The organism is Tepidiforma thermophila, from assembly GCF_002563855.1.
GTDB lineage: Bacteria > Chloroflexota > Dehalococcoidia > Tepidiformales > Tepidiformaceae > Tepidiforma > Tepidiforma thermophila.
This window is the reverse complement of sequence record NZ_PDJQ01000001.1, coordinates 842,344-896,134: the sequence shown is the minus strand read 5'-3', so window position 1 is coordinate 896,134 and position 53,791 is coordinate 842,344. Positions and strand designations below refer to the sequence as shown.

At 70.5% G+C, this 53,791-nt stretch carries 55 protein-coding genes and 1 riboswitch (1 of these 56 cut by a window edge); of the genes, 24 read left to right on the top strand and 31 right to left on the bottom strand.

Annotated features, from left to right (window positions below):
* The first annotated feature begins 215 nt into the window (after positions 1 to 215).
* Positions 216 to 1,196 carry a M23 family metallopeptidase gene (locus A9A59_RS04255; RefSeq protein ID WP_098503094.1) on the top strand — a complete coding sequence of 327 codons (981 nt, stop codon included), beginning with the start codon at positions 216 to 218 and terminating at the stop codon, positions 1,194 to 1,196.
* A gap of 9 nt (positions 1,197 to 1,205) precedes the next feature.
* On the opposite strand, the gene A9A59_RS04250 is transcribed toward A9A59_RS04255, so the two are convergent.
* Positions 1,206 to 2,060: an alpha/beta fold hydrolase gene (locus A9A59_RS04250; protein WP_098503093.1), complete on the bottom strand. Its 855-nt coding sequence runs from the start codon at positions 2,058 to 2,060 to the stop codon at positions 1,206 to 1,208.
* An 81-nt stretch (positions 2,061 to 2,141) separates the two neighbouring features.
* On the opposite strand from A9A59_RS04250, the gene A9A59_RS04245 reads away from it, so the two are divergent.
* Entirely contained in the window at positions 2,142 to 2,717 is a 576-nt protein-coding gene (locus A9A59_RS04245) for a hypothetical protein (RefSeq protein ID WP_098503092.1), read from the top strand.
* Here A9A59_RS04245 and A9A59_RS04240 read toward each other — a convergent pair.
* From A9A59_RS04240 to A9A59_RS04230, 3 genes are all read right to left on the bottom strand, one after another.
* Positions 2,714 to 3,178, bottom strand: coding sequence for a hypothetical protein (locus tag A9A59_RS04240; RefSeq protein WP_098503091.1), 465 nt, complete (start codon positions 3,176 to 3,178; stop codon positions 2,714 to 2,716). The genes A9A59_RS04245 and A9A59_RS04240 overlap by 4 nt on opposite strands.
* 18 nt (positions 3,179 to 3,196) lie before the next feature.
* Positions 3,197 to 4,240 carry an LLM class F420-dependent oxidoreductase gene (locus A9A59_RS04235; RefSeq protein WP_098503090.1) on the bottom strand — a complete coding sequence of 348 codons (1,044 nt, stop codon included), beginning with the start codon at positions 4,238 to 4,240 and terminating at the stop codon, positions 3,197 to 3,199.
* Positions 4,241 to 4,313: 73 nt separating this feature from the next.
* Positions 4,314 to 5,564 (bottom strand): PQQ-dependent sugar dehydrogenase, encoded by a 1,251-nt coding sequence (locus A9A59_RS04230; RefSeq protein WP_098503089.1) that lies wholly within the window; start codon positions 5,562 to 5,564, stop codon positions 4,314 to 4,316.
* Positions 5,565 to 5,706: 142 nt separating this feature from the next.
* Here A9A59_RS04230 and A9A59_RS04225 point away from each other — a divergent pair, with 142 nt between their 5' ends.
* The gene (locus A9A59_RS04225) at positions 5,707 to 7,062 is read left to right on the top strand and encodes a cytochrome ubiquinol oxidase subunit I (protein WP_278286786.1); all 1,356 of its coding nucleotides are present in this window, start codon (positions 5,707 to 5,709) and stop codon (positions 7,060 to 7,062) included.
* Entirely contained in the window at positions 7,052 to 8,065 is a 1,014-nt protein-coding gene (locus A9A59_RS04220) for a cytochrome d ubiquinol oxidase subunit II (protein WP_098503088.1), read from the top strand. The genes A9A59_RS04225 and A9A59_RS04220 overlap by 11 nt, the downstream gene beginning before the upstream one ends.
* Positions 8,066 to 8,071: 6 nt before the next feature.
* On the opposite strand, the gene A9A59_RS04215 is transcribed toward A9A59_RS04220, so the two are convergent.
* Positions 8,072 to 9,202, bottom strand: a complete 1,131-nt coding sequence (locus A9A59_RS04215) for an alpha/beta hydrolase (protein ID WP_098503087.1) — start codon at positions 9,200 to 9,202, stop codon at positions 8,072 to 8,074.
* Between the two features lie 29 nt (positions 9,203 to 9,231).
* A complete protein-coding gene (locus tag A9A59_RS04210; protein ID WP_098503086.1) occupies positions 9,232 to 10,155 on the bottom strand; it encodes a cyclase family protein in 924 nt (307 codons plus the stop codon).
* 86 nt (positions 10,156 to 10,241) lie between these two features.
* On the opposite strand from A9A59_RS04210, the gene A9A59_RS04205 reads away from it, so the two are divergent.
* The 4 genes from A9A59_RS04205 (at position 10,242) to A9A59_RS04190 (ending at position 14,658) form a co-directional block, all read left to right on the top strand.
* Positions 10,242 to 11,516: an FAD-dependent oxidoreductase gene (locus A9A59_RS04205; RefSeq protein WP_106427058.1), complete on the top strand. Its 1,275-nt coding sequence runs from the start codon at positions 10,242 to 10,244 to the stop codon at positions 11,514 to 11,516.
* Between the two features lie 51 nt (positions 11,517 to 11,567).
* A complete protein-coding gene (locus tag A9A59_RS04200; protein ID WP_098503084.1) occupies positions 11,568 to 12,554 on the top strand; it encodes an NAD(P)H-quinone oxidoreductase in 987 nt (328 codons plus the stop codon).
* A 107-nt stretch (positions 12,555 to 12,661) separates the two neighbouring features.
* Positions 12,662 to 12,961 (top strand): hypothetical protein, encoded by a 300-nt coding sequence (locus A9A59_RS04195; RefSeq protein WP_098503083.1) that lies wholly within the window; start codon positions 12,662 to 12,664, stop codon positions 12,959 to 12,961.
* 182 nt (positions 12,962 to 13,143) lie between these two features.
* On the top strand, positions 13,144 to 14,658 hold the full coding sequence (locus tag A9A59_RS04190; RefSeq protein ID WP_165772491.1) for a carboxylesterase/lipase family protein: 1,515 nt from the start codon (positions 13,144 to 13,146) through the stop codon (positions 14,656 to 14,658).
* Here the strand turns inward: A9A59_RS04190 and A9A59_RS04185 are convergent.
* Together A9A59_RS04185 and glnA are read right to left on the bottom strand one after the other, a co-directional pair.
* Positions 14,655 to 15,239 carry a DJ-1/PfpI family protein gene (locus tag A9A59_RS04185; RefSeq protein ID WP_278286785.1) on the bottom strand — a complete coding sequence of 195 codons (585 nt, stop codon included), beginning with the start codon at positions 15,237 to 15,239 and terminating at the stop codon, positions 14,655 to 14,657. The two genes, A9A59_RS04190 and A9A59_RS04185, sit on opposite strands and share 4 nt — an antisense overlap.
* A 119-nt stretch (positions 15,240 to 15,358) precedes the next feature.
* The gene (glnA, locus tag A9A59_RS04180; RefSeq protein ID WP_098503081.1) at positions 15,359 to 16,804 is read right to left on the bottom strand and encodes a type I glutamate--ammonia ligase; all 1,446 of its coding nucleotides are present in this window, start codon (positions 16,802 to 16,804) and stop codon (positions 15,359 to 15,361) included.
* Positions 16,805 to 17,071: 267 nt separating this feature from the next.
* Between glnA and A9A59_RS04175 the strand changes: the two genes are divergently transcribed.
* Both A9A59_RS04175 and A9A59_RS04170 read left to right on the top strand, forming a co-directional pair.
* Positions 17,072 to 18,328 carry a M16 family metallopeptidase gene (locus A9A59_RS04175; RefSeq protein ID WP_165772490.1) on the top strand — a complete coding sequence of 419 codons (1,257 nt, stop codon included), beginning with the start codon at positions 17,072 to 17,074 and terminating at the stop codon, positions 18,326 to 18,328.
* A gap of 46 nt (positions 18,329 to 18,374) precedes the next feature.
* A complete protein-coding gene (locus tag A9A59_RS04170) occupies positions 18,375 to 18,848 on the top strand; it encodes a hypothetical protein (RefSeq protein WP_098503079.1) in 474 nt (157 codons plus the stop codon).
* A gap of 8 nt (positions 18,849 to 18,856) precedes the next feature.
* Here the strand turns inward: A9A59_RS04170 and A9A59_RS04165 are convergent, their stop codons facing one another.
* The 4 genes from A9A59_RS04165 to A9A59_RS04150 all read right to left on the bottom strand — a co-directional run bounded on the left by A9A59_RS04165 (position 18,857) and on the right by A9A59_RS04150 (position 21,093).
* Positions 18,857 to 19,324 carry a DUF2269 family protein gene (locus A9A59_RS04165; RefSeq protein WP_165772489.1) on the bottom strand — a complete coding sequence of 156 codons (468 nt, stop codon included), beginning with the start codon at positions 19,322 to 19,324 and terminating at the stop codon, positions 18,857 to 18,859.
* 84 nt (positions 19,325 to 19,408) lie between these two features.
* The gene (locus tag A9A59_RS04160; RefSeq protein ID WP_098503077.1) at positions 19,409 to 20,059 is read right to left on the bottom strand and encodes a cytidylate kinase-like family protein; all 651 of its coding nucleotides are present in this window, start codon (positions 20,057 to 20,059) and stop codon (positions 19,409 to 19,411) included.
* An 18-nt stretch (positions 20,060 to 20,077) separates the two neighbouring features.
* Positions 20,078 to 20,614, bottom strand: coding sequence for a hypothetical protein (locus A9A59_RS04155; protein WP_098503076.1), 537 nt, complete (start codon positions 20,612 to 20,614; stop codon positions 20,078 to 20,080).
* Positions 20,611 to 21,093, bottom strand: a complete 483-nt coding sequence (locus A9A59_RS04150; protein WP_098503075.1) for a hypothetical protein — start codon at positions 21,091 to 21,093, stop codon at positions 20,611 to 20,613. Before A9A59_RS04150 ends, A9A59_RS04155 begins: the two co-directional genes overlap by 4 nt.
* A gap of 67 nt (positions 21,094 to 21,160) precedes the next feature.
* Positions 21,161 to 21,296: riboswitch (cyclic di-AMP (ydaO/yuaA leader) on the bottom strand.
* Positions 21,297 to 21,466: 170 nt separating this feature from the next.
* On the opposite strand from A9A59_RS04150, the gene A9A59_RS04145 reads away from it, so the two are divergent.
* Positions 21,467 to 22,717: an NYN domain-containing protein gene (locus A9A59_RS04145; protein WP_165772488.1), complete on the top strand. Its 1,251-nt coding sequence runs from the start codon at positions 21,467 to 21,469 to the stop codon at positions 22,715 to 22,717.
* A 10-nt stretch (positions 22,718 to 22,727) separates the two neighbouring features.
* On the opposite strand, the gene A9A59_RS04140 is transcribed toward A9A59_RS04145, so the two are convergent.
* From A9A59_RS04140 to A9A59_RS04105, 8 genes are all read right to left on the bottom strand, one after another.
* Positions 22,728 to 24,353, bottom strand: coding sequence for a CTP synthase (locus tag A9A59_RS04140; RefSeq protein WP_098503073.1), 1,626 nt, complete (start codon positions 24,351 to 24,353; stop codon positions 22,728 to 22,730).
* A gap of 73 nt (positions 24,354 to 24,426) precedes the next feature.
* Entirely contained in the window at positions 24,427 to 24,888 is a 462-nt protein-coding gene (locus A9A59_RS04135; protein WP_098503072.1) for a SufE family protein, read from the bottom strand.
* Positions 24,889 to 24,967: 79 nt separating this feature from the next.
* Positions 24,968 to 25,837, bottom strand: coding sequence for a sulfurtransferase (locus A9A59_RS04130; protein WP_098503071.1), 870 nt, complete (start codon positions 25,835 to 25,837; stop codon positions 24,968 to 24,970).
* Between the two features lie 96 nt (positions 25,838 to 25,933).
* Positions 25,934 to 26,749 (bottom strand): SDR family NAD(P)-dependent oxidoreductase, encoded by an 816-nt coding sequence (locus A9A59_RS04125; RefSeq protein WP_098503070.1) that lies wholly within the window; start codon positions 26,747 to 26,749, stop codon positions 25,934 to 25,936.
* Positions 26,746 to 28,236, bottom strand: coding sequence for an acetyl-CoA hydrolase/transferase family protein (locus A9A59_RS04120; RefSeq protein WP_098503069.1), 1,491 nt, complete (start codon positions 28,234 to 28,236; stop codon positions 26,746 to 26,748). Before A9A59_RS04120 ends, A9A59_RS04125 begins: the two co-directional genes overlap by 4 nt.
* Positions 28,233 to 28,742 (bottom strand): hypothetical protein, encoded by a 510-nt coding sequence (locus tag A9A59_RS04115; RefSeq protein WP_098503068.1) that lies wholly within the window; start codon positions 28,740 to 28,742, stop codon positions 28,233 to 28,235. The genes A9A59_RS04120 and A9A59_RS04115 overlap by 4 nt, the downstream gene beginning before the upstream one ends.
* Positions 28,743 to 28,747: 5 nt before the next feature.
* Positions 28,748 to 30,133 carry an aromatic ring-hydroxylating oxygenase subunit alpha gene (locus tag A9A59_RS04110; protein ID WP_098503067.1) on the bottom strand — a complete coding sequence of 462 codons (1,386 nt, stop codon included), beginning with the start codon at positions 30,131 to 30,133 and terminating at the stop codon, positions 28,748 to 28,750.
* A gap of 23 nt (positions 30,134 to 30,156) precedes the next feature.
* A complete protein-coding gene (locus tag A9A59_RS04105) occupies positions 30,157 to 30,438 on the bottom strand; it encodes a hypothetical protein (protein WP_098503066.1) in 282 nt (93 codons plus the stop codon).
* Positions 30,439 to 30,556: 118 nt separating this feature from the next.
* Here A9A59_RS04105 and A9A59_RS04100 point away from each other — a divergent pair, with 118 nt between their 5' ends.
* Positions 30,557 to 30,838: a hypothetical protein gene (locus tag A9A59_RS04100; protein WP_098503065.1), complete on the top strand. Its 282-nt coding sequence runs from the start codon at positions 30,557 to 30,559 to the stop codon at positions 30,836 to 30,838.
* Here A9A59_RS04100 and A9A59_RS04095 read toward each other — a convergent pair.
* Positions 30,835 to 31,386: a carboxymuconolactone decarboxylase family protein gene (locus tag A9A59_RS04095; protein ID WP_098503064.1), complete on the bottom strand. Its 552-nt coding sequence runs from the start codon at positions 31,384 to 31,386 to the stop codon at positions 30,835 to 30,837. The two genes, A9A59_RS04100 and A9A59_RS04095, sit on opposite strands and share 4 nt — an antisense overlap.
* A 3-nt stretch (positions 31,387 to 31,389) precedes the next feature.
* A complete protein-coding gene (locus tag A9A59_RS04090) occupies positions 31,390 to 31,836 on the bottom strand; it encodes a hypothetical protein (RefSeq protein ID WP_098503063.1) in 447 nt (148 codons plus the stop codon).
* A 76-nt stretch (positions 31,837 to 31,912) separates the two neighbouring features.
* Here A9A59_RS04090 and A9A59_RS04085 point away from each other — a divergent pair, with 76 nt between their 5' ends.
* Together A9A59_RS04085 and A9A59_RS04080 are read left to right on the top strand one after the other, a co-directional pair.
* Positions 31,913 to 32,677 (top strand): SDR family NAD(P)-dependent oxidoreductase, encoded by a 765-nt coding sequence (locus A9A59_RS04085; protein WP_165772487.1) that lies wholly within the window; start codon positions 31,913 to 31,915, stop codon positions 32,675 to 32,677.
* 102 nt (positions 32,678 to 32,779) lie between these two features.
* Positions 32,780 to 33,211 (top strand): DUF3237 domain-containing protein, encoded by a 432-nt coding sequence (locus A9A59_RS04080; protein ID WP_098503061.1) that lies wholly within the window; start codon positions 32,780 to 32,782, stop codon positions 33,209 to 33,211.
* 2 nt (positions 33,212 to 33,213) lie between these two features.
* Here the strand turns inward: A9A59_RS04080 and A9A59_RS04075 are convergent, their stop codons facing one another.
* From A9A59_RS04075 to A9A59_RS04055, 6 genes are all read right to left on the bottom strand, one after another.
* Positions 33,214 to 34,587 (bottom strand): FAD-dependent oxidoreductase, encoded by a 1,374-nt coding sequence (locus tag A9A59_RS04075; protein WP_098503060.1) that lies wholly within the window; start codon positions 34,585 to 34,587, stop codon positions 33,214 to 33,216.
* Positions 34,584 to 35,534 (bottom strand): dihydrolipoamide acetyltransferase family protein, encoded by a 951-nt coding sequence (locus A9A59_RS04070; RefSeq protein ID WP_278286784.1) that lies wholly within the window; start codon positions 35,532 to 35,534, stop codon positions 34,584 to 34,586. Before A9A59_RS04070 ends, A9A59_RS04075 begins: the two co-directional genes overlap by 4 nt.
* Before the next feature lie 98 nt (positions 35,535 to 35,632).
* Complete coding sequence (locus tag A9A59_RS14305) at positions 35,633 to 35,974, bottom strand: lipoyl domain-containing protein (RefSeq protein WP_278286783.1); 342 nt, start codon at positions 35,972 to 35,974, stop codon at positions 35,633 to 35,635.
* Positions 35,964 to 36,971 (bottom strand): NAD(+)/NADH kinase, encoded by a 1,008-nt coding sequence (locus tag A9A59_RS04065; protein WP_098503059.1) that lies wholly within the window; start codon positions 36,969 to 36,971, stop codon positions 35,964 to 35,966. Before A9A59_RS04065 ends, A9A59_RS14305 begins: the two co-directional genes overlap by 11 nt.
* 2 nt (positions 36,972 to 36,973) lie before the next feature.
* Positions 36,974 to 37,975, bottom strand: a complete 1,002-nt coding sequence (locus A9A59_RS04060) for an alpha-ketoacid dehydrogenase subunit beta (protein ID WP_098503058.1) — start codon at positions 37,973 to 37,975, stop codon at positions 36,974 to 36,976.
* An 18-nt stretch (positions 37,976 to 37,993) separates the two neighbouring features.
* Complete coding sequence (locus A9A59_RS04055) at positions 37,994 to 38,962, bottom strand: thiamine pyrophosphate-dependent dehydrogenase E1 component subunit alpha (protein WP_098504793.1); 969 nt, start codon at positions 38,960 to 38,962, stop codon at positions 37,994 to 37,996.
* 162 nt (positions 38,963 to 39,124) lie between these two features.
* On the opposite strand from A9A59_RS04055, the gene A9A59_RS04050 reads away from it, so the two are divergent.
* From A9A59_RS04050 to A9A59_RS04030, 5 genes are all read left to right on the top strand, one after another.
* On the top strand, positions 39,125 to 39,778 hold the full coding sequence (locus A9A59_RS04050) for a TetR/AcrR family transcriptional regulator (protein ID WP_098503057.1): 654 nt from the start codon (positions 39,125 to 39,127) through the stop codon (positions 39,776 to 39,778).
* 134 nt (positions 39,779 to 39,912) lie between these two features.
* On the top strand, positions 39,913 to 40,698 hold the full coding sequence (locus A9A59_RS04045; RefSeq protein ID WP_098503056.1) for an SDR family NAD(P)-dependent oxidoreductase: 786 nt from the start codon (positions 39,913 to 39,915) through the stop codon (positions 40,696 to 40,698).
* A gap of 12 nt (positions 40,699 to 40,710) precedes the next feature.
* Positions 40,711 to 42,426: a PEP-utilizing enzyme gene (locus A9A59_RS04040; RefSeq protein WP_098503055.1), complete on the top strand. Its 1,716-nt coding sequence runs from the start codon at positions 40,711 to 40,713 to the stop codon at positions 42,424 to 42,426.
* A 48-nt stretch (positions 42,427 to 42,474) separates the two neighbouring features.
* Complete coding sequence (locus A9A59_RS04035; RefSeq protein ID WP_098503054.1) at positions 42,475 to 43,233, top strand: SDR family NAD(P)-dependent oxidoreductase; 759 nt, start codon at positions 42,475 to 42,477, stop codon at positions 43,231 to 43,233.
* A gap of 33 nt (positions 43,234 to 43,266) precedes the next feature.
* Positions 43,267 to 44,058, top strand: coding sequence for a ThuA domain-containing protein (locus tag A9A59_RS04030; RefSeq protein ID WP_098503053.1), 792 nt, complete (start codon positions 43,267 to 43,269; stop codon positions 44,056 to 44,058).
* Between the two features lie 48 nt (positions 44,059 to 44,106).
* Here the strand turns inward: A9A59_RS04030 and A9A59_RS04025 are convergent, their stop codons facing one another.
* Complete coding sequence (locus A9A59_RS04025) at positions 44,107 to 45,276, bottom strand: acyl-CoA dehydrogenase (RefSeq protein ID WP_098503052.1); 1,170 nt, start codon at positions 45,274 to 45,276, stop codon at positions 44,107 to 44,109.
* A 16-nt stretch (positions 45,277 to 45,292) separates the two neighbouring features.
* Entirely contained in the window at positions 45,293 to 46,534 is a 1,242-nt protein-coding gene (locus tag A9A59_RS04020; RefSeq protein ID WP_106427057.1) for a cytochrome P450, read from the bottom strand.
* A 207-nt stretch (positions 46,535 to 46,741) separates the two neighbouring features.
* Here A9A59_RS04020 and A9A59_RS04015 point away from each other — a divergent pair, with 207 nt between their 5' ends.
* From A9A59_RS04015 to A9A59_RS03990, 5 genes are all read left to right on the top strand, one after another.
* A complete protein-coding gene (locus tag A9A59_RS04015; protein ID WP_098503051.1) occupies positions 46,742 to 48,538 on the top strand; it encodes an ABC transporter substrate-binding protein in 1,797 nt (598 codons plus the stop codon).
* Positions 48,539 to 48,607: 69 nt separating this feature from the next.
* Positions 48,608 to 49,555 carry an ABC transporter permease gene (locus tag A9A59_RS04010; protein ID WP_098503050.1) on the top strand — a complete coding sequence of 316 codons (948 nt, stop codon included), beginning with the start codon at positions 48,608 to 48,610 and terminating at the stop codon, positions 49,553 to 49,555.
* Between the two features lie 21 nt (positions 49,556 to 49,576).
* Positions 49,577 to 50,491 carry an ABC transporter permease gene (locus A9A59_RS04005; RefSeq protein WP_098503049.1) on the top strand — a complete coding sequence of 305 codons (915 nt, stop codon included), beginning with the start codon at positions 49,577 to 49,579 and terminating at the stop codon, positions 50,489 to 50,491.
* 687 nt (positions 50,492 to 51,178) lie between these two features.
* Complete coding sequence (locus A9A59_RS03995; RefSeq protein ID WP_098503048.1) at positions 51,179 to 52,090, top strand: DsbA family protein; 912 nt, start codon at positions 51,179 to 51,181, stop codon at positions 52,088 to 52,090.
* A 74-nt stretch (positions 52,091 to 52,164) separates the two neighbouring features.
* Complete coding sequence (locus A9A59_RS03990) at positions 52,165 to 52,863, top strand: hypothetical protein (RefSeq protein WP_098503047.1); 699 nt, start codon at positions 52,165 to 52,167, stop codon at positions 52,861 to 52,863.
* A gap of 16 nt (positions 52,864 to 52,879) precedes the next feature.
* On the opposite strand, the gene tsaD is transcribed toward A9A59_RS03990, so the two are convergent.
* Positions 52,880 to 53,791, bottom strand: partial view of a tRNA (adenosine(37)-N6)-threonylcarbamoyltransferase complex transferase subunit TsaD gene (gene tsaD, locus A9A59_RS03985; RefSeq protein ID WP_098503046.1) — the 3' portion only. The gene runs 75 nt beyond the window's last position; 912 of the gene's 987 nt are visible here — the last part of the coding sequence; the start codon falls outside the window, past its right edge; the stop codon is at positions 52,880 to 52,882.

Sequence of the window (53,791 nt, the reverse complement as noted above, 5' to 3'; positions counted from 1 at the left end):
GCCGGCCTCGTGGCGCACACACATGGCGTGCCGGCTTGATAGACAGGCCGGTAACACCCGAGGAAAAGTTCGGAGGAGGCGATCGGACGAAAAAGGGCAGCCGGCAGGGGAGCGGAACAAGATGACGGATCGTCGGCCGCGACGAAACAGCACGTGGAGGCGGGCGGGAGCCGGCCCGGTTGCCCGGCGGGCAGGGATGGGCGAACCTGCGGAGTATGGGGTACCGGGCGGGGCTGGCTGGCCGGTTGGCGCTGGCGGCGCTGGCGGGGGCAGCGGTGCTGGCGGGGGCGGCGTGCTCGGCGGGCGCGGACGGGACGCCCGAGGTGACGGTGCGGATGGTGACGCCGGCCGGGCCCGCGCCGACGCCGACGCTGCCGCCGGGGGTTTCGCCGACGCCGCTCGTGCCGCCGGAGCTGGTCGTCTCGACGCTGGAGGTGTACCAGGCGGGGGCGGTGCTGGTCTCGGTGACGGGGGACGTCATCGGCGGGCAGGTGGAGTTTCTCGGGCGGAAGTACCCGCTGACGAAGGGGAGCCAGAGCCAGTACACGTTCGTGCCGGTGGATACGGAGGACCCGCCGGGCGAGCACGCGCTGCTGGTGGACGTGCGGATGCCGAACGGGACGCGGGGCACGCTGCAGGCGACGGTCAGGGTGCTGCCGACGGAGTGGACGGTGGACTACCTCGAATTCACGCCCGAGCAGACGGCGGCGCTGCTCGACCCGCAGGTGGTCGCGGAGGAACAGGCGCTCCTGAAGAGCATCTACGTGAAGGTGACGCCGCAGAAGCTGTGGTCGGGGCCGTGGCTCATCCCGGCGCAGGGTGCGCTGACGGCGCGGTTCGGGGAGCAGCGGTCGGTGAACGGCTCTGCGCCGAGCGGGCACCACGGGGGGACGGACATCGGTGCGCCGGAGGGGACGCCGGTGGTGGCGACGAACTCGGGCGTGGTGGTGCTGGCCCGGGAGCTTCGGGTGCGGGGAAACATGGTGGTCATCGACCACGGCGGGGGGCTGTACTCGGGGTACGCGCACCTGAGCAGCATCGCGGTGGCGGAGGGCGACCGGGTTGAGGCGGGGCAGCTCATCGGCGCGGTCGGGAACACCGGGCTCTCGACCGGGGCGCACCTCCACTGGGAGATGGCGGCGCACGGCATCCTGCTGGATGCGCTCCGGTTCACCGACGGGACGAACGGGTTCTAGGGCGTCGGCTCAGGACTCGAGAAACTCGCGGACAACGCGGCTGAAGGCCTCGGGCTGGTGGAGCGGCACCTGGTGCCCGGCATCGGGGATCTCGACGAGGCGGCCGTTGGGGAGGCGCCGGACCATCTCCTCCGCGATCTCGGGCGAGAGGATTTTGCTCTTTTCGGCGCGGATGACGAGGGTGGGGCAGGTGATGTGCTCGAGGCTCTCCCAGAGGTAGGGGATTTCGGCGATGGCGCCGCGGCCGGTAGCCTGGTGGATGGCGGGGTCGAAGCGGAAGACGAGGTTGCCGCTCTCCTCATCGAGCTGGAGGGAGGCGTAGACCTGGCGGAGGAGGAAGTCGCGGTCGCGGCCGGGGTAGAGGCGGGCGAAGTGTTCGATCGCTTCGGCCTCGGTCGCGAAGCCGGGGGCCTTCTGGGCTTCGCCGGTGCTGCGGCGGATGCCGCGGGCGCCCTGGTCGGCCATCTGGGGGCCCATATCGGCGAGGACGAGGTGCTTGATGCGATGGGAGTGGTCGCGGGCGTAGGCCATGGCGATGCGGCTGCCGATGCTGTGGGCGACGAGGTCGAAGGCTTCGAGGTCCATCTCCTCGACGAAGCCGCGGAGGTCCATGGCGAAGGCCCAGACGAGGTAACCGCCGGGGGCGTGCTCGCTTTCGCCGTGGCCGCGGAGGTCGGGGGCGTAGACGCACCAGCGGTCGACGAACCGCTCGGCGATGTGCTCCCAGTAGCGGGCGTTGTTCATGAGCCCATGGAGGAGGACGAGGGGCTCATTGTCGACGCTGCCCCAGCGGATGTAGTGGTGCCGGAGGCCGTGGATGGTGAGGTAGCCGTCTTCGCCGTGGAGGGCCGGTTGGGTGGTCACAGCTGGTGAGTATACGAAGCGGCGGCCGTTGGGGTGAGCGGGCGGGTTGCGGCCGGGGGCGCGGGGTGGTTCGCTAGGGGCATGCGGGAGGGTGATGCACGCGAGGGCGCTGCGCCGGAGGTGCGCGGGGTTGCGGGGTATGAGTCGCCCTACCCGTACCTGGACCGGCTGCAGCCGAAGATGGAGGAGCGGCTGGCGCGGCGGGTGCCGGCGACGGGCCGGTTCTGCGGGTTCTGCTACGCGCGGCTGCGGGCGGAGGATACGGTTTGCCCGTTTTGCGGCACGGGGACCGGGGAGCGGCCGACGGTGAACGAGATCCCGCAGGAGGTGCTGCGCCTCTACCTCGACAAGCAGAAGACGGAGGCGCGCTGGGTGCACGGGGGCGCGTTTTTCGGGCTGATCCTGGCCTCGGCGCTCTTCCTGTGGATGGTGCTGTGGGGGCCGGGCATCCTCGGCCACCCGGCGCTGGCGTTCGGGGTGCTGCTGCTCGGGGGGTATGTGCTGGCGCAGCTGTTCGGGACGTTCATCGGGGCGCAGATCGGCTACCGGCGCGGGGCGCGGCGGCGGGATGCGGCGTGGGCGGCATTCCTCGAGCAGCGGGATGGAACCGCCGGGGCCGCCGGTGCGCCAGCCGGGCAGGCGACGGACCAGGCTTAGCGTACGGCCCCGGATTCGAGCGCTGCGAGCAGGGCGCCGATGTGGCGGCCGAAGGCGGCGCGCAGGCGCTCGAGGTCGGCGGGCGGGCAGCCGGCGACGGTGATGCGGAGGGAGCCGCCGACGCGAATATCGAGGCTGGCGATGGCAGCGAAGCGGAGCGGGGGCACCTCGACGACCTCGAATTCGATGTCTTCGCCGAAGGGGCCGCCTGCGCCTTCGATGGGACGGGCGGTGGCGCGGAGGGCGAGGTCGCCGGCCTGCCAGGAGCGGAGGATGTGGAAATCCCAGGTACCGATGGCGCGGTGCTCTTCGATGCAGGCGTGGGGCGCGGGCAGCTCGCGGCCGAGGAGTTCGCCGAGCAGCGCAAGCACCTCCTGTTCGAAGACGCGCGCTTCGGCGAGTCGGCGGCGCGCGTCCATGGAGAGGTGGGGCGGCAGGATGATGACGAACTCTTCGGCCACGGCGAATCTCCCCGGGAATTAGCCGGCGTTCGCGAGCGCGCCGGTGAGCTCGGCCATGAGCTGGAGGACGCGGCTGTCGCGGGTGCCGATGAGGAGGGTGCCGACGCCGGCATCCTCCCAGGCTTTGTACCGCTCGCGGATGCGCTCGACGGGGCCGACGAGGGCCATTTCATCGGCGAGCTCGTCGGGTACGGCGGCCTCGGCTTCGGCCTTGCGGCCGGCGAGGTAGAGCTCCTGCACGCGGGCTGCGGCCTCGGTGTAGCCGTAGCGCTGCATCAGTTCGTTGTAGAAGTTCTTCTGGCGGGCGCCCATGCCGCCGACGTAGAGGGCGATGCCGGGCTTGGTGGCGGCGAGGCCGGCCTTGACGTCGTCGGTGATGATGACGCTGCAGGTGGCGACGATGTCGAAATCTTTCATCGACTTGCCGTTGCCGGCGCGGGCGAAGCCGGCCTCGAGGTCGGGCCGGAAGACGTCCATGCGGTAGGGGGAGAAGAAGGCAGGAATCCAGCCGTCGGCGATCTCGGCGGTGAGTCGGATGTTGTTGGGGCCGAGGGTGGCGAGGTAGATGGGCATGTTGCGCCCGTGGAGGATGCTCTTGAGCGGTTTGCCGAGGCCGGTGGCGCCGGGGCCGGTGTAGGGGAGGTTGTATTCCTTGCCGTGGAACTCGACCGGCTCCTCGCGGGCCCAGATTTTGCGAAGGATGGCGACGTATTCGCGGAGGCGGGCCTGCGGGTGGCCGTAGGGCTGGCCGTGCCAGCCTTCGACGACCTGGGGGCCGCTGAGGCCGAGGCCGACGAGCATGCGGCCGCCGCTGAGGGCATCGAGGGTCATGGCGGTCATGGCCGTCATCGCCGGGGTGCGGGCCGGGATCTGCATGATGGCGGTGCCGAGTTTGATGCGCTTCGTCAGGGCGGCGAGGTAGGCGAGCGGGGTGACGGCATCGGAGCCGTAGGCTTCGGCGGTCCAGACGGAATCCCAGCCGAGCCGTTCGGCTTCGAGGACGGTATCGACGGGCAGGTCCAGCTTCGCGCCGGAGTAGCCGAGGTAGAGGCCGAGCTTCATGGGCGTGCACTCCCGGGTGTGGTAGGGGTCGCCGGATAGCGTAGCGTCCCCGGCCGGGGCGTGCAGCGGCGGGTCAGCGGACGACGAGGCGCTCGAGGGTGCCGGGCTGGTCGCGGACGATGTAGAGCTCACCGGCGTCGTCTTCGCCGAAGGAGGAGATGCCGGTCGGGAAGTCGGGCAGGCGGTCGGCGCGGAAGGTTTCGCCCTGGCGGCGGATAGCCCAGGCGGCGCCGGTGCAGTAGTCGGCGGCGAGGTAGGCGCCGCGGAGGGCCGGGAAGGCGGCGCCGCGGTAGACGTAGCCGCCGGTGATGGAGCAGCCGTCGCTGTGGGTGTACTCGAAGACGGGGAGGGTGAGGCCGGTGCGGTCGCAGCCGCTGGCGGGGCGGTAGCAGTTCGTGCCTTCCATGATGCTCCAGCCGTAGTTCTGGCCGCCGGGGGAGCCGGCCGGCTGGAAGTTGACCTCTTCGCGGGCGTTCTGGCCGACGTCGGCGATCCAGAGGTCGCCGGTTTGGCGGTCGAAGCTGAAGCGCCAGGGGTTGCGCAGGCCGTAGGCCCAGATTTCGGGGCGGGCGCCCTCGCGGCCGAGGAACGGATTGTCCGGCGGGATGGCGTAGGCGAGGCCGGACGCGGGCGGGGCATCGACATCGATGCGGAGGATGGCGCCGAGGGGGTTGGCGAGGTCCTGCCCGGCGCGGAGGGGGTCGCCGGCGCCGCCGCCGTCGCCGAGGGCGATGTAGAGGTAACCGTCGGGGCCGAAGGCGAGCATGCCGCCGTTATGGTTGCTGTACCGGTCGGGGATGGCGAGAAGGACTCGGGCGGAGGCGGGGTCGGCGCGGTCCGGGTCGGTGCTGGAGACGCGGAATTCGGCGAGGGTGTTGGCCCCGCCGTCTGCGGCGGTGTAGTAGACGAAGAAGCGGCCGTTCTCGGCGAAGCGGGGGTGGAAGGCGAGACCGAGGAGCCCCTGTTCGTTGCCGCTGGAGGTGACACGGGAGCGGATATCGAGGAAGGGCTCGGGCAGGACAGCGCCGTCGCGGACGATGCGGATGGTGCCGCGTTTTTCGAGGACGAAGAGGCGGCCGGAGCCGTCGCCGGCGCCGGTGACGAAGGTAGGGCGCTGGAGGCCGCCGGCGACGCGTTCGACGACGATCCCGGGGAGCGGGGGAAGGGGCGCCGGGGTTGGGGCGGGGGATGGGGCGGCGGCGGGCGCCTGCGCGGTCGCCGAAGGTGCGGGGCCGGGTGCGGGGGCGCCGGCGGTGCCGTCGCAGGCGACCACGATGAGCCAGATGACGAAGGGGAGGATGCCGAGGGAGGGTGCTCGCACCATGGCATGGTGGCACAGGCAACGGTTAGGCCGGGAGAAAGGGGCCATTCGCAGGACCTATGGGGCCATTGAGCGGTTTTGCCACGAGCGGGATGCGCATCCGCGATACTGGGTTTGCGCCCGGTTCGGCGCGGAGGGGACGCGCGTGGAGTTCGACACGCTGCTTTCTGCGCGGGCCCTGATGGGGCTGTCGCTCGTGTTTCATACGTTCTTCACCCCGCTGGGCATCGGCCTGCCGCTGCTGCTGTTCATCGCGGAGGGGATGGCCCTGAAGACCGGCGACCAGCGGTACCGGCAGCTGGCGCGGGCGTGGACGCCGGTGGTGGGGCTGCTGTTTGCGGTGGGCGCGGTTTCGGGGACGGTGCTGTCGTTCGAGCTGGGGCTGCTGTGGCCGCGGTTTATGGAGTACGCGGGCGGGATCATCGGGATGCCGTTCTCGCTCGAGGGGTTCGCGTTCTTCACCGAGGCGATCTTCCTCGCTATCTACATCTACGGCTGGAACCGGATGTCGGCGTTCGCGCACTGGCTGGTGACGATCCCGATTGTCATCAGCTCGGCGCTTTCGGCAGTGTTCGTGATTTCGGCGAACGCGTGGATGAACACGCCGGAGGGGTTCCGGGTGGTCGATGGGCAGGTCGTGGACGTGGACCCGTGGGATGCGATGTTCAACGCGGCGTGGCTGCACGAGGCGATCCACGGGACGCTGGCATCGTACGTGGTGACGGGGTTTTCGGTGGCGGCGGTGTACGCGTGGCTGCTCTGGCGGAAGAAGCCGGCGGTCAATGCGCGGCTCGGGCTGCAGCTGGCGATGGCCGTGGCGGTCGTTTCGATCCCGCTGCAGATTGTGGCGGGGGACTTCGCGGCGCGGCGGGTTGCGGAGCTCCAGCCCGTGAAGTTCGCGGCGATGGAGGGCCAGTATGAGACGGAGCGCGGGGCACCGCTCCGGATTGGGGGCATCCCGGTGGACGGGGAGACGAAGTACGCCATCGAGATCCCGAAACTGCTCAGCTACCTCGGCTACCGGGACTTCAACGCAGAGGTACTGGGGCTCAACGATGTGCCGAAGGAGGACCGGCCGAACGAGCTGCTGACGCACCTCTCGTTGCAGGTGATGGTGGGGGCCGGGTTTGCGCTGCTGTTCATCGCCGGCTGGTACTGGTGGGCGTGGTGGCGGCGGCGGAAGGCGGAGCCGGGCTGGCTGCCGGGCCGCTGGCTCTCGTGGGCGCTGGTGGCGAGCGGGTTCCTCTCGTTCGCCGCGCTGCAGGCCGGGTGGTTCGTGACCGAGTTTGGGCGGCAGCCGTGGGTGGTATACGGGTACCTGCGCACGTCGGAGGCGGTGACCGAGCGGGACGGCATCCTCGTCTTCTTCGTGCTGTTCACGCTGCTGTACGTCGTGATTTCGATTGCGCTCATCGTGGCGCTGCTGAAGTGGCCGCACGGGCCGAAGCAGCCGGAGCGGCTGCCGGGCGCAGCGGGGAGGGAGGCCGAGAGTGTCGCCTGAGCTGGCGGCGGCGGGCGTGGCGCTCGCCGCGGTGATGATGTACGCGATGTTCGGCGGTGCCGATTTCGGCGGCGGGATCTGGTCGCTGCTGGCGTGGGGACCGCGCAAGCAGGAGCAGCGGCTGGCGCTGGAGAAGGCGATCGGGCCGGTGTGGGAGACGAACCACGTGTGGCTGATCCTGCTGGTGGTGACGCTCTTCGTGGTGTTCCCGACAGCCTACGCGGTGATTTTCGAGGCGCTCTATGTGCCGCTGTTCATCGCGCTGGTCGGGATTGTGGCGCGGGGCGCTGCCTTCGCCTTCCGGCACTACGGGCAGCGGGAGAGCCGGCTGGCACGGCAGTCGCTGCAGTGGTTCTCGTGGGCGAGCGTGCTGACGCCGTTCACCTTCGGGCTGGTCATCGGCGCGGTAACTGGCGGGCACATCGAGGTGGATGGCTCACGGGTGCTTTCGGGGCCGTTCGCGGGGTGGCTGGGGCCGTTCGCGCTGATGTGCGGGCTGATCGGGCTGCTGATCTGCGCGTTCCTTGCGGCGGCGTACATGGTGCCGCGAACGGAGGGGGCGCTGCAGGAGGATTTCCGGCGCCGGGCGATTGCGGCATCGCTGGCGCTGGGGGCAGCCACGACGGTGGCCATCCCGGTGGCCGCGGCCGATGCGGAGGTGTTTGCCGGACACCTGGACGATGCCCGGGTGGTTGCTGCGATGGCCGTGACGGCGATGCTCGGGCTGGCGGCGCTCTGGGCGCTCTGGACGCGGCGGGCCCGGCTGGCGCCGCCGCTGGCGGCGGCGACGGTGGCGGGGGTGGTCGGGGCATGGGGGCTGGCGCAGCATCCCTACCTGCTGGCGAACGCGCTGACGTATAAGGAGGCTGCGGCAGAGCGGATTACGGTGGTGTCGTTCCTGGTGGCGCTGCCCATCGGGTCGCTCATCCTGGTGCCGTCGCTCTGGCTGCTCTACTGGACGTTCTCGCGGGAGACGCTCCGGGGCGAGGAGATTGCGCACTAGGCGCGGCTATTCGAGCGCGGCGAGGAAGGCGCGGACGGCGTCGGCGTAGCCCTCAGGGTCGACGTTCCAGGCGCGGACGTGGCCGGCGCCGGGAACGCGGACGTAGCGGACGATATCGGGGCGGGCCGCGGCGAGGGCGTCGCTGGTTTCGACGGGGACGACGGGGTCGGCGTCGCCATGGAACAGGAGCACCGGGACCTGGAGGTCCATGGCGGTTCGGCGGTAGTCGAAGTCGTCCCAGTTGAACCGGTAGCGGCGGGCGGCGATGCGGTTGGAGACGGCGAGGTACCAGAGGGGGACCCGGCGCTGGCGGGCGCCATGGGCGACGGTGCTGCGGAGGTCGAGCATGGGGGCATCGAGGATGAAGCCGGCGGCGCGCGAGGCGAGGTTGGAGCGCTCCATGAAGGAGAGGCAGATGGCGCCGCCCATGGAGTAGCCGACGAGGAGGATGCGGCGGGCGCCGAGTTCGAGGGCGAAGCGAACGGCGGCTTCGAGCTCTTCGTATTCGTCGCGGCCGTAGGTGTAGCGGCCGTGCGGCGCGGGCGGGCAGCCTTCGTCGTTGCGGTAGGTGATGGCGAGGGAGGGGTAGCCGGCTTCGACCAGCAGCGGAAGGAGGCGGAGGGTCTCCCGGCGGTTGGCGCCCTTGCCGTGGACCATGACCGCCCAGGTTTCGCGCCGGCCGGGGATGTACCAGGCGGGGAAACGGCCGAGCGGGGCAGGAATTTCGACCTCGTCGAAGTCGATGCCGTGGGCCTCGCGGGGGTCGCCGGGGAAGGCGAAGGGGTCGAGGCGGGCGAAGTCGCCGACGCGGAGGTCGCCATCGAGGGGCGTGAATTCGCGGATAGCGACGACGCCGTTGGATTCGAGCACGGGGCCCAGGAAGGCGCGGCCGCGGGCGGCTTCGAGGAGGTAGCGGCCGGGTTCGAGGTGCGCGCCGGGCGCGCCGGCCGGCCCCCGGCGGAGGGTGATGCGGCCCGGGGCGATGGCGGTGATGCGGACGCTGAAGGGGGCCGGGAGCCGGTCGGAGGCGGGATCGAAGCCGGCGCGGTGGAGCATGCGGGAGAGGAGGATGCCGGGCGCGAGGAAGGCGGCCGCGCCGGCCGCGGCGCCGGCCGCGGCGAGGGTGGGGATGCGCATAGGAGGATGGTAGCGGAGGCGGGGGCTGCTCAGAACAGGGCGATGGGATTGACGGGTGAGCCGGTGCCGCCGCGGACGTTCAGCGGGGCGACGGTGAGCAGGAACTCCCAGCGGCCTTCTTCGCGGCAGGCCTGCGCGAGGGGGTCGAGGTTGGCGTTATCGAGCAGGGGGAGGCCCATGAAGACGATGGCGAGCACGTGGACGGGGCCGCCGGCGCGGGGCGGGTCGTCGAAGATGGCGTAGCCGCTGGGGCGGGCGTCCATCATGTCCCAGCCGAGGAGGGCGACGTCGTGGCGTTTCAGGACGGGGGCCGTGTCGGCGTGGAGGCCGGGGGAGGGCTGGACGCCGGGCGTGCTGCCGGGGTTGGCCGCGTAGAACGCGGTGCGGCCGCTGTAGACGAGGACGGCGTCGCCGGGTTCGAGGGGGGTGCCCTGGGCCTCGGCGGCGGCTTCGAGCTCCCAGCCGCGGACGGGGGCATCGAGGGTGACGTACTCCGTCCCGCGGAAGCGGGGGATATCGAGGAGGACGCCGCGGGTGACGATGCCGTCCTTCCAGGCATCGACGGCACCGGCGCGGGCGCCGAGGGAGGTGACCTCGCTGGCAGGGCGGCCGTTATACATCTGGCCCTGCCAGAAGATGTGGCAGAGGGCATCGATGTGGGTGGTGGCGTAGCCATGGAAGAGGAGGCCGATGTAGTCGACCGAGAAGTCGGCGCCGGTGCGGACCCAGTGCTGGGCCGGGTTCCAGTTGCCGGGGCCGCCGACGGTGTTGAGCGGGTGGGCGATGGAGACGGCCCGGCCGGTGCGGACGAGCGCGGCGGCCCTGCGGCGCTTCTCCGGCGTGATGAGGTTGATGGTGCCGGCGGAGTCCTCCGGGCCCCAGCGGCCCCAGTTTGAACAGAGGTCGAAGTAGCGAGCGACCTCCTCGGGCGTGGGCAGGGGGTGGTCCGGCATGGGGCACCTCGCGGCGTGGCTGTGGGCGGGAGTCTAGCACTGCGCGCCCGAGACAGGCGGCGCACCGGCAGGGCAGAATGCGCGGCATGGACGGAGGGTTCATCGTCGAGCCGGAGCGGCGGGTGCCGGTCATCGCGGAGACCGACGTGCTGGTCGTGGGCGGCGGGGCGGCGGGCATCGCCGCGGCGGTAGCGGCGGCGCGGCAGGGTGCGCGGGCGATGCTGGTGGAGCGGTACGGGTCGCTCGGGGGGCTGGCGACGAACGGGCTGATCATCCTGCTGCTGACGCTGGACGACGGGCGCGGGCGGCAGGTGGTGGCGGGGCTCTGCCAGGAGCTGGTGGACCGGCTGGCGGCGCGCGGGGCCTGCATCGCGCCGCCGCGGGAGGAGTGGGGGTCGCCGGACCCGGCGCTGGTCGAGAAGTACCGCCGGCTGGGGCTCGTATGGGGGAGCGGGCCGCACGTGGTGCGGTATTCGGTGGCGTACGACCCGGAGGAGTTCCGGGTGGAGGCGGACCGGCTGGTGCTCGAGGCGGGGGTCGACCTGCGCTTCCACCGGTGGGCGGTGGGCGTGCGGAAGGAGGGCGGCCGGATCACGCACGTCATCTTCGAATCGAAGGCGGGGCGCGAGGCGGTTGCGTGCGGGGCGGTGGTCGATGCGACGGGCGATGCGGATATCGCCGTGCTGGCGGGCGAGCCGGTGGAGCGGGAGCTGGTGCACCCGTGGCTCTGGTTCCGGACGGCGAACGTGGACGAGGCGGCGGCGGAGGCATCGCCGCTGCGGCCGACGTACTACCGGACGGTGCACCCCGGCGGCTACCTCCACCCGTGGGGCGCGGCCGAGCGGATCAGCAGGGCGATTGACCCGACGAACCCGGACGACCTGACGTATGCGGAGGTCGAGTGCCGGCGGCTGGCGCGGGCGGAGCTGGACCGGCTGCGCGGGCAGGCGGCGGGCTTTGAGCGGGCGTGGCTGGCGGGCTTCGCGGCGACGCTGGGGATTACGGAGTCGCGACGGCTGGTCGGGCGGCACCAGCTGCGCCGGGAGGAGATGGATTGCCACCTGGAGGACGTGGTGGCGGTGACCGGGCACTGGACGAAGTACGGGGCGGTGTACGAGATCCCGTGGCGCTCGCTGACGGCGCAGGGGACGGCGAACCTCGCCGTGGCGGGCCGGTGCATTTCGGTGGACCACCGGGTGCACCATGCGACGAAGGAGATCCCGGCGTGCTTCGCGACGGGCGAGGCGGCGGGGGTAGGCGCGGCGCTCGCGCTGGAGCGGGGATGCGGGCTGGCGGAGGTGGAGCTGCCGGCCCTGCAGGCGCGGCTGCGGGCGGCGGGGGCGTGGCTGCCGGGCCCGTAGCGGCGGGGGTGGCGTAGGATCGGCGGCGACGTTTCGCGCGGGGGAGAAGCGATGAAGGCAGTGGTGATTACGCGGCCGGGCGGGCCGGAGGTGCTGGAGTACCGCGAGGTGCCGGACCCGGTCGCGGGGCCGGAGGACCTGCTCATCCGCGTGCGGGCGACGGCGCTGAACCGGGCCGACCTGCTGCAGCGGATGGGCGGCTACCCGCAGCCGGGCCCCAGGCCGGCGTTCGAGATTCCCGGGCTGGAGTATGCGGGCGAGGTGATCGCGGTGGGCGAGCGGGTCGAGGGCTTCGCCGTGGGCGACCGGGTGATGGGGCTGCTGGCGGGCGGGGGCTATGCCGAGCTGGTGGCGACGCACTACCGGCTGGCGGTGAAGGTGCCCGACGTCCTCTCGTGGGAGGAGGCTGGCGCGACACCGGAGGTGTTCATCACCGCGCATGATGCGCTGCTGCAGTGCGGGCTCGTGGCCGGGGAGCGGGTGCTCATCCATGCGGCGGGGAGCGGGGTCGGCGTGGCGGCGATCCAGATCGCGAAGGTGATGGGCGCTTCGCTGGTGGCCGGCACGGCGGGCAGCGCGGAGAAGCTGGCGCGGGCAGCGGAGCTGGGGCTCGACCTCGGGATCAACTACCGGGAGCAGGACTTCGCCGAGGAGGTGCTGCGGGCCACGGAAGGGAAGGGGGTGGATGTGATTCTCGACGTGATTGGGGCGGAGTACTGGGAGCGGAACCTGCGGGCGCTGGCCGTGAAGGGGCGGATGGTGGTCGTGGGGCTGATGGGCGGTACGGGAGCGAGCACGAACCTCGGGGTGCTGCTGCAGAAGCGGCTGCAGGTGCGGGGGACGACGCTGCGCGCGCGGCCGATGGAGGAGAAGGCGGCAGCCACGCGGGCGTTTGAGAAGAGCGTGCTGCCGCACATCGCGAGCGGGCGGGTGAAGGTGGTGATCGACCGGGTGTACGCGCTGCGGGATGCGGCCGAGGCGCACGCGTACATGGCCACCAATGCGAACTTCGGGAAGATCGTGCTGGTTGCGGAGTGACGGAGTTGACGCGTTCATGCCGTTCGGGCTAGGGTGCGGCTAACCGCAGCGGCTTTCGCTTCCGAATGCCGCTCGGAATTTTGAGTGCGCACCAAGGAGCAAGCACGATGGCCGTAGACGGCACCTGGAATATCACGCTTTCGACGCCGATGGGCGAGCGCCCGGCGCAGCTGACGCTGAAGACCGACGGGAACGCGCTGAGCGGCACCTTCGGGAGCGAGCGGGGCTCGCAGGAGTTCTCGGGCGGGACGGTCGACGGGAACAACGTGAGCTGGAAGACGATGTTCAACGGCGCGATGGGGCCGATGGAGCTGACCTTCAGCGGCACGGTCGACGGCGACACGATCGGCGGGACCGTGCAGTTCGGGGCGTTCGGCTCCGGGACCTGGAAGGGCACCCGGGCATAGGTCCGGATCTGAAGTGACGGGGACGGCGGGCGCCGTCCCCGTTGTGTTTCGGTTCCCGGGCTGGCGCGACGCCCCGGCTTCAACCGGATTTTTGCGGAAGTTCATCGATTTCTTGACAGCGCAACCACATCGCGCGGGTGCCGGATAGAATGCCGGGCAATTTCGACAGGGGAGCCGCAGGCATGCCGGTCGTGGAGACCAGTTTCGGGCGGCTGCAGGGCGTTCCGCGGGAGGGCCATGCCGCGTTCCTTGGTGTGCCGTATGGGGCGGCGCCGATCGGGCCGCTCCGGTGGAAGGCGCCGATGCCGCCCATTGCGTGGCCGGGCACACGGCCCGCGACCCGGCCCGGGCCGGCAGCGCGGCAGACCGGGCATCCGATCCCGGGCTTTGCTGCGAGCGGCCCGCAGAGCGAGGACTGCCTGTACCTGAACATCTTTACGCCGGCGTGCGACAGCGGGCGGCGGCCCGTGCTGTTCTGGATTCACGGCGGCGGGTTCACGCACGGGAGCGGCGCGGAGGCGCTCTACGACGGCGGGCCGCTGGCGCGGCGCGGCGACGTCGTGGTGGTGACGATCAACTACCGGCTGGGGGCGTTCGGCTACCTGCATCCTTCCACCCGGGTGCCCGGGCGCGGGCTGGCGAACAACTGCGGCCAGCTCGACGCGGTCGCGGCGCTGCGGTGGGTCCATGAGCACATTGCGGCCTTTGGCGGCGACCCGGGGAACGTCACGATTTTCGGCGAATCGGCGGGGGCGGCATCGGTCGGGACGCTGCTGGCGATGCCGGCCGCGAGGGGGCTGTTCCACAAAGCGATCCTGCAGAGCGGGGCCGGGCGGGCGATGGACGCCGCGGGCGCGGGGCAGGTGGTCGACCGGGTCGTCGAGGCGGCGGGGCTGCCGTCAGCGGAGGGGCTGCTCACGGTCGATGCCGACCGGCTGCTGGAGGCCCAGGCGAAGGTCGCGGCGAGCCGGGGGTTCGGCACGCTGCTGTTCGCGCCGATGGTGGACGGGGAGACGCTGCCGGTGCAGCCGTTCGAGGCGGTGCGGGCGGGGGCGGCGGCCGGCATCCCGGTGCTGATCGGGACGAACCGGGATGAGGTGAAGCTGTTCACGGCCCTGCAGGAGCGGGCGCCGCTGGACGATGCCGGGCTGGAGCGGGCGGTCGGGGGGATGTTCCCGGGCGCGGGCAGCGAGGCCGTGCGGACGGCGATTGCTGCGGTGCGGGAGAGCCGGAGGCGGCGCGGGCTGCCGGCGGAGAACCTGGACGTGCTGGACGCCATCTCGTCGGAGGGGATGTTCCGGGCGAACGCGCAGCGGCTGGCGCTGGCGCAGCGGGCGCATGAGACCAGGACGTACGTGTACCTGTTCACCTACGCCTCGCCGGCGCGGCGGGGCGCGCTTGGGGCGTGCCACGCGCTGGAGATGCCGTTTGTGTTCGGGACGCTGGGCTCGCCGGGGCAGGACCGTTTCGCCGGAACGGGCCCGGAGGTTGAGCGGCTCTCGGCGAACATGATGGACGCGTGGATTGCGTTTGCGCGGACGGGCGACCCCTCGCACCCGGGCATCGGGCGGTGGGAGCCGTACGACGAAGCGACGCGGCCGACGATGGTGTTCGACGCGGAGAGCCGGCTGGAGCGGGACCCGTACGGGGAGGAGCGGCTTGCGGCGGAGGCGCTGCTGGGGGCGGCGGCCGGTTAGTCCCAGGGCTCCGGGTAATACTCGGCGGCGTCGCGGACGGCGCGGGCGAGATCGTCGTCCCAGAGGCGGTGGATGAGGTAGAGCGCCATATCGATGCCCGCGGAGACGCCGGCGGCCGTAATGATGTCGCCTTCATCGACGTAGCGGGCGCCCTCGACGAGGGTAACCCGGGGATTCCGGGCAAGGATCGGGAGCCCGACCCGATGGGTGACGGCCCGGCGGCCATCGAGGAGGCCGGCACGCTCGAGGACGAGGGCGCCGGTGCAGACACACGCCAGCACTGCGGCGTGGGAGCGAAGGCGTTCGATGGTGCGGAGCATGGCCGGGTTGTCCCGCTCGCGGCGGGTGCCAATTCCGCCGGGGATGATGACGACATCGGCGGCCGGAGCATCGTCGAAGGTGCAATCCGGGAGGACGCGGAGCCCTTTGGCGCAGGTGACGACGGCGCCGGTTTCGCTGGCGGTGTAACAGCGGACTTCACCGGGGCGGAGTTCGCCGGCAAGCGTGAACATCTCCCATGGGCCGACGAAATCGAGTTCTTCGGCGCCGTCGAAAAGCAGGAAGGCGATGGTGCGCTGCACGTGCGGTCTCCGGGAGCTTGTGAACCAGGGAACAGTAGCAGCCGGCGCGGCTGAAGAAAAACGGCGGCGCCCCGGTGCGGGGCGCCGCCGTGGTGCGGCTGGAAGGCGGGGCGGGCCGCCTACGCGTCGAAGTAGAGTTCGAACTCGTAGGGGTGGGGGCGCATGCGGATGGGGTCGACCTCGTTTTCGTACTTGTAGGCGATCCAGGTCTCGAGGACGTCCTCGGTGAAGACGCCGCCCTTGAGGAGGAACTCGTGGTCTTCTTCGAGGGCGCGGAGGGAGCCATCGAGCGACTGGGCGACGGTGGGGATATTGGCGAGCTCTTCGGGGCTGAGGTCGAAGAGGTTGATTTTGTCGAGCGGCTCGCCGGGGTCCCACTCGTTGATGATGCCGTCGAGGCCGGCCATGAGGATGGCCGCGAAGGTGAGGTAGGGGTTGCCGGAGGGGTCCGGCGGGCGGAATTCGACGCGCTTCTGGCGCGGGTCGGGACTGACGAGGGGGATGCGGCAGGCCGCGGAGCGGTTGCGGGCGGAGTAGACGAGGTTGACGGGGGCTTCGTAACCGGGGACGAGGCGCTTGTAGCTGTTGGTGGTGGGGGCGGCGATGGCCATGAGGGCGCGCCCGTGGCGGATGAGGCCGGCGATGTAGTGCTTGCACATCTTCGAGATGCCGGCGTACTCCTCGCCCGCGAAGAGGTTGATGCCGTTCTTCCAGATGGAGAGGTGGGTGTGCATGCCGGAGCCGTTATCGCCGAAAAGCGGCTTGGGCATGAAGGTCGCGACTTTGCCGTTGCGGCGGGCGACGTTCTTCACGATGTACTTGTAGAGGAGGGCCTTATCGCCCATGCGGGTGAGGGTATCGAACCGCATGTCGATTTCGGCCTGGCCGGCGGTGGCGACTTCGTGGTGGTGAAGTTCGACCTGGATGCCGCACTCCTCCATGACCTCGACCATCTCGTTGCGGATGTCGGTGAGGGTGTCGTGCGGGGCGACGGGGAAGTAGCCGCCTTTGACGCGTGGGCGGTAGCCCTGGTTGAGGTCGCCGCGGAGGGTCGCTTCGGCGTTGCTGTTCCAGATGCCTTCGTCGGAGTCGACGATGTAGGAGGCGGCGTGCATCTGGTTGGCGAAGCGGACCTCATCAAAGATGAAGAACTCGAGTTCGGGGCCGATGTAGACGGTATCGCCGACACCGGTTTCGCGGAGGTACTGCTCAGCCTTCTGGGCGATGTGGCGGGCATCGCGGGTGTAGGGCTGCCGGGTGACGGGGTCTTCGACGTTGGCGATGACGGAGAGGGTGGGGACTTCGATGAAGGGGTCGATGAATGCAGTGTCCGGGTCGGGGATGAGGAGCATGTCGGACTCCTCGATCTTCTGGAAGCCGCGGATGGAGGAGCCGTCGAAGCCGTAGCCGGTGCGCCAGGGGGAGCGGTTGTAGTCGGTCCAGTCGTTCAGTTCGCGGATGGGGCGGGTGATGTGCTGCCACTGGCCGAACAGGTCGACGAATTTGACGTCGACGAAGCGGACGCCGTTCTGTTCGCAGTAGGCTTTGATTTCTTCGGGGGTCATCGCACTCCTCGGGGTGATGGTCGGCGGGTCTTCCGATTGTCGCCCGGGCGCCGGCTACGGCCACGCGCAGCGAGGGGCTGCGATATGAAGCTTCTGTTTCGGCGCCGGGGCGAAAGCCGGGAGGCCCTGCGTGTCGGTTGCAGGGTAGGGAGCCGGGGTTTCGTGCGAATTGCACCGGTGTTACGAACAGGTTTCGCGGGCGGTTCGCGGGAAGCGGGCGCGGCGCGTAGGATCGGGGCTGGTGCCCGGGCGGGCACGGGAGTGTCGATGCATCAGCGAACGGTTCTCGAAAACGGCCTGCGCGTGGTGACGGCCGAGCTGCCGCACACGCGCTCGGCGACGGTAAGCGTCTATGTCGGAGCGGGCAGCCGGTATGAGCGTGACGAGGAGGCGGGGCTTTCGCACTTCCTTGAGCACATGCTCTTCAAGGGGGCATCGCGGCGGCCGACGGCGCGGGAGATTTCGGAAGCGATCGAGTCGGTCGGCGGGGTGCACAATGCGGCGACGGACCGGGAGGCGACGCTGTACTACGCGAAGGTGCCGCACACGGCTGCGCTGACGGTGGTCGACATCCTCGCGGACATGGTGACGGAGCCGGTGATGGACCCGGCCGAGCTGGAGAAAGAGCGGGCGGTGATCCTGGAGGAGCTGGCAGGGGTGGAGGACAGCCCGGCGGAGCTGAGCGCGATCCTGGTGGATGAGACGCTCTGGCCGGGGCAGCCGCTGGGGCGGGAGATCGGCGGGACGCCGGAGAGCGTGAAGGCGCTGCCGCTGGAGGCGGTGGTGCGGTACTTCCGGAGGCAGTACGTGCCGGGGAACATGGTGCTCGCGGTGGCGGGGAATGTGCGCCATGCGGAGGTGGTGGCGGCAGCAGAGCAGTGGCTCGGGGCCCTTGCGCCGGCCGAGCCGGGGCCGTGGTACCCGGTGGTGCCGCGCAACGGGGCGCCGCGGGTGCGGGTGCGGGAGAAGGCGACGGAGCAGGCGCACCTCTGCTTCGCGTTCCCGAGCGTGCCCCTCGACAGCGACCGGCGGTTTGCGGTGAGTTTGCTGAACATGCTCCTCGGCGAGGGGATGTCGAGCCGGCTGTTCCTTGAGCTGCGGGAGGAGCGGGCGCTCGTGTACGACATCCACAGCTACACGAGCGAGTTCCGGGATGCGGGTTCGCTGACGATTTACGCGGGGTGCGACCCGGAGAACGCGCGGGTGACGGCGGAGGCGACGATTGAGGAGACGGTGAAGCTGCTTAAGGGCGTGCCGCCGGCCGAGCTGCAGAAGGCGAAAGAGATGGCGAAGGGGCGGATCCAGCTGCGGATGGAGGACACCCGCTCGGTGGCGGGGTGGCTGGGGTCGCAGGAGCTGCTGCGGGGGAAGGTGCTGACGGTGGACGAGGTGGTGGCGCGGTTCGATGCTGTGACGCTGGACGAGCTGCTGGACGTTGGGCGGGAGGTGCTGGACCCGGGGAAGGCGGTGCTGGCCGCGGTCGGGCCGATCGACGAGGGGACGTTCGCGGGGATCCTGTCCTGAGGCGGGCCGGTTCGACAGGCGGGCTGGCCAGGGGCAGAATCGCGGTATGCGCCAGGCGTACTTCGGGCGGCCGCAGGCGGGTTTTACGCCGGGCGGCGCACACGTGGCGGTGTACCTTGTGCCGGTGTTTGAGGGCCGGCTGACGGTCTTCGAGGTGACGGCCCCGGGTGTGCGTGGGCGATGGCTGCCGTGGACGGTGATGGAGTACGGGGCGAACCCGTACGAGACGGCGGCAGCGCTGGCCGATGACTGGTGCGACGGGGCGATTTCAGCGCTCGAAGTTGCCGATGTGCTGAGCTTCCCCTTCGATGCCGACGGCTGGGAGCTGGCGCTGGTGTACCGGGCGGAGCTGACAGGGCTTCCGCCGGGCGATGCGCACCGCAGGCCGGTGCTGTTTGCACCGGGCGAGGCGGACGCGATCGGGCCGTTCGACCCGGTAGACCTGCTGCGGTGGGTGGAGCGGAGCCCGGCATGCGACCCGGGGTCGGCGAGGCCGGGCAGCGAGCCGCTGGTGTTCTGACCGGGGCGCTAGAACGGTTTGAAGACGGCGAGCCAGGCGAGGAGCGGGACGCTCAGGACGAGGATGGTGCCGAAGACGATGGGGACGCGGTCTTCGAGGACCTGGCGGAGTTCTTCGGTCTCTTCGCCTTTTTTCTGGGCGACCAGGGCGGCGAGCCTGGCCCTCCGGAGCCCGAAGCCGAGCAGGGGCAGGCAGACGAAGTAGAAGAAGATGTAGAGCAGGGTGAGGATGCCGAGCCAGGCGTCTTTGATGAAGTTGTACTCAGCGGCGACGGCCCAGAAGAAGCCGGTGATGCCGCTGGCCATGGCGCCGGGCAGGAGGACCCGGGTTTCGTTGTTGGCGGCTTCGATGAGGAGGGTGGCGCGGGTGCGGAGCTCTTTGGTTGCCCAGGCGCGGAGGATGAGAGGGTAGGTGGCGCCCAGGCCGGCGCCGAGCCAGATAAGGGAGAGGACATGGACGATGCGCCACCAGTCCAAGGGGGCCTCCGGAACAGCAGCTGGGGTGCGAAGCGGTGTGCTTCGCACCCCAGACTAGGCACAGCCAGTGACTGGGTCGAGCGTTCAGGCGGGGACCGGGTTCCGCAGCTCCACGGCGGAGAGGATGACGCGGGCGGCGGCTTCCGGCGCGAGCCGGTCGGTGGAGACGGTGAGGTCGTAGCTGGCGGGGTCGAGCCATTCGGCCCCGAAGTATTCACGGAAGTAGGCGACGCGCTCGCGGTCGGTGCGCTGGACAAGGGCGCGGGCGGCGGTTTCGTCGAGCCGCGCCTGCGCCATGAGGCGGCGGACGCGCGCGGCTTCGCTGCCGGTGATGAAGACGCGGAGGACGTCGGGCCGGGCCCTGAGCATGAACTGGGCACCGTGGCCGAGGAAGACGACGCGGCCGTGATTCGCGAAGTCTTCGACGACGTCCTGGATGAGCTGGCGATAGTCGGCGGAGGTGAGGATGGGGGTGGCGTCGATGTTGAGCGGCTCGCCCCACTGCAGCGAGGCCGCGGAAGGGGTGCGGGCGAGCGCTTCGATGATGCGTGCGAAGAAGGATGGACGGCGCTCGGCCTCGGCGATGGTCTCGGGGGAGACGCCGGCTTCGAGCGCGGCTTCCTGGACGATGCGGTAGTCGAGGAGGCGGTAGCCGAGCCGCTCGGCGACGATGGCGGCGACCTCTTCGCCGCCGGTGCCGACCTGGCGGGCGATGGTGATGGCGGATATGGTCATCGGCCGGCTCCTTTCGGGTTAGTCGACGACGGTGAGTTCGGAGGGGCTGGTGGCGGCGATGGTGAGGATGCCGCCGATTTCTTCGATGGTGCCGCGGACGCAGATGTCGCGGTTGGCGAAGCCGAGGAGCGGATCGGCCGGGAAGTTCTGGCGGCTGCCGGATGGGACGATGACCTCGACGCGGAGGAGGGCATCGAAGGGGGCGCCAACGGCGAGGACGGCATCGCTGTTGCGGTCCATGACGCCGAAGACGCGGCCCTGGAGTTCGACCTGCTGGCCCCGGTTGAGGCGGGCCTGGAGGGGTGTGATGGGGTTGGTGCAGGTGAAAGTGGGCGTAAAGACGACCGGCGTCGGGGTGGCGGCCGGGGTGGTTGCCGCGGGTGTGGGCGACGCGCCCGGGGTTGCGGCGGTAGGCGAGGCAGCGGCCGGGGTCTCGGTGCTGCCGGGCGTGGGTGTCGGGTCATCGTTGTCATCGCCGCCGCAGGCTGCGAAGGCAAGGCTGGCGGCGAGGACGGCGGCGGCCCCGGCGGCGCGAGCGCCGCGGGGGATCCTCATGACGCCGCCTCGAGGGTGCGGCGCCCCGGGATGGCGACGGCCGGCGCGAGGGCCGGAGAGAGCCGGTGGACGGGCCAGAGGAGCGTTCCGTGGGTGAACTCGGCGGTGGAGGGATGGAACTCGACCGGGCCGGCGCTGCCGCAATCGACGGCGATTTCGCCGCTCAGCTCGCGAATGACGGCACGGAGCTCGTCGAAGCGGACGACGCGGAGGGAGACGGCCGGTGATTCGGGCGCCGTGTGGGCGAAGACGCCGGTCTGGGGGTGGGGCTGGACGTTGCCGTCTACGGGGAGATGGACCTCGCAGAGGAGGTCGGACCTGACGCGGATGAAGGGGAGGCCGACGATCCGCTCGCCGGAGACGAGCGCCCAGGAGCGGAGCCTGGTTGCGGCCTCGCGGATGCGGGCCAGGTTGAGCTCGGTTTCGCGGTAGACGGTCTTGCGGGGAAGGATGGTGGACGGGGAGATGGCGTACTGCACTGCGCGTACCTCCTGTGTGCTGGCGGCGGGCGGGAGGGCCCGCCTGGTTCCGGGTCGCAGAGGAGGCAGAGGCTCCTCCGAACGCCTACGGGGTTAGCTGACGGGTTCGGCGTCGGAAGTCGCCGTCCTTCGCTGTGGAAGGATGCACCCCAGGTGATGGGTCCCCCGTTCCCGGCGCGGCCGGGATTCGGCTCGTTCACACTACCACATTCGGAGCGGCCGTGCGCGTCGACACGGAAAAATGCGGGGGAATGCGGATGGGCGGCGGGGGAGCGGGTGGGGCCGGATGCGGGCTTGCGGTTGCGGCGGGGCCGGGGGCTGCCGGGAGGCACGGTGCACAGCGGGCGGCGGGAAGTTCGGCTACGATCGCGGCATGCGGGATGGCGGAAATGGGCCCGGGCACGATGACGTCGCGCTGCTCGTCGACTGGGAGAACCTGAAGTTCAGCCTGATGCAGCGGAACCGTCGTCCGAATGTGACGGCGCTGCGGGAGGCGGCGGAGCGGTTCGGGCGGGTGGCCTACGCGCGGGCGTACGCGGACTGGATGGACCCGGTCCAGGCGGGCGACCCGGCGTCGCTGTATACGGCGGGGCTGGAGCCGGTGTACGTGCTCACCCGGCGGTACACGACGGCGGAGGGCGAGGCGCGCATCCAGAACTCGGTCGATGTGAAGCTGGCGGTCGACTGCGTGGAGGCGAGCCACCTCTACCCGAACATCGGGACGTTTGTGATCGCCTCGGGCGACCACAGCTTCTTCCACGTCGTGATGCTGCTGCGGGCGCGGGGAAAGCGGGTGGTGGTGATCGGGGTGTCGTGGGCGACCTCGGCGCAGCTCGTGCAGCAGGCCGACGTGGTGCTGTACTACGACCTCGACGTGGAGCCGGAGGTCGACCGTGCTGCTGCAACGCCGGTGAGGGAGCCGGCGGCGGTGGAGAAGATCGAGCCGCGGCTGGCCGCGGCGGCGGCGCGGGCGCTGGAGCTGGCGCAGGCGAAGGGGCCGGTCTCGGCGGAGCCGCGGGAGGTCGCCGAGGTGCTGAAGCAGATCCTCGCGATTGTGGAGGACTTCCGGACGAACGGGCGCGACCTGCCGCTTTCGCTGGTGGGGCAGGAGCTGCAGAAGCGGATGCCGCAGGCGGACTTCCAGCGGCTGGCGCGCGGCCGGGCGGGCGACTTCGCGCGGGCGCTGCACGAGAGCGGGCTGCTGATGATGGTGAACGCGGACTTTACGGACTGGCTGTTCCTGCCGAATGAGCGGACGGAGGCGATCGAGCGGCCGCGGAACGTGGGGCAGGAGCTGGCGAAGTACGACTACGCCAAATTCAACTACAACGACCTGACCGAGGAGCAGCGGCGGGCGGTGATCGTGGCGATCCACGACGAGCGGAACAAGCCGGGGGTCGGGTGGCTGACGTTCAACCGGATCGTGGACACGCTGAAGCCGGTGGTGCGGCGCGAGGAGTCGGACGTGAAGAACCTCGTGAACAGCATGCTCTCGTGGGGTGTGCTGCGGGTCGGCGAGGAGCGGACGGGGCATTCGCCGGAGACGGGGCAGACGTACCAGTACAAGACGTTCGAGCTGGATTTGCAGAACCCGGACGTGCGCCGGGCGCTGCACCTGGAGTAGGCGCGGGCGCTCAGGCGGTGGCGGGGGCGGCGGCGCCGGCGGCCCGCCGGGCGAGGGCGGCGGCGATGAACTCGCGGAAGAGCGGATGGGGGCGGTTCGGCCGGCTCTGGAGTTCGGGGTGGAACTGGGTGCCGAGCATGAAGGGGTGGCCAGAGATTTCGGAGATTTCGACGAGCGAGCCATCGGGGGAGGTGCCGCTCACGCGGAGGCCTTCGGCTTCGAGGCGGGCGCGGTAGGCGTTGTTGAACTCCCACCGGTGGCGGTGGCGCTCGCGGACGAGGTCGGTGCCGTAGGCGCGGCGGGCGAGGCTGCCGGGAAGGAGGCGGCAGGGGTAGGCGCCGAGGCGCATGGTGCCGCCGAGGTTGACGACGGCGTGCTGCTCTTCGAGGAGGCTGATGACGGGGTGGGGTGTTTCGGGGTCGAACTCGGTGCTGTTGGCGCCGACGAGGCCGCAGGCGTGGCGGGCGAATTCGGTGACGAGGGCCTGCATGCCGAGGCAGAGGCCGAGGTAGGGCGTGCCGGTGGTGCGGGCGTATTCGGCGGCGCGGATTTTGCCTTCCCAGCCGCGTTCGCCGAAGCCGCCGGGGACGACGATGCCGTCGACGCCGGCGAGGAGGTCGGCCGGGTCGCGGGTTTCGAGGGCCTCGGCGGGAACCCAGCGGATGGCGACCTCGGCCTCGTGGGCGATGCCGGCGTGGACGAGGGCCTCTTTGACGGAGATGTAGGCATCGCGGAGTTCGACGTACTTGCCGACGACGGCGACTTCTGCGGCCCGGCGCGGGTGCTTGAGGCGGTAGACGAGGTCGCGCCATTCGGCGAGGTCGCGCTGGCCTTCGAGGCCGAGGCGGTCGAGGACGAAGTCGCCGAGGCCGCGTTCTTCGAGGGTGATGGGGACTTCGTAGATGGTGTCGGCCGTCTCCATGGGGATGACGGCGCGGGGCTCGACGTCGCAGAAAAGGGCGACCTTATCGGTGATGTCGCGGGGAACGGGGTGGTCGGCGCGGAGGACGATGGCGTCGGGCTGGATGCCCTTGGAGCGGAGTTCGCGGACGGAGTGCTGGGTGGGCTTGGTCTTCAGTTCACCGGTGGCGCCGACCCAGGGGAGGAAGCAGACGTGGACGCTGAGGGTGGCATCGCGGGGCTGTTCGTGACGGATCTGGCGGATGGCTTCGATGAAGGTTTCGCCTTCGATATCGCCGACGGTGCCGCCGACTTCGCAGATGAGGACGTCGCAGCCGGTCTGCTCGGCGACGCCATAGATGCGGGCTTTGATTTCGTTGGTGAGGTGGGGGACCTGCTGGATGGTGCCGCCGAGGTAGTCGCCGCGGCGTTCGCGTTCGAGGACGGCAAGGTAGACCTGGCCGGAGGTGACGGAGGAGGCGGCGGTGAGGTCCTGGTCGATGAAGCGTTCGTAGTGGCCGAGGTCGAGGTCGGTTTCGGCGCCGTCGACGGTGACGAACACCTCCCCGTGCTGGTAGGGGGACATGGTGCCGGGGTCGACGTTGAGGTAGGGGTCGAGCTTCTGGATGGAGACTTTGATGCCGCGGGATTTGAGGATTCGGCCGAGGCTGGCGGTGGTGATGCCTTTGCCGACTGAGCTGACGACGCCGCCGGTGACGAATATGTACTTCGGCATGGCCTCCTGCGTCCCGCGGTTTGTTCGATGCTACGGTGCGGGGTGGGCGCGGTCAACGAACATTTGTGTTACGTCACGCTGAGCCGGACTGTGCGGCGCGGGCGGCGAGGCGCTGGCGGGCGAAGGCGGTCACCATATCGGCGATGCCCATGAGGCCCATGCCTTTGCCCATGGAGACCTCTTTGCCGAAGACGGTGAAGACGCTGTCGCAGGGGACGGCGGCGACCTCTTCGAGCGGCTGCCCGGAGAGGGTCTCATCGAGGATGACGGCCCAGGCCTTGGCGGAGAGGCCCTGCGGGTTTTCGACGGCGAAGTGGAACTTCAGGGTGCCGTCGGGCAGGTCTTCGGCCCAGACGTAGGCATCGGATTCGCACTTCTGGACGTGGTGTTCTTCGGGGAAGGGGCGGGTTGCGATCCGCTCGGGAACCTCTTTGAAGCGGTCGGCGTACTCGATGAGCATCTCGATCCGCTCCTGGCGGTCGGCGAAGGCGAAGTCGTCGATGACCTGCTGGAAGGCTTTGGGGGGCTGGGCCATGGGGGTGCTCCGGGAGGGCGTGCGGCGGGCAGACGGGCCGCCCGCCGCACGGGTGCTTCACCAACCAGCGTAGCGGAGTTCAGCGCTCGATGGGGACGCCGACGGAGTTGCCCCACTCGGTCCAGGAGCCGTCGTAGTTGCGGACGTTGGGGTAGCCGAGGAGGTACTTGAGGACGAACCAGGTGTGGGAGCTGCGTTCGCCGATGCGGCAGTAGGCGATGACCTCGTCGTTGGGGGTGAGGCCGGCTTCCTGCTCGTAGATCGCCTTGAGCTCGGCGGCGGACTTGAAGGTGCCGTCTTCGGGGTTGGCTGCGCGGGCCCAGGGGACGTTCTTCGCCCCGGGGATGTGGCCGCCGCGGAGGACACCCTCCTGGGGGTATTCGGGCATGTGGGTGCGCTCGCCGGTGTACTCCTGGGGGCTGCGGACGTCGACGAGTTTGACGCCGGTGCCGAGCTTCTTGAGGACTTCGTCGCGGAAGATGCGGATTTTGGTGTCGTCGCGCTCGGGCGCGCGGTACTCGGTGGGCGGGTAGGTGGGGACGTCTTTCACGAGCGGCCGGCCTTCCTTCTCCCACTTCAGGCGGCCGCCGTCCATGACCCTTGCGTTGGTGTGGCCGAAGAGCTGGAAGACCCAGAAGGCGTAGCAGGCCCACCAGTTGTTCTTGTCGCCGTAGAAGACGACGGTGGTTTCGGGGGTGACGCCGATGCGGCTCATGAGCTTTTCGAAGCCGGCGCGGTCGAGGTAGTCGCGGCGGAGGGGGTCGTTGAGATCAGCGGCCCAGTCGACCTGGACGGCGCCGGGGATGTGGCCGGAGGGGTAGAGGAGGGGGTCTTCGTTCGATTCGATGATGCGGACGGAGGGGTCGTTGAGGTGCTGGGCGACCCATTCGGTTGAGACGAGGACTTCGGGATGAGCGTAACCGCGAGTAGCGATTTCGGGGTCGGTCATGGGGATGCTCCGTTCAGTTCGGGGGAAGATTGCGGCAGGGCCGCGAGGCTGATTGTAGCCCGGCCAGTTCAGAAAGTCGAGCGATCGAGTCAACAATCAGGAGGAGGCGAGAAAGTCGTCACGGCCCGGGAGGCGACGGGTGAGCTGGCCGCCGTCGACGGGGAGGTTGTGGCCGGTGATGAAGCTGGAGGCATCGGAGGCGAGCCAGAGGACGGCTTCGACGACGTCGTCGACTGTGCCCATGCGGCGGAGGGGAGTTTCGCGCGTGAAGGCGCGGACGACGGGCGGGATGAACATGTGGGCGGTCATTGGAGTTTCGATGAGCCCGGGGGAGACGACGTTGACGCGGACACCCTGGGGGCCGTATTCGAGGGCGGCGATCCGGGTGATGTGGTTGATGGCGGCTTTGGAGCCGCCGTAGGCGGCGAGCCCTTCGCCGACGAGGAGGGCGGTGATGGAGGAGATGGTGATGAGTGAGCCGCCGCCGGTGGCGGCCATGGCGTTGGCCATGTGGCGGATGAAGGAGACGGCGCCGAGGAACTGGACGCTGGCCATGTTGTAGAGCCGCTCGGGGGTGAGGTCGCGGATGGGGGTACTCTGTTCGAAGCCGGCGCAGTTCAGGGCGACATCAAGGGTGCCGAAGCGGTCGAGTGCGACGCGGGCGAGGGCTTCGACCTGGTCGTCGCGGGTGATGTCGCAGGGGACGGGGATGGCGCCGCATTCGCGGCCGAGGGCTTCGAGTTCGGGGAAGCGGCGGGCAGCGGCGATGACGGTGGCGCCTTCGCAGGCGAAGCGGAGGGCGGCAGCGCGGCCGATGCCGGAGGAGGCGCCGAGGACGACGGCGACCTTGCCGGCCAGCCGCCCGGCGGGCTCTCCCGGCGATGCCGGCTGGGGGCCGGGCCCGGTGCTCATTCGAGCGTGCCCCAGAGCTGCTTCGCCTGGGCGCGGAGCTCGGCGCGGAAATCGGGGTGGGCGATGGCGATGAGCTCCTCGGCGCGCTGGCGGTGGTTCTTATCGAGCAGGCGGGCGATGCCGTACTCGGTGATGACGGTATCGGCGAGGTAGCGGGGGACGGTGACGAGGGTGCCCTCGGGGTGCTGGGCGACGATCTTGGAGACGGTCCCCTCGAGGGCGGTGGAGCGGAGGACGGTGATGGCGCGGCCATCGGGGCAGAGGGCGGCGGAGAGGTGGGCATCGGGCTGGCCGCCGGTGCCGTTGACCATGTGGCCGCCGAAGCGGTCCTCGCTGGCGACCTGCCCGAGGAGGTCGACGGCGATGGCGCTGTTGATGGAGGTCATCTGGCGGTTCTGGGCCATGAGGAGGGGGTTGAGGAGGTAGTTGGAGTCGTGGAGTTCGAAGGCGGGGTTATCGGCGATGATGCGGAGGTCGGTGCCGTCGCAGCCGGTCCAGGCGGTGGCGACGGCGCGGCCTTTGTGGATGGACTTGCGGGCGCCGGTGAGGACGCCCTTTTCCCAGAGGCGGGCGAGGCCGGGGGAGCCGAGTTCGGTGTGGAGGCCGAGGTCGTGGGCGTGGTCGAAGGCGCCGGCCTTGAACATGAGGGAGCTGGGCTGGCCGACGCCGACCTGGATGGTGTCGCCGTCGCGGATGAGGGTCTTGAGGTGCTCGGCGATGGCCTGGGCGGCCGGGTCGACCTCGGAGAGGCCGAAGGCCTGCTCGAGGATGCCCGGCGGCATGAGGTGGAACATGTCCTCGACGAGGGCGACCTGGTCGGGGGAGGCTTCGTTGAGGATTCTCAGGAGGGCGTCGCGGTTTTCGGGCGGGGCCTGGGTTTCGATGCGCTGGCGGACGGCGGGGATATCGACGGGTTTGATGTAGCCGTCGACGAAGGTCTCGATTTCGGAGACATGGATCCAGGTATCGCCGTAGACGGGCTCGATGTTGGGGTCGATGGCGGCGACGGTGTGGCGGCAGCGGCGGACGTAGGCCTTCTTGTGCCACATGTGGGGGCCGAAGTTCACGTAGCCCTTTTCGTTGGGCGGGGAGACGGCGACGAGGAAGACGTCGGGGATGCGGGCTTCGGGGCGGCCGGCGTCAAAGGCCTTGAAGCCGAGCATGAAGGTATTGGGCAGGTAGGTGGCGATGCGCTGGTCGTGGGCGGGGCGGAGGGCATCGCCGATGAAGAGTTCGATCTCCTTTTCGCCTTTGGGGCCGTCGGGGGAGAAGAGCGGGACCTCGCGGGGTGCGAGGCAACGGATATCGACGCGTTCGAGCTGCCGGGCGCGCTCGAGCAGTGCCTGGGTGAGGACACCGGGGCAGAGGATGCCGAGCCCGACGAGGTGGCCGTTCTGCACGACCTCGAGGGCTTCGGCGGGGCTCTTCTTGCGCGACTCAAATTCGTCGCGCCAGCTGGCGTAGCGGCGGGTTGCGGGTGCGGTCATCGCTGGTCCTCCGGGTGGATTGGAGATACGGGCAACGGCTGCACAGCTGCGGCCTGGCGGGCCGCGGTTCGGATGGCGGCGGGGAATTCGGCGGGTGCGAGGTCGCCGGCTTCGAGGCGGCGGACGGCCGCCCGGACGGCAGCGAGGATGGCAAGCTGGCGGGTGGCCTCGCGGGCGATCCAGGCGGGCGGGGCGTCGACGGCGAGGGCGCGGAGCTCGGCGGCGGTGTAGACGCCGGCCTCGCGGAGGAGGCCGGGCAGGCGGTAGAGGACGAAGGGGCGGAGGTCGGGCAGGGCGCTGTGGAAGGCGGCGGTGGAGCGGCTGACGGGTGCGCGGGTGAAGGCCTCCCTGGCGAGCGCCTCGAGGGCGGCGCGGGCGGCGTCCAGCGCGTCGAGCAGGGCATCGACGTCGGCGGGGGTTGCCGAGCCGGCAGCGGCGAGCGCCCCGGCGAGGTCGGCCGGGGCGGGCGGTTCATCGAGCCAGGCGAGCGCGCCGGGCGCGGGCATGGCGGCTATTCGAGCTCCATCCAGCGGTCGTAGAGCTGATGGAAGTGGCGGATTTTCGTTTCGTTGTAGCTGGCGAAGACGACTTCGGGCCGCTTCATGGTCTTGAGGCCGAGCTGGACCTTCGGGATGTTGAAGGTGTCCTGGTTGAAGACGCGGGCGAGCATGCCGAGTTCGGGGGCATCGGCCCAGTCGTCATCGGGGCCGAGCCAGTGGATCGGGGCGGCCGGCGGCTTCGGTTCGCCCTTCGGCCACGGGGCAAGGAACATGCACTCCATGATGCATTCGTCGGGGTTGTCGCCGTGGGGGCGGAAGCGGTAGGTGATGCGGTTGAAGGCGCCCCAGGGGTGGAAGTTGGGGAAGACGGTGTAGTAGATGGAGTCGAGGTATTCGGCGTCGCAGTAGGTATCGGCTTCATCGCCGATGACGGCGCGCATGCCTTCGCGGCTGAGCATGGCGGCGAACTGGCGGGCGCTCATGCCCGGCGGGACCTCGGCGAGCGGCGGGGTATCGAGGTTGCGGTCGAACATGGCGTCGAGCATGTCCTGCTGGCTGGGGGTTTCGCGCAGGTGGGGGCTCGGCGTGCCGTTCGGCGTGATGGCGCGGGAGAAGTTGCCGAAGACGTCGTACTGGGAGTTGGAGTCGCCGATGCCGTTGAGGAGCTGGGGGTGGGTGGCGACGACGTGGTAAGCCTCCATGAAGGCTTCCTGGGCGACCTTCCAGTTGCAGCGGAGGATCTTGGCGACGTGGGCCTGCTTGAAGCGGTTGGCGAGGTCCCACCGTTCGAAGTGGCGGGGGAGGTCGCCGAGGAACTGCTCGAGGGGCTCGGCGTTGGGGTCGGGGTTGATGAAGACGAAGCCGCCCCAGGTGCCGACTTTGACCTCGGGGAGGTGGTAGTCGCGCTCGTTGACCTCGGGGAAGTCCCACCGGCAGACGACCTCTTTGAGGGAGCCGTCGATCTCCCAGCACCAGCCGTGGAAGGGGCAGCGGAACTCCTGGGCGCCGCGGCCGTCGAATTCGCGGAGCTGGCGGCCGCGGTGGAGGCAGGCGTTATGGAAGGCCTGGATGCGGTCGGGGGCGCTGCGGACGACGAGGAAGGAGAGGTGGGCGATGTCGTAGACGATGTAGTCGCCGACTTCGGGGATGTCTTCCTCGCGGCAGGCCATCTGCCAGACGCGCTTCCAGATTTTTTCGACTTCGCGGTCGTGGATGGCTTTGCTGTAGTACTGTTCGGCGGGGACGCGGGTGACGCCGGGCTCGATGGGGGATTCGAGGCGGAGGACTGGCGGGACGGGGCGGGAGTCCTGGTCGAGGAGCTCCTGGTAGAGGGTGCCGGCGGAGCGGTAGCCGGCTTCGGTCTTGCGGCCCTGGTCGCCGACGGTTTTGAGTGCCATGGTGGGAGCCTCCGTGGGAAAGGTCAGTCGTGGACGATTTCGATGCCGCGTGCGCGCTCAGCGCGGTGGCCGAGGCCTTCGACGGGTTTGCCGCCGACCCAGATGATCATGTGGGGGTCGGCGTAGGTGAGGGGGCCTTCGATGTGGCGGGTGGTGAAGCCATCGAAGATGCCCCAGCTTTCGCCCTTGGTGACGCGGACGCGGTTGCCGGGGAGCTCTTCGTAGATGGCGCCGGAGAGCGGGTGCCGCTTTTTGCGGGGCGGGCGGTTGAGAGCGGGCGCGGTTTCGGCTGGTGCGTCGGCCATGGCTATCGTTCCTGCCAGATTTTTGGCTGCTCGGCCAGTGCCGCGACTATACTGTGCGCGGAGATCGATTGCAACGGTTTCTCCCGGCTATCGACGGGGGAAATCGCAGGAGGGAACGATGCGACGCTGGGAGGGCGAGGCCGAGCTGGAGGTGCTGCGGGCAGGCTACCGGCGGCGGGTGCAGCTGGAGCTGTTCACGAAGCCGACGCCGCCGGGGAAGGTGCAGGGCTGGGGCGGGGCGTTCCGGGCGGAGCCGCTGGTGGTGCCGGCGATCGGGCGGGGTGTGGTGACGCTCGACAGCGGCGACGAGCTGGAGGTAATGGTGGAGAGCTTTGACGCCGTGACGGGGAAGGGGACGCTCTTCGGGCTGGGGGCGCCGCCGAAGGTCCTGCGGGATTAGCCGCCGGCGGGGGCGGCCGAGGGACGGCTGACGGCGGAGCCGGGCGTCGGGAGGACGGTGACGGGCATCTCCTCGGGCTCGAGGCCGAGGGTGATGAGCACCTTTGCGAGGCCGAGGAAAAGGCCGACGCCGAGGGTCAGTTCGGCGAGGCCGGCATCGCCGAGCTCGTCGCGGAGGGCGGCGCCGAGAGCAGGGTCGGCGCGGGCGGGGTCGCCGATGATGGCGTCGGTGTACTGGAGGATGCGCTTTTCGCGCGGGCTGAGCGGGGCATCGAGGTAGCCGTCGGTGACGAGGTCGAGCGTGGCTTCATCGAGGCCCTCTTCGCGGGCGAGGGAGAAGCGGACCTGGCGGCAGAAACCGCAGGCGGTGACGCGGGCGTTGCGGATCCGGGCGATCTCCTTCTCGCGCTGGGAGAGGGCGGAGTCCATCCAGAAGTCGGCGTAGAGGGCTGCGAACCGCTGCTGGATGGCAGGCGCGTGGGCGAGGACGGTGTGGAAGGCCGGCGGCTGGCCGGGCACGGCGGAGGGGACGCGGGGGACGGTGGACATGGGTCAGGCTCCTTCGAGGCGGGGTGCGACGAGGGTCATCCGGCAGACGGCATCGAACATGGCGAGGGCGGCGAGGAGGGTGACGGCCGCGCGGTCGCCGCACTCGTCGCGGAACGCGAGGACGGGTGCATCGGGGAGGTCGTGGTGGCTCCAGGGGATGTAGCGGGCGATATCGAGCGCGAGGGCATCGGCGCGGGGGAGGCCAAAGGGAGCCTCGCCGCGGGCGAGGGCGTCGGTCTCGGTGGACGGGAGCTCGGCCAGGGCGGGACCGCAATCCGCGGGGTCGGCGCGGTGGAGCGCGGCGACGAGGCGCCGGCAGCGTTCGAGCGTGGCGGCGGGTACGGCGTCGGTATCGAAGCAGGCGGCGAGGAACCGTTCGAAGCCGTCGCGGAGGGAGGGGATGGGCGCAAGGCGGCCGGCGAGGGGCCCAGGGATGACGGACTGCGGCATGCGGGAATACTGGACTATTGGCCAAAGCTTTGTCCAGCAGGATAAACTCCCGGGGACTCGATTTCGGGAGGGCTGCATGGAGATCGCTGGCAAGGTTGCGCTGGTCACCGGCGCGGGGTCGGGCATCGGCCGGGCGTGCGCGGAGCGGCTGGCGCGGGAAGGCGCGAAGGTTGTCGTGGTCGACATCGACGCGGCGGGCGGGGAGGAAACGGTTCGGCGGATCGCGGCGGCCGGCGGGGAGGCGGCGTTTGTGCAGGGCGACGTGGGCACGCCGGAGGGCATTGCGGAGACGTTCCGGGCGGCGAAGCGGGTCTTCGGGCGGCTCGACATCGTGCACAACAACGCGGGGATCATGACGGGCGACACGCCGGGCTGGCCGGATGCGCCGCTGGAGAAGGTGCACCGGGTGATTTCGGTGAATACGTCGGGCGTGATCATGGGAACGCGGGCGGCGGTGGAGGCGTTCCGGGAGCATGGGGACGGGGGCGTGGTGGTGAACACGGCGAGCATCGCCGGGCTGGGGCCGCTGCCGTTCGACCCGGTCTACGCGGCGTCGAAGGCGGCCGTGATTCACTTCACGAAGTCGTGCGCGATGCTGAAGGAGCTGGAGAACGTGCGGGTGAACGCGGTGGCGCCGGGGATGGTGGACACGCCGATCATCGCGAAGACGGGCGACGGGACGCGGCCGGCGAAGTGGCTGGAACCGTCGCTGGAGGGGGCGGTGCTGCTGCCGCCGGAGCGGATCGCGGAGGAGGTGGTGCGGCTGATCCGTGATGACACGCTTGCCGGGGAGGTGAGCGTGGTGATGCACGAGAGCGCACAGCCCGCGGCAGGCGGGTAGGATCGGGCCGCCGCGGGCCCGGGCGCCGGGACGGGACGCTCCGCGGGCAGCGCCGGCCGGGCGGTGCGCCCGTGAGCACAACACCAAAGGGAGGTTTCGAAAATGCCGCTGGAGAGTCTGCCGGTTGAATTCCTGTTCACGATGACGGCGAACGTTTCGGCGCCGACGATGATCCAGGGGGGGCCGCAGGGATCGCGGTTGATCGTCAGCGTTCCGGCGGGGACGTTCGAAGGCCCGAAGCTGAGGGGCACGGTTGTGCCGCACTCAGGAGGCGACTGGGTGACGCTGCGGCCGGACGGAAGCATGAAGCTGGACGTGCGGCTGACGCTGCAGACGGACGACGGGGCGCACATCCTGGTGACGTATACGGGCATCGGCGCGCGAGCCGCTGACGGGAGCACGAAAGTGTACTCGACGCCGCTGTTCGAAACGGGGGCGGAGAAATACGCCTGGCTGAACACCGTGCAGGCAGTCGGGATCGGGAGCACGGGGCCGAACGGCGTGACCTACGAGGTGTACGCGCTCCGGGCGTAGCGTCAGCCGGCCAGGCGGCGGGCCGCCTCGGCGAGGAGCTCGAGGGGCGAGGGGTGCCAGGCGACGAGGGCTGCGGCCTGGTCGACGGTTGCCTCTGTCTGCATGAGCGCGGCGGCGGCGCTGACGAGTTCGTGCGCGCCGGGACCGGCGGCCTGGGCGGAGACAATTTCGCCGGTGCGCCGGTCGGCGTGGAGGCGGAGGAGGCCGGGGTGGCCGCCGCGGGCGACGGACGGAGCGGTGCCTTCGAAGCCGAGGGTGACCGACGCGAGCGGGATGCCGGCCTGCTGCGCGGCTGCGGCGGTGCTGCCGACGGCGGCGACGGGCGGGACGGTGTGGGCCAGCCACGGGACGGCAGACAGGCGGGCGACGCGCGATTCGCCGGCGGCGTTCGCGCCGGCGGTGCGGCCCTGGACGGCTGCGGTTGATGAGCGCATGCCCTGGCCGGTGATATCGCCGGCGGCGAAGATGCCGGGCACGCCGGTCGCGCAGGCGGCATCGACCGGGATGGCGCCGTCGGCACCGGGGGTGAGGCCGGCGCATTCGATGCCGAGGCCGCGGACCGACGGGACACGAGGGTCGGCGGCGAGCACGCAGGCCGCTGCGACCGGGCGTTCGCCGGCGGCGGTTGCGAGGACGACCGTCTCGCCTTCGGCGCGGAGCGGGACGGCGCCGACGAGGACCGTGATGCCGAGCGGCTGGAGGAGGTCGGCGAGGAGCGGCTGGAGGTCGTCGTCGAAGCCGGCGAAGACGGACGGCCCGGGTGCAGCGAGGGTGACGGCGGAGCCGGCCAGGGCGAGGAGCGTTGCGTATTCAAGGGCGAAGACGCCGCCGGAGGGCCCGCCGCCGAGGATGAGACAGGAGGGGGGCGGTTCGCGCCAGGATTGGACGACATCGGGGGTGGCCAGGCGGTCGGCGGGGAGGCCGGGGACCGCGGGCGGCTCCCAGCGTGCGCCGCTGGCGATGACGACGGCGTCGGCGGCGAGCTCCCCGGCACCGGCGACCGTGAGCAGGCCGGGCTCGCGGAAGCTGGCGTGGCCGGCGACGACCTCGACGCGGGCGCGGCGGAGGGAGGTTTCGAGCCCGGCCGCGAGGGAGCGGGCGAGGGCGCGGGCGCGGTCGTTGGCGCGGCCCAGCTGGAACGTCTCCGAGGCGGTGAGGACGCCGGCGACGGCGAGTTCGCGGGCGCGGACGAACCCTTCGGCGGCATCGAGGAGGATGGAGGTGGGGATGCAGGTGAAGTGGACGCAGGAGCCGCCAGGGCGCTCGGCCTCGACGAGGGCGACGGAGGCGCCGAGGCGGGCGGCTTCGAGGGCGGCGGCGACGCCGGCCGCACCGCCGCCGATGACGGCGACATCGAAGCGGCGCGCCGTGCTCATGGCAGCAGGAGCCGGTAGGGGGCTTCGAGGAGGTCGCGGACGGTGCCGAGGAAGGCGGCCCCGGGGGCGCCATCGACCGCGCGGTGGTCGATGGTGAGCGAAAGGGTGAGGGTCCGGGCGCGGACGGGGCGGTCGCCGTCCCAGCGAATGTCGTCGACGAGTTGTCCTACGCCGAGGATGGCGACGTTGGGCGGGTTGATGATTGGGGTGAAGAATTCGACGCCGGCCATGCCGAGGGAGGTGACGGAGAAGGTCTGGCCGGCGTAGTCATCGAGGCCGAGGGTCCCGGCGCGGGCGGCCTCGGCGAGACGGGCGGTTTCGCGGGCGAGATCGCGGAGGTGGAGGGTGTCGGCGTTGCGGATGACCGGGACGACAAGGCCGGCCTCGAGGGCGACGGCCATGCCGATGTGGACCTCCGGCTCGAGGACGATGGCGTCGGGTTCGACGCGGGCGTTGAGGGCGGGGTGCTGGCGGAGGGCGCGGGCGACGGCGCGGATGACCAGGTCGGTGATGGAGGGGCGGATGCCCTCGGGCTGCCACTCGGCGATGAGCTGCTCGCGGAGGCGGAGGGCCTCGTCCATGCGGACGCGCATGCCGAGGGTGAGCTGGGCCGTCTCCTGGAGGCTGCGGTGCATGCGCTCGGCGATGGTTTTGCGCATGCCGCGGAGGGGGATGCGCTGGCCGGGGGCGGGCGCCGCAGCAGCAGGGGCCGGGACCGGGGGCGCCGAAGGCGGCGGGGCGGCCGGGCGGGCAGCTGCGGCAGCTTCGACGTCCTCTTTGGTGATACGGCCGCCGGGGCCGGTGCCGCGGACGGCGGCGAGGTCGATGCCGAGCTCGCGGGCGAGGGCGCGGGCGACGGGCGTCGCGGGCGACGGTTCGGCCGGGGCAGGGGACGGGGCAGCCGCGGGAGCGGCCGGGCGGGCTGCGGCGGCGTGGGCGCGGTGCACGTCCTCCTCGGTGATGCGGCCGCCGGGGCCGGTGCCGAGGACGGTTTCGAGCGGGACGCCGAGTTCGGCGGCGAGGCGGCGGGCGGCCGGGGAGGCAGCTACGTGCCCGGGCGCGGGCGGCGGGGGCGGCGGAGCGGGGACGCCCGGCGCGGCTGCGGCGGCGGCAGGGGCGGCGGGAGCGGGGCGCCGGCGGGCGGGGCCTCGCCGGGGGCGAGGATGTAGCCGACGACGGAACCGGGCGGGAGGGTCGTGCCGGCCGGGACGGCGTGGCGGAGGATGCCGTCGGCCTCGGCTTCGACCTGGAATTCGATCTTCTCGGTCTCGAGACGGTAGACGATGTCGCCGGCGCGGACGGGGGCGCCGTCGGGCACCAGCCATTCGGCGACGGTGCCTTCGGTCATGGTCATGCCCAGCTTGGGAACCAGGACTTCAGTCGGCATAGGACGCTCCGCAGGGGACTTCAATGAAAAGCCCGGCCGCGGCAGCCAGGCGGAGGATGCGGCCGGGATCGAGAAGGAGGGGGCCGTCGGCGCAGGGGACGAGGCTGGCGCGCTGGCCGGGAAGGAGACGGCGCTCGCGTTCGCCGTCGAGGGCGAGGATGCCCGGGCCGCGCCATTCGATGGCCTCGCCGAAGGGCACCTCGCGGTGGCTGCGGACGGAGACGGGGACGACGAGCCCGGGGGCGAGGGGGACGCGGACCTCCCGGCCGGGCTCACCGATATCGATGGCGAGGGCGCCTGCTCCGGGGCCGGGCAGGCCGAGCATGCCGCCGATCGCCGCAAGGCCGGTGACGGCAGGGTCGGAGCGGAGGAGGAGGACGGCGGCGAGCTCGGCCGGTTTCCAGACGGCGCGGGCGCCGGTGAAGCGGTCGGTGACGAGGGCGGCATCGACGAGGGCGATGTCGGGCGGTTCGCCCTCGACGTCGACGCGGATGTGCGGGCAGGGGTTGGCAGCGTCGTCGAGGGGGACGCGGGCAGCGGCGACGAGCCCGGCGGCGAGGCCGGCGACCGTCGGCTCGCAGGTGAGGGGGAAGACGTTGTTCGTCCCGGTGGAAAGGGGGAGCAGCGGGATATGCGGCCATCCGGCGGCCGCGGCCCGGCAGGTGCCGTCGCCGCCGAGCACGACCACCGCGGCGGCCCCGCGCTCGCGGAGGAGGCGGGCCGCCGCGCGGGTATCAAGCGCCGACCCGGTGAGGTCGACGGGCAGCGGCTCGGCCTCGAAGGGGAGGCCGAGGCCGTCGAGGGCATCTTCAACGAGGCGGTGCGGCCCCGGGAGGTAGTGGACGCGGCGGGCGCCGGCGGCGGCAGCGCCGATGAGCAGCCGGCGGAGGATGCCGCGCTTGGCGGCGTCGCTGACGACGGCAGCGTGGGCGATAAGGCGGCGGATGTCCTTGCCGGAGGCCGGGTTGGCGATGACCCCGAGGATGCCGGGCTCCATGGTCAGCCGGCGCGGCCGAGAAGGCGGAGGACTTCGCTGGCGATGCGGTCGGCGTTGGGGACGTAGTGGGCTTCGAGGGCAGGGCTGAAGGGGACCGGGGAGAAGGGTGCGCCGACGCGGCCGACCGGGGCATCGAGGTAATCGAAGGCGAGCTCCTGGAGCTGGGCCGCGATCTCAGCGCCGAACCCGCCGAAGCGGACCGCCTCGTGCACGACCAGGGCGCGGTGGGTCTTGCGGACCGATTCGACCAGGGTCGCGGTATCGAGGGGCACGAGCGAGCGGGGGTCGATGACTTCGGCGTCGATGCCGTGCTCCAGCAGTTTTTCGGCGGCGGCGAGGCTCTCCTGGACCATGCGGCCGGTCGCGATGATGGTGAAGTTCGTGCCCGGGCGGACGACGGCGGCCTGGCCGAGGGGGATTTCGTACATCTCCTCGGGGACGTGACCGGCGAGGCCGAGGAGCGCCTTGTTGTTGACGACGATCACGGGGCTGTCGTCGTGGACGGCGGCGATGATGAGGCCTTTGGCTTCGTAGGGGCCGGAGGCCATGACGACCTTGAGGCCCGGGACGTGGCAGAACCAGGCTTCGAGGGACTGGGAGTGCTGGGCGGCGAGGTTGAGGCCGGCGCCGGCCATGGTGTGGATGGTGAGGGGGAGCCGGGCCTTGCCGCCGAACATGTACCGCATCTTGGCGGCCTGGTTGACGATCTGGTCCATGGCCACGCCCATGAAGTCCATGAACATGATGTCGATGATGGGGCGGAGGCCGGTGGCGGCAGCGCCAACGCCGAGGCCGACGAGGGCGGCTTCGGAGATGGGGGTATCGACAACGCGTTCGGGGCCGAATTCATCGAGGAGGCCGCGGCTGAAGCCGAAGACGGAGCCGTAGAGGGCGACATCTTCGCCGGCGAGGAAGACGTTCGGGTCCTCCTGCATGAGCTGGCGGAGGGCCTCGTTGATGGCCATCACGACGGGGAGCTGGCGCTGGGCGGTTGCGGTAGTCATGGCACGGGCTCCGGGGGGTTAGCTGGCGTAGACGTCTTCGGTGAGGGCGGAGGGGTCGGGGAAGGGGCTCGACTCGGCGAAGGCGACAGCCTCGCGGACTTCCGCCTGGACCTGGTCGCGGACGGCGGCAGCGCCGGCGGCATCGAGGATGCCGAGCTCGGCGAGGCGGCGTTCGAGGAGGGTGATGGGGTCGCGCTCGCGCCAGGCGCGGACCTCGTCGTCGGAGCGGTAGACGACGCCCATGCCGCGGACGCCGACGTGGTCGTAGAAGCGATAGGTTTTGCACTCGAGGAGGGTGGGGCCTTCGCCGCGGCGGGCGCGTGCGATGGCTTCGCCGGCGGCCTCGTAGACGGCGATGACGTCCATGCCGTCGACGACGACGCCGGGGAACCCGTAGCCGGCGGCGCGGTCGGCGATATCGCGGATGGCCTGGTGGCGGTCCTGGCGGGTGAACTCGCCGAAGCCGTTGTTTTCGCAAACGAAGATGAGGGGGAGGCGGTAGAGGCCGGCCATGTTCGCGGCTTCGTGGAAGCTGCCCTCGTTGGAGGCGCCGTCGCCGAAGAAGCAGGCGGTGACGTTCTGGGTCTTGCGGTATTTGTTGGAGAAGGCTGCGCCGACGGCGATGGGCGGGCCGCCGCCGACGATGCCGTTGGCGCCGAGCATGCCGAGGTCCATATCGGCGATGTGCATGGAGCCGCCCTTGCCGCGGCAGTAGCCGGTGGCGCGACCGAAGAGCTCGGCGAACATGCGGCGGAAGTCGCCGCCGACGGCGACGAGGTGGCCGTGGCCGCGGTGGGTGCTGGTGACCTGGTCGCCGGGGCCGAGGTGGGCGGCGACGCCGGCGGCGACGGCCTCTTCGCCGACGTAGAGGTGGAGTGCGCCGGGGATGCGGCCGGCCTCGGAGAGGCGGCCAGCTTCCTCTTCGAAGAGGCGGATGCGGAGCATGCGGCGGTGGAGGTCGAGGAGGGTCTCGGGCGCGGGGGTCATTGGCATCACCGGAAGGGAATTTGGCTGGCCGTCCAACTGCGCGCGTAACTGTAGCGAAACGCGGAGGGGAGGAAAAGGGGCGTACAGGGCTTCGGCCTGCTAGCCTAAAAGTTAGACAGGCAACCACCACGGGGGAACTGCCCCCCGCGAGGGCATTGAACGATGGCACGATTGGACATCAACGCAATTCGACGGAGACAGATCATCGATGCAGCCGTGGCGGTGATGGCCGAGAAGGGCTGGGCGGAGACCTCGATCGACGAAGCGACCCGGCGGGCGGAGGTGAGCCGGGGGCTGGTCTCGTACCACTTCAGGGACAAGGCGGACCTGCTTTCGGGGGTGCTGGCGCGCTGCCAGGAGATTTTCAATGAGTCGGTGGCGCAGGCGCAGTTCGAGGGGCAGAACCCGGTCGCGACGATGCGGGCGGTGACGCGGATCTCGATTGAGCTGGCGAAGGTGAACCCGGTGCCGTACGAAGTGTTCGTCCAGTTCACGGCGAGCGCGAAACGCGACCCGCGGCTGGGCGACGAGATCCGGGCGCTGTGGGAGGGATTCCGGCGGACGACGGCGGCGGCGATCCGGGCGGGCCAGCGGGCCGGGGTGTTCCGTGCCGACCTGGACGCGGACGCAGCGGCGGCGCGGCACATCGGCGCCGTGACCGGGGTAGCGCTGCAGTGGCTGCTCGAGCCGGGGGCGTTCGACCTGGAGGAGACGGAGCGGCAGACGGTTGACATGCTGATGCGGTACCTGGTGGCGGAGGGGGTGGACCCGGTGACGGGCCTGGCAACGCCGGTGACGGCGAGCCTCGACGGCTGAGCCTGCGGGGCCGGGGGCCAGCCCCGGCCAGTTCCTTGGCCGCTCTTCCAAACTTTCGGGCAATGTGGTAAAAGCGTCCGGCAGCAGCGCAGGGCGTGGGTTGAGCGCGCCCTGCGGCAGATGGAGGGACGCAGATGCAGGTGCTCGAAGGGAAGGTGGCCGCGGTCACCGGCGGCAGCCGCGGGATCGGCAGGGGGCTGGTGGAAGCCTTCCTGCGGGAAGGCGCGATGGTGGCCTTCAACGGGCGAGACGCGAAGAAGGGGGAGCAGGCGCTCGCCGAGCTGTGCGCGGGCGACCGGGCAGTCTTCGTGCAGGGCGACGCCCGGAACAGCGCGGATGTGAAGCGGCTGGTCGACACGGCCGTCGAGCGGTGGGGCAGGCTCGACATCATGGTGAACAACGCGGGCGGGATTACCCGGCCGGCGCCCATCGCGCACCTCGATGACGATGCGTGGGAGAACGATATCCGCTGGAACCTGGGCGGGGTGTTCTACGGGACGAAATGGGCGCTCCAGCAGATGATCCCGCGCGGCTGGGGCCGGATCATCAACATCTCGTCGGTGGAGGGGAAGCAGGGGGCGGCCGGGATGGCCGGGTACGTGGCGGCGAAGCACGGGGTGAACGGGTTGACGAAGACGACAGCGCTCGAGGTGGGGCGGCTGGGGATCACGTGCAACGCGATCTGCCCGGGGCTGATCATCACCGACGCGGTGCGGGATTCCGGCGATGCGACCGCGAAGGCGATGGGGCTCTCGGGGCTCGACGAGATGGTGGAAAAGATCTTCAAAGCGAAGACGGCGACCGGGGAGATCAATACGGTCGAGCAGGTGGCCGCCGTTGCGCTCCTGCTGGCGAGCGAGGCGGGGGCCGGGATCACGGGCGCGTGCATCTCGGTCGATTGCGGCACGGCACAGTACTGAGGGGGCAGACGAATGACGGAGAAGCTGTGCTCGTGGGATGCGGACCCGAACCCGCGCTACCGGCTGGTGACGACCGGGAACGTGGAGGAGGTGCTGCCGGGGGTCATCAAACCGCTGACGGCGGACCTGATCAACCAGTGGGACTACCGGTTCACGACGCGGATGGCGGAGGAGCTGGGCGTGCTCGACCTGGTGCCGACGGCGCCGCCGCCGGCGATGAACGTGCTCGGGGTGGTCGGCGGCCGCTGGACGCTCGGTGTGGCGTGGTCGATGGCGATTACGTCAACCTACCAGGTGGGCGGCGGGACGGACATGCTCCAGCAGTTCGTCGAGGGGGAGGAGCTGACGGCGGGACAGGCGCAGGACATTGAGCGGGCGAAGGCTGCCCGCCGGCGGATCATGGCGCGCTGGCGGAACGCCGAGCGGGAGATTGCGCGCGGGGCGGAGATTTCGACGAAGGCGTACCGGCAGGCGTGGGCGCGGGAATACCCGCGGCTCCGGGCGGATGAGCTGCTGCGGGCGATCGACGAGAACATCGAGGTTGTCGCCGGGCTGTTCGTTTCGCACGTGATCGTGTCGGTCGGGGGTGCGGAGTACACCGGCATCCTGTCGGGGCTGCTGGACCAGCACGTGCCGAAGCACCCGGCGACCTGGGTCACGACGCTGACGAGCGCGCTGCGGGATGTGGAGAGCGCGAAGCCCGGGAAGGCAACGTGGGACCTCGCGCGGGCAGGGCGGCACAGCGCGGCGATCGCGGCGGCGTTCGCGGAGCTGCCGACGGAGGCGCTGCTGGCGCGGCTGGCGGCGCCCGTTTCGCCGGCGTGGGAGGCGTTCGCGACGCGCTACCGGGAGCTGATCCGGGAGTACGGCTACCGCGGACAGCGGGAGACCGACCCCTCCACGCCGACGTGGGACGAGGCGCCGGGCTTCCTGCTCGGGGCGCTGCGGGCCGATATGGCGGCGCCGGCTTCGGCGGACCCGCACCGGAAGGAAGCGCGGACGGCGGCAGCGCGGGAGCGGCTGGAGGCGCGGGTGGAGAGCCTGCTGCCGAACCGGGTGCGCCGCCAGTTCCGGGAGACGCTGGTGATGGCGCAGCGGCTGAACCGCGGGCGCGAAGGGACGAAAGCGAACTGGGCGCGGGCCTGCCGGGCGTTCCGGCCGCCGCTCCTGGAGATCGGGCGGCGGCTGGTGCAGCGGGGCGCGCTGGAGCAGACGGAGGACGTGTTCTTCCTGCGGCTGGCGGAGGTGCGCCAGTTCGAAACGCTCGACCCGGCCGCAGCAAAAGCAGCGGTGAGGGAGCGGCAGGAGGAGTACCGCCGGCTGGAGGGCTACCGGCTGCCGGAGGGAGTGTTCGAGCTGCCGACGCAGCTGGTGCCCGTCGGCGAGGCGGCCGGGCCGGGCGCGGCGGCGCTGCACGGGCAGGGCGTCAGCCCCGGGAAGGCGACGGGCCCAGCCCGCGTGATCGCGAGCGTGGATGCGGCGCTGGAAACGGAGGTGCAGCCCGGCGAGGTGCTGGTGCTGCCGGTGTTCGATGCGCCGATGGCGCCGCTGTTCGTACCGGCCGCTGCGCTGGTAGTGGAGACCGGGGGGATGCTGAGCCACGCGGCGATTGTGGCGCGGGAGTACGGCATCCCGGCGGTCGTCGGGGCGAAGGACGCCACGCGGGTCATCCGCGAGGGCCAGCTGGTGACCGTCGACGGCGATACGGGGACGGTCACCCTGGCGTGAACCACTCGGTATTGTTCGGGAGCGAATCCCGGGAAGGAGCAGTGTGAGATGGATCTTGGTCTGAAGGGAAAGCGTGCGCTGATTACGGGTGCAAGCCGCGGCATCGGGCGGGCGATCGCCGAGACGCTGGCGGCGGAGGGCGTGCACCTGGGCATCTGCGCGCGGACGCCGGATGGGCTGAACGCGGCCGCGGAGGAGTTGCGCCGCCATGGTGTGACGGTCGTCGCGGAGCCGGTCGACGTGGGGAAGCGGGATGAGTACATCGCCTGGATTGCGCGGGCCGGGGAGCAGCTGGGCGGGATCGACATCTTCGTCAGCAACACGAGCGGGGGCGCGGCGCCGGGCGAGCAGGGGTTCGTGCAGAACTTCGAGGTGGACATGCTGGGGGCGGTCCGCGGGTTCGAGGCGGCCCGGCCGTTCCTCGAGAAGTCGGATGCCCCGGCGGTGGTGTTCATCAGCACGACGGCGGCCGTGGAGACGTTCGGGCAGCCGAACGGCTACGGGGCGATGAAGGCGGCGCTGATCAACTACGCGAATGCGCTCTCGCAGGCGTACGCGCCGAAGGGGATCCGGGTGAACGTGGTCTCGCCGGGGCCGATTTACTTCGAGGGCGGGCCGTGGGCGATGATCAGGCAGGCGATGCCGCAGTTCTATGAGGCGACGCTGAAGCAGCAGCCGATGGGGCGGATGGGCACGCCGGAGGAGGTGGCGCGGGCGGTGGCATTCCTGGCGAGCCCGGCAGCCTCGTGGATTACCGGGGTGAACCTGGTGGTCGATGGCGGGTTCACGAAGCGGGTGGACTTCTAGCCCGGGGCGCCGACGCGCGAAGGAGGGTGCGCGATGGGCCGGATCGACGGCTATCTCGTCTGCGGGGGGAACTGGCACGATTTCGACTACCCGCGGCTGCGGCTGCTGGAGCTGCTGGCGGAGCACGAGGACGTGCGGGTGCTGGTGGGGCGCGATTTCCGGGATATCGACGGGATCGCGGGCTGCCGGTTCCTGGTGACGTACACGTGCGACCTGCGCCCGAGCGAGGCCGAGGTGGAGAACCTGGCCCGGTTCGTGGAGCGCGGGGGGCGGTGGTTCGCGCTCCACGGGACGAACGCGGTGTTCGAGATGGAGCCGGACGGGGTGCACAGCCCGCGGATTCTGCGCAGGTACATGGAGACGCTGGGGAGCCAGTTCATCGCGCACCCGCCGGTGGGGCGCTACCCGGTGTGGCCGGTGGCGGAGCACCCGCTGGTAGAGGGGCTGGGGCGCTGGGAGACCGGCGAGGGAGAAGAGCTGTACCTGTGCGAGTACCACGGGGAGGTCCGGCCGCTGCTGGCGACGCGGTTCGGGGGCGAGGCGCCGGGCTTCGCGGAATCGTCGTGGCCGGAGGAGCGGGAGTGGCCGGTGCTGTACCTGCACCCGTTCGGGGAGGGGGCGGTGCTCTACCTGACGCCGGGGCACCGGCGGCGCCGATACGACATGCTGGTCGCCCCGGGCGGGCAGGCGTTCGGGAGCGCGGCGGGGCGGTTCCAGTTCCCGGAGTACCCGCGGTTCGAGCCGGGGTCGTGGGAGGTGCCGGAGTACGTGGAGCTGCTGCGGCGGGGGATCCGCTGGGCGAAGGGCGAGTACCCGCTGCTGTGAGGCGGGGTGGGGGCCGAGGTCCCGGCCCCCACCCCGGCAAGCCTGACGTCAGTCGCGCGGGAGACCGAGACCGCGCTGGGCGATGATGTTGCGCTGGATTTCGCTGGTGCCGCCGGCGATGGTGAGCGAGACGGCGTTGAGGTAGGCGCGGGCGGCTTCGCCTTTGAACGGCGCGGAGCGGTCCATGAGGACGCCGGCGGTGCCGAGCATGCGGAGGGCGGTATGGGCGATGCGCTGGCCGGTTTCCGAGGTGAAGAGCTTGGCGATCGACGCCTCGGCGTTCGGGATCTTGCCGGCGGCCTGCATGCTGATGATGCGGTAGGCGAGGAGGGTGAGAACCTGCACCTCGACGGCACGGTCGGCCCAGGCGAGGCGGGCGGCCGCGGCGGTGGAGGGCGGCAGTTCGGCACGGTGTTCGCGGAGCCAGGCGGTGTACCGTTCGATGCTCTTCCGCTGGCCGACGGCGGTGCCGATGGAAGAGCGCTCGAAATCGAGGGTGGTGGCGCCGACGTACCAGCCGCGGTTGACCTCGCCGACGACGTTGCGGGCCGGGACGCGGACGTCTTCGAAGAACACTTCGTTGAAGTCGTGGCCGCCGGCCATGTTGACGAGGGGACGGACAGTGATGCCGGGCGACTTCATATCGACGAGGAAGTAGGTGATGCCGCGGTGCTTGGGGGCGTCGGGGTCGGTGCGGGCGAGGAGGAAGCACCAGTCGGCGAAGTGGGCGAAGGAGGTCCAGATCTTCTGGCCGTTGATGATGAAGTCGTCGCCGTCGCGGACAGCGCGGGTCTGGAGGGAGGCGAGGTCGGAGCCGGCGCCGGGTTCAGAGTAGCCCTGGCACCAGATGACTTCGCCGCTGAGGATGCGGGGGAGGTGTTCGCGCTTCTGCTCTTCGGTGCCGTGGGTGATGAGGGTCGGGCCGAGCATCATGACGCCGAGGCCGCCTGGCTGCGGGGCGCCGGCTTCGGCGAACTCCTGGTTGAGGATGAATTGCTCGACGACGGTCATGCCGGCGCCGCCGTACTCCTTCGGCCAGGCGGGGGCGATCCAGCCGCGGCGGACGAGGGCGTCGCGCCACTGGCCGAAGGCAGGGTTGGTGCGCGGGTCGTAGAAGAAGCCGGTGACGCCGCGGATCTCGGCAGGGAGGTTGTCGCGGATGAAGGCGCGGACTTCCTCGCGCCAGGCGGCCTGTTCGGGGGTATCGCGGAGCTGCATCGGGGACGGGGTCTCCTCAGGAGGGTTCGAACTCGAGGTAGAGGGCCTTGAGGCCGCGGAGGATCACGCTGGGGACGTGCGTGTAGTCGTTCTTGCCCTCGGCGGCGCGGATGTTCTTGAGCCGGCTGAGGAGGAGCGTGAAGGCGATCCGCGCTTCGAGGCGGGCGAGGGCGGCGCCGAGGCAGTAGTGGATGCCGCGGCCGAAGGCGAGGTGGCCTTCGGGGGCCTCGCGCTCGAGGTCGATCTGGTCGGCGTGGGGGAACTCGGCTTCATCGCGGTTGGCCGAGGCGTAGGAGAGGAGGATGCGGGTCCCGGCAGGGATGGGCGTGCCGCCGATTTCGGTGTCGACGACGGCCTGGCGGAAGAGGCCCTGGACCGGCGATTCGAGCCGGAGGGCTTCTTCGACGAAGTTGGGGATGAGTTCGGGCTGCGCGCGGAGCCGCTGCATGACCTCCGGGTGATGGATGAGGAGCATCATGCCGGAGGCGATGAGGTTTGTGGTGGTTTCGTTCCCGGCGACGAGGATTTGCTGGAGGATGCTGAGCATCTCGGCCATATCGAGCGGGCGCGATTCTTCGCCTTCGAGGCCGATATGGGCGTTGAGGAGGTCGGTGAGGATATCGTCGCGGGGGCTGGTGCGGCGCTCTTCGAGGCGCTCGGCGAAGTAGTGCTGGAATTCGACGATGGACTTCGCGCACTCGATCTCGCGCTCGCGGGTGAGGAAGCCGCCGAGGGGTGCGACGGAGTCATCGGACCAGCGCTTGAAGCGGTCCATATCGGCGCGGTCGACGCCGAGGGCATCGGCGATGACGGTGAGGGGAAGCGGTACGGCGAACTGGCGGACGAGCTCAACCTCGCCGTCGTTGATGAAGCGGTCGATGAGGTCGTTGGCGATGGCGGTGATGGAGGGTTCGAGGCTGGCGACTCGCCGTGCGGAGAAGGCCTTGTTGACGAGCGCGCGGTAGCGGGAATGGGCCGGGGGGTCCTGGGTGAGGAGGGTGTTCACGGGCATCCAGCCCTGGCGCATGATGGCGAGGATCTCCTCATCGGGGACCGGCCGGAGGCCGGGGCCGGACTTGGAGGAGAAGATTTCGGGGTGGCGGAGGACGTGGAGGACGTCTTCGAAGCGGGAGACGATGAAGAAGCCGGCGCCGGGGACCTGGTAGACGGGGCATTCGCGGCGCATGGCCTCGTAGAAGGGGAAGGGGCACTCGGCGGTTTCGGGTGCGAGGGGGTTGATTTCGGCGAGGCTCGGCATTTGGCTACCACCGCAAGGATTTGGCCGGTCGTCCAGCGGCGGACAGTGTACCGCGAGCGGGGCGGTTCGTGAAGGGGTGGTATCGGCGGCGTCGATGCTTGCAATGGACGGAGCCGTGCCTATACTACCCGTGACCCGGAGATTGGCCAGACAGCCAAAGTTTTGGACCGAAGCGTTTTCCGGGCGACCAACAGGGGAGGGACTGCGATGGAATCGACCTACTGGAGCCGCTACTGGCGCGCCCGCATCCGGCGGCGTGCCTTCCTGGCAGGGACCGGGGTGGCGGCCCTCGGGGCGGCCGGCCTGAGCGTCGGCTGCGGCGACGACGATGACGACGAGGGCGGCGCAACTGCTACGGCGCCTTCCGGGGGGGCGACGCAGCCGGCGGGGAGCCCGACGCCGGCGCCGGCGGGCAAGCGCGGCGGGACGATGCGGATCGCCAAGGCCTCGCCGGACACGGGGCTCGACCCGCACATCGTGGTCACGAACCCGATCCACCCGGCGAAGGCGTATTCGCACCTGTGGACGTACCAGGTCTCGACGAAGACGGTGTGCTACGACCTGGCGGTCGAGCATGAGCAGGTGGACCCGCTGACGCTGCGGGTGAAGCTGCGCCAGGGGGTGACATTCCAGCCCGATGTGGCGAACGGGCGGGAGCTGACGGCGGAGGATGTGGCCTACTCGTACACCCGCTTCCCGGTGGCGCTGACGAAGGGCTCGCAGGTGAACCAGATCCAGTGGGGCTGGATCGACAAGATTGAGACGCCGGACAAGTACACCGTCGTCATCAAGCAGAAGAACCCATTCGCCTCGAACGTGATTGCGCTCGGTTCGAGCGCGTTTGCGGTGGTGGCGAAGGAGGTGGTGGAGGCGAACGGCGGCGACCTGATGAAGGTGATGAACGCGGGGAGCGGGCCGTACCGGATGGTGAAGCGGGAGCCGACCGGTACGCGGTACGAGCGGAACCCGAACTATTTCCAGCATGACCCGCCCTCGCCGACCTACGTGAAGGAAGGGCCGTACATCGACGCGTGGGAGGAGTCGATCATCCCGGACCCGGCGACGATCAAGGCGAAGTTCCTTGCCGGCGAGCTGGACGTGCTGACGGTCGTGAACATCGACCGGCTGGTGGCGGACGAGCTGGGGCGGGAGAAGGGGATCAAGGTGGTGAAGGGCCCGGCCAATGGCCACCTGGTTATGCAGTTCGACAACTTCAAGTGGACGGACAAGCGGCTGCGGCAGGCGGTCTGGATGGCGATCGACCGGGATGCCTTCATCAAGAACCTGTACCTGGGCGAGGGGCTGTACGGCGGGCCGACGGCCTCGGAGTTCGCGAAGGAGGGGTACGGGCTTTCGCAGGAGGAGCTGAAGAAGCTCCAGGCATTCAACCCGGGCGATGCCAAGAAGCTGTGGCAGGAGGCCGGCGGGTCGCAGACGTTCCCGACGATCAAGATGGTGACGATGCAGGCGATCCCGATCTTCGCGACGGCGACGGAGTTCGTGAAGAAGCAGCTGGAGCAGAACCTCGGCGTGAAGGTCGAGGTGGAGGTGGTGGACCCGGCGACCTACGTGGCGCGGGCGGTGGCCGGCTTCGCGGAGAAGGCGCCGAAGCCGTGGGACCTGTTCATCGCGTGGGAGCTTTCGCTCCAGACGATCCCGGACTACAACGCGCTGGCGCACTACGTGCCGGTGGGCTACGGGGCGATCTTCGGGAACCTGCGGCCGGATTCGCCGAAGTCGGATACGGCGGCGTTCGCCGGGCGGATGCAGCAGCTCTGGAACGCGCAGGCGCAGGAGCTGAACCCCGAGGCGCGGAAGCAGAAGGTGCAGGAGATCGTGCGGGTGATCCACCAGGAGTACGGGCCGGCCATTCCGCTGCCGGTGCCGGAGTTCGCCTACGCGGCCTTCCGCGACCGGGTGAAGAACTACCCGGAGAAGGACTTCATGTACGCGAACGCGGGCACCGGGTTCTTCCGCGTCCAGGACATCTGGCTGGACGCCTGACACCGCTGGGGGGAAGGCGGGACCGCCCCGTTCCGCCCTTCCCCCTTTTCGCGATGGGAGGAGCATGCGATGCGGACGTACATCCTGCGGCGGCTGGCGCTCTTTCCGGTGACGCTGCTGGGCGTCTCGATCCTTTCGTTTACGCTCATCCGGGCGCTGCCGGCTGATGCGGCGACGATCCGGCTGGGCGCTTCGGGTTCGGCGTGCGAAGAGTGCATCGCCGTTGTGAAGAAGGAGCTCGGGCTGGATAAGTCGAAGCCGGAGCAGTACCTGCTCTGGCTGGGGAATGCGCTCCGCGGCGATTTCGGGCTTTCCACGGCGACGCGCCGGGAGATCACGCCGGAGCTGCGCGACCGCTTCTTCACGACGCTCCAGCTTGGGCTGGTGACGGTCTTCTTCACGCTGGCGATCGGCGTGCCGATCGGGGCGCTCTCGGCGGTGCGGGCGCACTCCGTGGGCGACTATACGGCGCGGTTCTTCTCGATCCTTGGGCTTTCGGTGCCGAACTTCTGGCTGGGGACGCTGGTGATCTACCTGCCGGCCTACTGGTGGGGCTGGACACCCGTGAAGCAGTGGCGGGGATTGACGGAGGACCCGGTGACGCACTTCGCCCTGCTGGTCCTGCCGGCGCTGGTGCTGGCGATCGGGGCCTCGGCCTACGTGGCGCGGATCGTGCGCTCGAGCATGATCGAGGCGCTCTACGCGGATTATGTGCGGACGGCGCGTGCGAAGGGATTGAAGGAGCAGAGCGTCGTCTGGGTGCACGTGTTCCGGAACTCGGTGCTGACGCTGCTGACGGTGCTGGGGCTGCAGTTCGGGCTGATCCTCGGCGGTTCGATTGTGATTGAGCAGCTGTTCGGCATCCCGGGGATGGGGTCGATGGCGGCGAAAGCGGTGGCCGACCGGGACCACCAGACGATCCAGGCGGTGACGGTGACGATTGCGGCCTCGTTCCTGATGGTCACGCTGATCGTCGACGTGCTGTACGCGTGGGCCGACCCGCGGCTGCGGGTGTAAGGACGCGGGAGGAAAGCAAGGATGGCCACCGAAGCGCAGGCAGGCGTGCTCGCAATCCCGGGACGGCGCATCGATTTCGGTTTGGGGCGGCTGCGCCGGTTCGCGCGGCGGCAGCCGCTGGGGACGGCCTCGGCGCTGGTGATCGCCGGGCTGGTGCTGATGGCGGTCTTCGCGGATGCGCCGTTCATGCGGACGACGGACCCGAAGGAGTTCGGCTCGGACATCCTGGTGGGCCCGAGCGCGGACCACTGGTTCGGGACGAACCGGAACGGGCAGGACCTGTACTCGCGGGTGGTGTACGGGGCGCGCCCGTCGCTGATGGTGGGGATTGCGACGGTGCTGATCAGCGTGGTGGGCGGGACGGTGCTGGGGCTGCTGGCGGGCTACCTCGGCGGGTTTGTCGACACGCTGATCAGCCGGCTGGCGGAGGTGCTGCTCTCGTTCCCGGCGATCCTGTTCGGGCTGGTGGTGGCGACGTGGCTGGGGCCGGGGCTGCGGTCGGTCATTATCGCGATCAGCATCATCTTCACGCCGGTGATCATGCGGATCATCCGCGGGGGCGTGCTGGTCGAGCGGCAGCGGATGTACGTGGAGGCAGCGCGCGTCATCGGCTGCTCGGAGGCGCGGCTGATGTTCCGGCACATCCTGCCGAATATTGGGCCGCTGGTGATTGTGGTGGCGAGCACGACGCTGCCGGCGGCGATCCTTGCGGAGTCGGCGCTGACGTTCCTTGGCGTGGGGCTGCCACTGGGCGAGCCATCGTGGGGGAACGACCTGGGGCCGCAGGCGCGGGCGTACTTCAACACGGCGTGGTGGCTGGCGGTCTTCCCCGGGCTGGCGCTGAGCCTGACGGTGCTGGCCTTCAACCTGCTGGGCGATGCGCTCCGAGACGAGCTGGACCCGCGCCTGCGGGGCAGCGGCCTCGGGGAGCGGTGAGCGGGGAGCTGGGAGCTGGGAGCTGGGAGCTGGGAGCCGGGAGCCGGGAGCTGGGAGCTGGGAGCTGGGAGCTGGGAGCCGGGAGCGGGGAGCCGGGAGCCGGGAGCTGGGAGCTGGGAGCTGGGAGCCGGGAGCCGGGAGCTGGGAGCTGGGAGCGGGGAGCTGGGAGCTGGGAGCCGGGAGCCGGGAGCCGGGAGCTGGGAGCCGGGAGCCGGGAGCGGGGAGCGGGGAGCTGGGAGCTGGGAGCTGGGAGCTGGGAGCCGGGAGCTGGGAGCTGGGAGCGGTGAGCGGGGAGCCGGGAGGTGGGAGCGGGGAGCTGGGAGCTGGGAGCGGGGAGCGGGGAGCGGGGAGCGGGTGTTGCGGGCGGGTTCGGCCTGTCAAGCTCCAACCTCCAAGCTCCAATCTGGGGGAGGGGCTGGGCGAGAGCAGGCGGGCCGGGAGCTGGGAGCTGGGAGCCGGGAGCCGGGAGGGAGCGTGATGGGCGTGCCTGTTTGGTCAGGCTTCAAGCTCCAAGCTCCAAGCTTCCAGCTGGGGGCGGGGAGGCAGGTGGGGCGGCGAGGGGAGCTGTGTAAACGGGGCTTCCGTATCCCGTAGCGGGGCGGGTGGTAATCTCGGGGCTGAGCCGGCGGGCAGGCGCTGCCCGTCGGCCCGCCGTGTGATTCCACCTTTTCGAACAGGAAGAGCCCGATGTCGAATCGCCAGGCACGCCGCGAACTGAGCCGGACGCAGGGGACGCGGCCGCAGCGCACCCCGCGCGCCTCTGCACCGCCGCCGCGCAGGACGGGAGGCGGGGGAAGCGAGATTTTCACGAGGCCGTTTGTGCTGATCGTGGCGGCCGTGATCGTCGTGCTGGGTGCGATCCTGGTGGCGGTGGTGGCTACTTCGGGCGGGGGGTCGAGCGACGACATCGCGAGCCGGCTGCGGGAGAAGGCGAACGACCTGCCCACGGACCTCGCGAACGGGATGAAGCTGGGCAAGGACGATGCGCCGGTGAAGCTGACGGTGTACGCGGATTTCCAGTGCCCGTTCTGCCTGAAGTTCACCGGTGAGCAGGAGATCGACATCATCGAGGAGTTTGTGAAGCCCGGCATCGTGCAGCTGGAGTACCAGAACCTGCCGATCCTCGGGCCGGAGTCGGTGCGGGCGGCGCTGGCGGGGATGTGCGCGGCCGACCAGAACAAGTTCTGGGAGTACCACAACAAGCTCTTCCTGGTGCAGGCCGAGGCGGGCCAGATTGATGATGAAAAGCTGAACGTGGGGCGGTTCTCGGATGAGAACCTGAAGAAGTACGCGGTCGAGCTGGGGCTGGACACGGAGAAGTTCAACCAGTGTCTCGAGAGCTCGGAGCACCTGGACGAGGTTACGGAGCAGCAGCGGACCGCGAGTTCGTTCGGCATCCGGGGGACGCCGGGCTTCCTGGTGAACGGGCAGCCGCTCGGGGCCGGGACGCCGGCGAACATGGACGCTTGGCGGAGCCTCTTCCAGCAGGTACAGGCCCAGCTGGCGACGGCGACGGCGCAGGCGGGGTCGACCGCGACGCCGGAGGCCTCGCCGACGGGCGCTGCGAGCCCCGCGCCAACGCCGACGAACGCACCCTAGGGGACGGCGGGGCGCGGCCGCAGCTCCGGCCATGCCGACGGGCGTGACGGGCGACCGCAGGGAGGAATGGCGGTATGCGATGGTTCGAGAAGGGCGTGCCGGGGAGCACGGGGGGCTGGGCGGCGACAGCGGCCGTGCTGGCCCTGGCCGTCGTGGTGCTGGGCGGGCTCCTGGCGTGGCGCTGGGACGGCGGCGAGGGGAGCGCGGCGGGGCAGCCGGGGCCCGGCTGGACGGCGGCAGGCCCGCGGGCGGCAACACACGAGCACGCGGACTTCGCGCTGGTGATCCGGGGCCAAAGGTTCGATTTCGGGCAGCCGCAGTTCCTTTCGGACACCGAGGGCCGGGAGCTGAGCGAACACGTCCACATCCACGCGCCGCGCTTCACGGTGGTGCATGTGCATTCGACGCTGGCGACATGGGACGAATTTTTTCGCAGCCTCGGGTTCAGGCTGACGGACCCGTCGTTCCCGGGGGTCACCTCCGAGCGGACGTGCCTGGTGCTCCCCTCCGGCGAGCAGCTGTGCAATACGGCGACCGAGCGGTGGTCGTTCATTGCGAACGGGGTGCCGGTCGACGGGCTGGCCACGGTGACCATCGGCGACCTGGACCGTGTCCTGTTCAGCTACGGGCCGGAGACGCCGGAGGAAGCGCTGGCGAAGTACTGGGGGCTGGTGACCGACCAGGCGTGCATCCCGTCGGAGCTGTGCCGCGCCCGGATCCCGCCGGACGAGCCGCCGGAGACCTGCTCCGGGCGGGGGACCTGCACGCGCTAGGGCAGCTGGCCGCGGGTTAGACGGCGGCCCAGTCGTTCGTGGTGAAGATGTCGACGTCGGGCGGGGTGCGCTCGCCGAGTTCGAGGCGGAAGCCGGCGACGGCGCCGATCATGGCGGCGTTATCGGTGCAGAACTTCGGCGGCGGGATACGGACGGGGACCGGCGAGCGGCGGAGGAGCTCTTCGCGGAGGCGCGCATTCGCGGCGACGCCGCCGGCGACGAGGATGTTGCGGGCGCCGAGCTCGCGGGCGAGCCGCGCCGTCTTGCCGGCGAGGACATCGACGACGGACTCCTGGAATTCCCAGGCGATTTCGGGAACGGGGTAGCGGCCTTCGCGGACGGTGTGGAGGACGGCGGTTTTGAGACCGCTGAAGCTGAAGTCGAAGGTGCCGTGGAGCCAGGCGCGGGGGAGTTCGAGCGAGGAGGGACCGCCTTCAAGGGCGGCGCGGGCGATGTGGGGGCCGCCAGGGAAGGGGAGCCCGAGAAGACGCCCGGCTTTATCGAACGCCTCGCCGGCGGCGTCGTCGCGGGTGCCGCCGATCCGTTCGTACTGGCCGTGGCCGCGCATGAAGACCAGGTCGGTGTGGCCGCCGGAGACGACGAGGCAGAGGGCGGGGAACTCGGGTTCCGGGCCTTCGACGAGCCAGTTGGCGTAGATGTGGCCTTCGAGGTGGTTGACGCCGATGAAGGGGAGGCCGCGGCCGAACGCGATGGCGCGGGCGGCGTTGTACCCGACGAGGAGGCTCCCTGCGAGGCCGGGGCCGCGGGTGCCGGCGACGGCGTCGATATCGTCAAGGGTGCAGTTGGCCGCCGCGAGCGCCTCCTGGATGACCGGCACGATCTTCAGCAGGTGCTGGCGGCTGGCGACCTCAGGGACGACGCCGCCGTATTTGGCGTGGAGGTCGACCTGGGAGGAGACGATGGACGA

Excerpts from the sequence above, each read along its gene's own strand:
- A9A59_RS04255 (WP_098503094.1), top strand. The coding sequence starts at position 216 with ATGGGGTACCGGGCGGGGCTGGCTGGCCGGTTGGCGCTGGCGGCGCTG.
- A9A59_RS04245 (WP_098503092.1), top strand. The coding sequence starts at position 2,142 with ATGCGGGAGGGTGATGCACGCGAGGGCGCTGCGCCGGAGGTGCGCGGG.
- A9A59_RS04235 (WP_098503090.1), bottom strand. The coding sequence starts at position 4,240 with ATGAAGCTCGGCCTCTACCTCGGCTACTCCGGCGCGAAGCTGGACCTG.
- A9A59_RS04230 (WP_098503089.1), bottom strand. The coding sequence starts at position 5,564 with ATGGTGCGAGCACCCTCCCTCGGCATCCTCCCCTTCGTCATCTGGCTC.
- A9A59_RS04215 (WP_098503087.1), bottom strand. The coding sequence starts at position 9,202 with ATGCGCATCCCCACCCTCGCCGCGGCCGGCGCCGCGGCCGGCGCGGCC.
- A9A59_RS04210 (WP_098503086.1), bottom strand. The coding sequence starts at position 10,155 with ATGCCGGACCACCCCCTGCCCACGCCCGAGGAGGTCGCTCGCTACTTC.
- A9A59_RS04205 (WP_106427058.1), top strand. The coding sequence starts at position 10,242 with ATGGACGGAGGGTTCATCGTCGAGCCGGAGCGGCGGGTGCCGGTCATC.
- A9A59_RS04200 (WP_098503084.1), top strand. The coding sequence starts at position 11,568 with ATGAAGGCAGTGGTGATTACGCGGCCGGGCGGGCCGGAGGTGCTGGAG.
- A9A59_RS04195 (WP_098503083.1), top strand. The coding sequence starts at position 12,662 with ATGGCCGTAGACGGCACCTGGAATATCACGCTTTCGACGCCGATGGGC.
- A9A59_RS04190 (WP_165772491.1), top strand. The coding sequence starts at position 13,144 with ATGCCGGTCGTGGAGACCAGTTTCGGGCGGCTGCAGGGCGTTCCGCGG.
- glnA (WP_098503081.1), bottom strand. The coding sequence starts at position 16,804 with ATGACCCCCGAAGAAATCAAAGCCTACTGCGAACAGAACGGCGTCCGC.
- A9A59_RS04175 (WP_165772490.1), top strand. The coding sequence starts at position 17,072 with ATGCATCAGCGAACGGTTCTCGAAAACGGCCTGCGCGTGGTGACGGCC.
- A9A59_RS04170 (WP_098503079.1), top strand. The coding sequence starts at position 18,375 with ATGCGCCAGGCGTACTTCGGGCGGCCGCAGGCGGGTTTTACGCCGGGC.
- A9A59_RS04160 (WP_098503077.1), bottom strand. The coding sequence starts at position 20,059 with ATGACCATATCCGCCATCACCATCGCCCGCCAGGTCGGCACCGGCGGC.
- A9A59_RS04155 (WP_098503076.1), bottom strand. The coding sequence starts at position 20,614 with ATGAGGATCCCCCGCGGCGCTCGCGCCGCCGGGGCCGCCGCCGTCCTC.
- A9A59_RS04145 (WP_165772488.1), top strand. The coding sequence starts at position 21,467 with ATGCGGGATGGCGGAAATGGGCCCGGGCACGATGACGTCGCGCTGCTC.
- A9A59_RS04140 (WP_098503073.1), bottom strand. The coding sequence starts at position 24,353 with ATGCCGAAGTACATATTCGTCACCGGCGGCGTCGTCAGCTCAGTCGGC.
- A9A59_RS04135 (WP_098503072.1), bottom strand. The coding sequence starts at position 24,888 with ATGGCCCAGCCCCCCAAAGCCTTCCAGCAGGTCATCGACGACTTCGCC.
- A9A59_RS04130 (WP_098503071.1), bottom strand. The coding sequence starts at position 25,837 with ATGACCGACCCCGAAATCGCTACTCGCGGTTACGCTCATCCCGAAGTC.
- A9A59_RS04125 (WP_098503070.1), bottom strand. The coding sequence starts at position 26,749 with ATGAGCACCGGGCCCGGCCCCCAGCCGGCATCGCCGGGAGAGCCCGCC.
- A9A59_RS04120 (WP_098503069.1), bottom strand. The coding sequence starts at position 28,236 with ATGACCGCACCCGCAACCCGCCGCTACGCCAGCTGGCGCGACGAATTT.
- A9A59_RS04115 (WP_098503068.1), bottom strand. The coding sequence starts at position 28,742 with ATGCCCGCGCCCGGCGCGCTCGCCTGGCTCGATGAACCGCCCGCCCCG.
- A9A59_RS04110 (WP_098503067.1), bottom strand. The coding sequence starts at position 30,133 with ATGGCACTCAAAACCGTCGGCGACCAGGGCCGCAAGACCGAAGCCGGC.
- A9A59_RS04105 (WP_098503066.1), bottom strand. The coding sequence starts at position 30,438 with ATGGCCGACGCACCAGCCGAAACCGCGCCCGCTCTCAACCGCCCGCCC.
- A9A59_RS04100 (WP_098503065.1), top strand. The coding sequence starts at position 30,557 with ATGCGACGCTGGGAGGGCGAGGCCGAGCTGGAGGTGCTGCGGGCAGGC.
- A9A59_RS04095 (WP_098503064.1), bottom strand. The coding sequence starts at position 31,386 with ATGTCCACCGTCCCCCGCGTCCCCTCCGCCGTGCCCGGCCAGCCGCCG.
- A9A59_RS04090 (WP_098503063.1), bottom strand. The coding sequence starts at position 31,836 with ATGCCGCAGTCCGTCATCCCTGGGCCCCTCGCCGGCCGCCTTGCGCCC.
- A9A59_RS04085 (WP_165772487.1), top strand. The coding sequence starts at position 31,913 with ATGGAGATCGCTGGCAAGGTTGCGCTGGTCACCGGCGCGGGGTCGGGC.
- A9A59_RS04080 (WP_098503061.1), top strand. The coding sequence starts at position 32,780 with ATGCCGCTGGAGAGTCTGCCGGTTGAATTCCTGTTCACGATGACGGCG.
- A9A59_RS04075 (WP_098503060.1), bottom strand. The coding sequence starts at position 34,587 with ATGAGCACGGCGCGCCGCTTCGATGTCGCCGTCATCGGCGGCGGTGCG.
- A9A59_RS14305 (WP_278286783.1), bottom strand. The coding sequence starts at position 35,974 with ATGCCGACTGAAGTCCTGGTTCCCAAGCTGGGCATGACCATGACCGAA.
- A9A59_RS04065 (WP_098503059.1), bottom strand. The coding sequence starts at position 36,971 with ATGGAGCCCGGCATCCTCGGGGTCATCGCCAACCCGGCCTCCGGCAAG.
- A9A59_RS04060 (WP_098503058.1), bottom strand. The coding sequence starts at position 37,975 with ATGACTACCGCAACCGCCCAGCGCCAGCTCCCCGTCGTGATGGCCATC.
- A9A59_RS04055 (WP_098504793.1), bottom strand. The coding sequence starts at position 38,962 with ATGACCCCCGCGCCCGAGACCCTCCTCGACCTCCACCGCCGCATGCTC.
- A9A59_RS04050 (WP_098503057.1), top strand. The coding sequence starts at position 39,125 with ATGGCACGATTGGACATCAACGCAATTCGACGGAGACAGATCATCGAT.
- A9A59_RS04045 (WP_098503056.1), top strand. The coding sequence starts at position 39,913 with ATGCAGGTGCTCGAAGGGAAGGTGGCCGCGGTCACCGGCGGCAGCCGC.
- A9A59_RS04040 (WP_098503055.1), top strand. The coding sequence starts at position 40,711 with ATGACGGAGAAGCTGTGCTCGTGGGATGCGGACCCGAACCCGCGCTAC.
- A9A59_RS04035 (WP_098503054.1), top strand. The coding sequence starts at position 42,475 with ATGGATCTTGGTCTGAAGGGAAAGCGTGCGCTGATTACGGGTGCAAGC.
- A9A59_RS04030 (WP_098503053.1), top strand. The coding sequence starts at position 43,267 with ATGGGCCGGATCGACGGCTATCTCGTCTGCGGGGGGAACTGGCACGAT.
- A9A59_RS04025 (WP_098503052.1), bottom strand. The coding sequence starts at position 45,276 with ATGCAGCTCCGCGATACCCCCGAACAGGCCGCCTGGCGCGAGGAAGTC.
- A9A59_RS04020 (WP_106427057.1), bottom strand. The coding sequence starts at position 46,534 with ATGCCGAGCCTCGCCGAAATCAACCCCCTCGCACCCGAAACCGCCGAG.
- A9A59_RS04015 (WP_098503051.1), top strand. The coding sequence starts at position 46,742 with ATGGAATCGACCTACTGGAGCCGCTACTGGCGCGCCCGCATCCGGCGG.
- A9A59_RS04010 (WP_098503050.1), top strand. The coding sequence starts at position 48,608 with ATGCGGACGTACATCCTGCGGCGGCTGGCGCTCTTTCCGGTGACGCTG.
- A9A59_RS04005 (WP_098503049.1), top strand. The coding sequence starts at position 49,577 with ATGGCCACCGAAGCGCAGGCAGGCGTGCTCGCAATCCCGGGACGGCGC.
- A9A59_RS03995 (WP_098503048.1), top strand. The coding sequence starts at position 51,179 with ATGTCGAATCGCCAGGCACGCCGCGAACTGAGCCGGACGCAGGGGACG.
- A9A59_RS03990 (WP_098503047.1), top strand. The coding sequence starts at position 52,165 with ATGCGATGGTTCGAGAAGGGCGTGCCGGGGAGCACGGGGGGCTGGGCG.